Raw genomic sequence first — 57,671 nt, 5'->3', positions numbered from 1 at the left:
ATAATTTTTCATTGATCTTTACATCTCTTATTGCAAAACTCATTTTATGCCCCAGGTAGGCTCTTCTGAAAATTAACTGCCCCCGTTCATTTTTTAAGAAACTTACAAACCCCGTTCCAAGTCCTGCATTTCTTTCTTTAACCACATAATACAAACCACGTACCAAAGGATACCTCCTGGTTAAGATACCTAACTGTGTGGGCTTTACATAAGGTGAATCAGGGCAACGATCGCATTTTATGTAAGCCATTTTTATTTTCTTTAACATATTCACCTGTGCGGTGTCTTCAGGATTGCCTATCCAGCTGATACCAACAAAGCCAATAGCATTTTCATCTGTGGCCACATAATCCAGTACTTCTTTGCTGCTTTTTACAGCTTTTACAATGGTACTATCAAACCTGGCTCCATTTAAAATACTATCGACGGCAAATCTTACTATACTGGTTGCATTTAATCCATCAAAAACAAAAGTTTGTTTTTTGCCTAAAGCGCCGGATAACTGTTGCCTCAGCCTTTCCTTTGTAAAAAGTGTATCATTGCTTTTACCATTCACCACAACAACTATCGCATCTGAAGCCAGATCATTCCAGGCAGGCACATAGCCAAGGTTGTTTTTAAAATAATCTTCTTCTTTAGCATTTAGTCCATGGGTGGCAATGATCATCCGGGTAGCAGAATCTTTCAACAGGTCTTTAAAACAATCGGCTTCTGTTTTATAGTGCGCAATAATTTTTGCTCCCGGAAAAGATGATTCAAACACTTTTATCTGTTCTTCAATTATAGGTTTGTAAGATTCGTCCACACTGATATTAATAACTCCTTCAGTGGGAGAATCGGTTTCTGTTCCTTTATAATTATTGTTACAGGCTGATAGCAATACACAACAAACAATAGTTATATAGCCGGCACATTTTTTTATTCCGTAAACAAGCTCTTTCGTCATCTGTCCTTAAAATAGTTTTTACTATAGCCCCTGAATAACCTGAACAAGCCATATACCCAGCATATTACGGCAAACATTTTCATAGTACTGGAATCGTATTTACTTAAAAAGCCGATGGTATATTTAGTAGGAAACATAAAGAAAAAACCCACTGCGATAAAAAACACACCCATAGTATAATTAGTAATGCTTCGCATGCGGATAATATTTTTATCCCTCTCTGATAGCTGTTCTCTTTCAAATTCATCCAGTGCCATAAAATAGTTTTTATTAAAATAACTGTAAGACTTTACCGGCCTTACAGTTTTAAATAAACCGGGCTGCCAAATTACTGAATTTATACCGTAAAATCAGTTGGCAGAAACAAACTTTACAGGAATGGTGTAATAAACTGCCACATTTTGCCCGTTTGATTTTCCTGGTATCCAGGCGGGCATTTTCTTCAACACACGTACCACTTCTTTATTAAATTCGTCGCCCCCATCTTCTACAGTAACAAAACTTTGCAGTTTTCCATCGTATCCCACCACAAATCTTACTTTTACATTTACCAGTTCTCCTTCTTCCATATCCCTGGGATTGGCAAGGTTTTTCTGTAAAAATTTTCTTAACGCATCCATTCCACCAGGATAAGAAGGCATTACTTCAGCATAATCAAGTACAGTATTAGTATTTGCAGCAGGCTTTACCACCGCAGGCACTTCTCCGCCACCACCTCCGTGTTCATCGCCGGGAGGTGTTCCAACTACTGGCAGATCTCCTGGCTTGCCGGCACCGGTAACACTGGCAATTGTTACCGAGTCGGAAAGTTTAGCTAAAGGTTTTACCGAATCAGTTTTAGCTGTAATTACTGGTGTTGTCCATATTTGAGTAGGGGGGGCTTTTTGTTTGGGCTGTGAAGGAGTTTTTGGCTTTTCGGGTTCTTTTACTTTGTCTTTTGCAGGTGGTATCACATATCCCATTGTTGGAATATAGCCCTGGTTGTCTTCAACAGTTTTCTTTTTAGGAATAAAAGTAAATGCGGATAATATTATCACTACTGCCATCATCAGCCCCAAAGATTTTATCAGCCGGTTATCATAAAATTTACGCAGGTTGTAAGCGCCATAAGCCTTATTGCGGTTTTCAAAAAGAATGTCCAGCACTTCGCTTTTCAAAATTAAATCTGTTTTCATTGCCGTAGTTTTATTCCGGGAGTATTGCCGGATGATGAATGAATATTTTGAAACAAGCGCTTGTTTGATAATGAGATGAAGTTGTGGTAATATTCCATAAAGGGAAGAAGAAGCTGCAAGGGGAATAGTCGCAAGGGATGAGCATGCAGGCTCAAACTCTCTGTTTCTTTCTTGCAGCTTATCCCTTGCAGCTATCTTGCTGATTTTACAACTGCCCCTTGTGGCTTGCAGCCTGCGGCTTATCTTTGCTCCATGAAGATTTTGATGGTATGCCTTGGCAATATTTGCAGGAGCCCATTGGCCGAGGGAATTTTACAGGATAAAGTGATAAAGGCAGGATTAAACTGGATAGTGGAAAGTGCCGGAACTAATGGTTATCATACAGGCGAAGCACCACATCATTTAAGCATTAAAGTAGCAATACAAAACGGTATCGATATCAGTAGACAAAGAAGCAGAAAATTTGTTGCGGAAGATTTTGACCGGTATGACAAAATTTATGCAATGGCTGCAGATGTAATGGATGATATGAAGCGGATTGCGAAAAACAAATTTGATCCCAAAAAAGCCGACCTGCTGTTGAATGAATTATTTCCTGAACAAAATTTAGAAGTGCCTGATCCGTGGTATGGACCTGAAAAAGGATATCATGAAGTGTTTGAGCTGATAGACAAAGCGTGTGAGCAAGTTGTGAGGCGTGAATCGTTAATGGTGAATCGTGAATTGTAGCAGTTATTGAAATCAAAATTTCTATTCTATTAATAACTTAATAATAAAAACAAATAAAATACAGAACAGTGAAGCTCAGAATTTTTAAATATTCAGCCGACAGCAGTTTATAAAATTCACCATTCACGTCTCACCACTCACGTCTCACCATGAACAACAAACCATCGATTCCCCAGGGTACCAGGGATTTTTCAGCAGAAGAGATCCGTAAAAGAAATCATATTCTTTCCACTATTAAAACTGTTTTTGAATTGTATGGGTTTCAACCATTAGAAACGCCTGCAATGGAAAACTTAGAAACTTTAATGGGTAAGTATGGGGAAGAAGGCGATAAATTAATTTTTAAAATTTTAAATAACGGGCTTAATAACGAAAAAAATATTGATAAAGCAAAAGCAGGTTTTGAAAAGGTTTTAGAAGGTAAAAATAGTGTTGACCTTACTGAAAGAGCTTTAAAATACGACCTTACTATTCCTTTTGCAAGGTATGTGGCAATGAACCATACCAAACTTACTTTCCCTTTCCGCCGTTACCAGATACAACCGGTGTGGAGAGCTGACCGGCCGCAAAAAGGGCGCTACCGTGAGTTTACACAATGCGATGCTGATGTTGTAGGTAGCTATTCTTTACTGAATGATGCAGAGTTTGCGTTGATCTATGATGAAGTGTTTACCCGTCTTGGATTAACCGGTTATGAGTTAAGGATCAACAGCCGTAAAATTTTATCTGCATTGGCAAAAGCCTGTAATGCCACAGATAAGTTAGTTGCGATAACAACTGCCATCGACAAGTTAGATAAGATAAGCATCGACAAAGTAAAAATTGAATTAGCCGAAAAAGGATTAACAGAAAGCCAGGTTGAAATGATAGAAAAATATGTGAGCATCAGCGGCAGTAACAATGAAAAAATTGACCAGCTGATCAACTTAATTGGCACTGTGGATGAAACCGGAAAAGGTGTTGAAGAAATAAAAAAGATATTGCATCATACAACTGGTAAAAATATTGTTGTGGATTTTACGTTAGCACGTGGATTAAATTATTACACCGGTATTATTTATGAAGCCAAAGCACCTGCTACTGTACAAATGGGCAGTATTGGCGGTGGCGGCAGATATGATGACCTTACGGGTTTATTTGGTGTGCCTGATATCCCCGGTGTGGGCATTAGTTTTGGAGTAGACAGAATTTATGATGTGCTGAAAGAATTAGAATTATTTCCGGAAAATTTACAGGTGAGTACCAGGGCATTGTTTTTTAACATGGGCGAAAAGGAAGGTGCTTTTGCTTTTGATATTATGCAGCAATTACGTAAAGCAGGTGTAGCCTGCGAATTGTACCATAGAGAAGAATCGAAAATTGCCAAACAATTCAGTTATGCTGAAAAAAAGAATATACCTTTCGCTGTAATTATTGGTAGTAAAGAAATAGAACAAAGTTATTGCCAGGTAAAAAATTTGTCAACAGGCGAGCAACATGTAGTGGTATTTGAAAAACTGGCCGATTTTTTTAACAGTAATTAAAGGTTACTAAAATAATTTTACAGTATTAATTAAAAATCAATTTTATGCAAACACGTTTTCGTATCCATTTACTGGTTGCCGTATCGCTCCTGTTATTCGCATCCTGCAAAAAAACCAATAAAGAAGGCAGGTATGTACCGAAAGATGCGGCTATTGCTGTACATATCAATGGCGCTTCTTTATCAACCAAGTTACCATGGGATGAAGTAAAACAAAATCCATTGTTCCAGGAAATGTATGCGGATAGTACTGTTCCTCCATTTGTAAAAAATGCGTTGAACAATCCGGATAACAGTGGTATCGATGTAAAAACCGATCTGTCATTCTTTGCACAAAAAGATTCAGCAGGCGGCATCATCGGGTTTACAGGAACAGTTAAAGATGCTGAAAAATTCAGGTTGTTCTTCCTGGATGCCAGCCAGGGCGGAAGTGAAAATGAAAAAGATGGTATTAAATTCATCAGCAAATCACCCATGTGCGTAGGCTGGAATAAAGAAAGATTTTTATTGATAGTGAATGCGCCGCAACTGGACATGCATGCCTACATGGATAAGCAAACAAGGGACCTGTTTAATACCTGTAAAGAACTTTTTGATATAAAAGAAAGTAATTCGCTTGGCGAAAACGAAAAGTTTACTGCAATGGTTAAAAAAACAGGAGATATTCATTTCTGGATGAACAGTGAAGAGTTGTATAAAAGCGGTATGAATAATCCTGCTCTGTCGATGCTGAAACTGGATAATTTATATAAAGGAAGCATTACTGCAGCTGCCATTAATTTTGAAAATGGAAAGATTTTAATGGATGCTAAAAGTTATGCCGGAAAAGAACTGACCGAATTATATAAAAAATATGGCGGTAAAAATATTGACGAGGATATGATAAAGCATTTACCTGCTAAAGATGTGGCTGCTGTATTTGCCATGAGCTTTAAACCCGAAGGCATAAAAGAATTTTTAAAATTGCTGGGTGTGGAAGGTTATGCTAACATGGGGCTTGCGTTTGCAGGTTTTGGACTGGATGATTTTATCAAAGCCAATAAAGGAGATATTGTATTTGCCTTGACAGACCTGAAACAAAAAGCCGTTTCCACAGACACCAGCATGGCCGGAATGCCGATGATGGAAACCCAAAGCAATATTGTTCAGCCTGAAATTATTTTTACAACATCAATTGGTGATAAAGATGCTTTTAATCTTTTAATTAAAGCAGGAGAAAAACTGGGTGGTAATTTACCTGCCAGCGTGCCGGTTAGCTATAAAAGCGATGGTAAATATTTTGCCATTGGTAATATAAAAGAAAACGTTGACAATTATATTGCAGGGAAAGCCAATAATAATTTTGATTTTTTAAGTAAGATCAGTGGCAATCCTGTTGGCGGTTATGTAAACTTCCAGTTTATTTTAAAAGCAATAGAAAGCAATTTAACTAAGGACAGCAGCGCAAAAATTGTATACGATGCTTCAGTAAAAATGTGGGATAATTTATACATGAAGGGTGGCCAATACGAAGATGGCGGAATTTCACAATCGCTTGAAGTAAATTTGATGGATAAAAATACCAACAGCTTAAAACAATTGAATCAGTATGTAGGATTGTTGGGTAAGCTGAAAATGGAACAGGATAAAAAACATCAAATGAACGATGTAACAATTGATGAAGTGAGGCCGGATTCGATGAGCATTGCTGTTCCCCCGCCACCTGTAAAAAAGCATAAATAATTACAGATAACTATTTTAAAAACCTATAAGCAGTAATACCTTATAGGTTTTTATTTTATCTTCAGCCCATGCAAATACAACTGCAACAACTGGTTCCCACATTTATTGAAGAAGAAAAAATTTCCAACTCACAGATATGGAACAGCACTGTTGTTTTTAATACCGGCGAAAAAATACAGATCGTGGCACCAAGCGGCAGTGGTAAAACTTCTCTTATTCATTTTTTATACGGGTTAAGAAAGGATTACAACGGGGTTATTTTGTATGACAGTAAATCCATTGCAAATTTTGATGCAGAAAAATTTGCCATTTACCGGCAGCAAAATATCAGTATTGTTTTCCAGGACCTGCGTTTATTTCCCGAACAAACTGTGATACAAAATTTAGATATTAAAAGACAGTTAAATCCATTTCATGTTGAAAGTAAAATTACAGCGATGGCAAAACGGCTGGGTATCGGAAATAAATTGAACAAGCTTTGCAAAACCTGTAGTTACGGCGAACAGCAACGTATTGCTATCATTCGTTCTTTACAACAACCTTTTAATTTTTTATTGTTAGATGAACCTTTCAGTCACCTGGATGAGAACAATAGAAAAATAGCCATGGAATTAATGGAAGAAGAAGCAGCGTTAAGAAAGGCTTCTATCATATTAGCTGATCTGAAAGCAATAGAGTATTTTAAAGCAGACAGAACATTACATTTATAACCTGATAAGAAAGTTAATCAATTAACTAATCAACCTATTCAATGCTTTCTTTTAAAAACATAGCGCCATTTTTAAACACCGGCGAAAATAAAGCCAGCCGCTGGTTAAGCTATATTGGGTTGGGCATAGGAGTGTTGTTATTGTTATGTTCAGTGCAGATGTATATTAACATTAATGAACTTTTAAAAAATAAAAGCCCTAAAAAAAACGGTTTTGATTTTATAGCCATCACAAAAAATATTACGGATGAAAATATGGTGGGCAACCATAGTTTTTCTGCAAGCGATTTAGCAGAATTAAAACAACAAAAATTCCTTGATGATGTATCGCCATTGATCGGCAACAAATTTGTAATAGACGCTAATGGCGGCAGCATGCTTCCCTTCAGTACCGATTTTTTTGCAGAAGCTATTGACAATAATTTTTTAGATACTTTACCGTCCTCTTTTAAATGGGCACCCGGCGACCAGGTAATTCCTATCATTGTGTCATCAGACTATTTTGAAATTTACAATACACTTTTTGCCCCCAGCAGAGACTTACCGCAGTTTTCTGAAAAAACTATTGCTTCAGTTTTTATTCAACTGGATTGTTCCGGTAATGGCTTTAAAGATTCTTACAAAGGAAATATTGTGGCACTCAGCGACAGGATCAATACTGTGTTACTGCCGAAAAGTTTTTTAGAATGGGCTAATAAAAAATATGCCGGTATCGAAAATTTTAATCCATCCAGAATATATATAAAAACAAAGGACGCCAACAATCCTGAGTTGCTGAATTTCTTACAACAAAAAAATTATCACGTTAATAAAGACAAGACAAAATTTGGCAGGATAAAGCAAGTGCTGCAGGCAATAGTTAGCGGGTTGGCAGGCTTTGGTGTACTGGTTATTTTATTAGCGATGGTGTTATTCTCTTTTTATTTGCAATTGATGATTGCCAAAAGTAAAGAGAATCTGCAACTACTTTTAACATTGGGCTATTCGCCGCAATGGCTGAGTAAAACTGTTGCAAAAAAATGGATACCGGTTTATGTTGCAGTAGTCATTGCTGCTGTATTAGCCACCGCTTTACTGCACTGGAGTTTTCAGCATTTTTTTATGAAAGATAAAGAAGAACTTTCCCCTTTTATACATTGGGGTGTAATTGCCATTGCATTGGCATTGCTGGTATTATCCGTGGTGGTTAATTTCCGGCTGGTAAAAAAATTGCTGTACAAATTATAAAGCTTCGTATATAACAGCAGCACCCTGCCCTACTCCAATGCACATTGTAGCTAAACCATATTTTGCTTTGCGGCGTTTTAATTCGTACAATAAAGTAGTGGAAATTCTTACGCCGCTGCAACCTAAAGGATGGCCCAATGCAATAGCACCACCGTTTACATTTACTTTCTCCAGGTCCAAACCCAGGTCGTAGATACAAGCAATAGATTGTGATGCAAAAGCTTCATTCAATTCCACCAGGTCAAGATCGGCAACAGTAAGTCCTGCTCTTTCCAAAGCCTTTTTGGTTGCAGGCACCGGACCAACACCCATTATCGAAGGATCTACACCGGCAACAGCCATACTTACAATCTTTGCAATGGGTTGCAATCCGTATCTTTTTACAGCCGCTTCGCTTGCCAATAACATTGCAGCAGCACCATCATTAATACCTGACGAATTTCCTGCAGTTACAGTACCATCTTTTGCAAATGCAGGTTTTAATTGTCCCAGTTTTTCTAAGCTGGATAAACGTGGGTGTTCATCTTTATCAAAATCAAACACATCTTTACCCACCTGCACCTGCAAAGGAATAATTTCATCTCTCCATTTATTAGCAGCTAATGCCCTGGCATATTTCTGCTGGCTTTCCATTGCAAATTCATCCTGTGCATTACGGCTGATATTCCATTGGCGGGCAACATTCTCCGCCGTTTCTCCCATAGTGTATGGATAATATAATTCTGATAATTTTTTATTTACAAAACGCCATCCAAGGGTGGTATCAAAAATCTGGTTCTCCCTGGAAAAGGCTGCTGTTGCTTTAGGCATTACAAAAGGGGCCCTGCTCATACTTTCCACACCACAGGCAATTATTAAATCACCATCCCCACAGGCAATTGCCCTTGCGCCATCCATTATGGCTTGTAGCCCGCTGGCACATAAACGGTTCACCGTATTTCCACTAACGGTTACGGGCAGCCCGGCCAGCAATGCCGCCATACGGGCCACATTGCGATTGTCTTCACCGCTCTGGTTAGCGGCGCCTGCAATCACATCTTCAATGGCATTTACATCAATGGCATCGTTCCGCTTTACCAGAGTTTTAATCACATAGGCCAACAAATCATCCGGTCTTATATTACTTAAAGCGCCACCATATTTACCAATTGGAGTTCTGATGGCATCAACAACATATACATTTTGCATAATTATTTTTTTGGAGCCGGGCTAAGAAGCTGTGTTCATCTTCATTGGCGTCGCACTCTTGTACTGTATCTCTTTACGGAGCTTTTATCTAAGCGTAAATTTATGGAATAATCTACTCACCGTATCTTAACGCTAAATATAATTAATGAAACTGCTATTAGTAATCATCGCAGGTATCTTTTTTAATGCAAGCTGTATTAACAGATCAAGCCCCGATTACCGTACTCTTATTCAAGGTGACTGGCAATCAAAAAAATCAGACAGCTTCGCCAGCCCAAAGCCGTATACATTTAGTTTTGAGGACTCCCTATACAGTATTATCAACCCCTACTTTAAATTTAGTAAATATAATATCACCGGAGATATTATTTCCATTCAAATAGATTCGTTAGAAGTTGAAACAAGATATCCCTTAAAATATAAGATCGTATTGCTGAATGCAGATTCTTTAATCTTACACCCCATTTCAACTGATACCATATTAACAAAGACTTTTCGGCTGGGAAAAATCAAACCAAAAAACAATTTATCGCCAGTGATGATCTATTTTCAAAGCTCCCCATGTTTTGGCAGCTGCCCTTCTGTTACTTTAGAAATTGATAGTGTGGGAAAGCTGTTGTTCTATGGGGGAAATCTGCCGGATACCGGGCTTATATTCAAAGATTCTCTTAATAAGAAGAAATTCGATTTAATAGTTGACAAGATCAGGAACCTGGCAATAGATTCTTTAAACGAATTTTATGATGCCGGTTGGACAGACGATCAATCTTGCGGCGTAAATATTGTTACAAAAGACCGGCAAATACATTCTACCGCATATGGCTATGATAAAGAACCAGTTGAATTACGCCTGCTTTTAAATTACCTGATGTACCTGAACAAACGATTGCACCTTCAACCTGCAACCGGTGTTAATGAAGACTATTTTGAATGGAATAAAAACCTTCAGCTATTAGACCATACAGCGCCGCCACCCATGGTAGCTCCTCCGCCAATTAAAAATAAACACAAGATTAAGGCTGGCAGATACAAGCATTAAATCAGCTTAAAGTATCTTTGCAGCATGTCAGCAGTTACCAACATAAGAACACTCAGTCTTCCTGAATTAAAAGAATACTTTGAATCTATAGGGGATAAAAAATTCCGTGCCATACAAACCTACGAATGGATATGGAAGAAAAGTGCCACCAGTTTTGATGATATGAGCAACTTAAGCAAGGAGTTACGTATCAAATTAGCAGCACATTTTACTTTGCCTGCAATTACTACAGATACCACACAGATTAGTGGTGATGGCACTTTAAAATCACGTTTTAAGACCTTTGACGGGCATTTTATAGAAGGCGTACTCATTCCTACTGAAAAGAGAAATACGGCCTGTGTATCGTCCCAGATCGGCTGCAGCCTTACCTGTTCTTTTTGTGCCACGGGCAAAATGGAACGCAAACGCAATTTGAATTTTGATGAGATATACGACCAGGTGGCGCAACTGAATCAGCAAAGTGAAAAAGTGTACAACAAAAAACTAAGCAATATAGTCTTTATGGGCATGGGCGAACCTTTATTGAACTACGCTAATGTTTTGCAGGCGATAGATAAAATTACCAGCCATGAAGGATTGGGCATGAGCCCGAAACGCATTACAGTTTCTACTGCCGGTGTTGCCAAAATGATCAAAAAATTAGGCGATGATAAAGTAAAATTCAACCTGGCACTTTCGCTGCATGCTGCATCTGATAAAAAACGTGATACCATCATGCCTATTAATGAAAGCAACAATATTGAAGCATTGATTGAAGCACTGAATTATTTTTATGAGCATACCAAAAACGATATTACTTTAGAATATATTTTATTAAAAGATGTAAATGATTCTATCGAAGATGCAGAAGACCTGGTAAAGATCTACCGCAAAGTGCCTACCCATTTAGTAAATGTAATTGAGTACAACCCCATTGAAGGTGCAGCGTTTATTAAACCAGATGAAGATACCACACAACTTTTTACCGACCATCTTGTAAAGCACCGGGTAAATGTACGGGTGCGCCGCAGCAGGGGCAAAGATATTGATGCTGCCTGCGGGCAATTAGCGAATAAGGGATAACAACATGGTCAGACGGGACGTCAGACCATGTTGTTATCATAATCTGACGCCCCGTCTGATCATGATATAATATTAGCTATCCCATTAAACTTTCTCCAAAATATTAAGTCATTGGTAAATACAAAATTTACCATGAAGAAAATTATCATCGCTTTCATCTTTTTTATCCTGTTATCTGTTGCCGCCCATGCACAAAGAGGCAGCGGCCATGTAAGGCATGCTCCTAAAAAAGAAAGACGCCTCAAAAGGAAAGCGATAAAAACCGATCGCATACGCAACCACCGCATTAACATGAATTTAAGACGGCAACACCGTCACAGATATACCCGTTCATTAAACCTTGCACCAAACACAACGTCTGATAATAAATAAAAAATTACCATGAAAAAAGTATTAACAGCCATCCTGGCCCTGACCATTATTTCAGTTTGCGCCAGTGCACAAACAACTCCATCAACAATTAAAGCCGGCAACAGATCAGAAGTTAGAAAACATCCGGGCAAACATCATCGCCACCGTAAGATCAGGAGAATGCATCGCCATCACCGTATGGCACAGCAATTAAATTTTTCTGAAGCACAAAAGCAACAGGCCACAGTGTACAGGGAAGATTTTAAAAAGAAAATGAAAGCATTGAACAGTAATGAAAATATTACGGTGAAAGAACAGCGTGATCAAAGGACAGCATTATTGAAAGATCAGAAAGCAAAGATGCAAAGCCTGCTTACTCCTGAGCAGAAAAATAAAATGGCACAGTTAAAAACGGAGCATAAAGCAAAAGCCGAACAGCATTATACTGCACACCTGGATAAAATGAAAGCCCAATTAAGCCTTACCGATAAGCAGGTTGCATCAATGAAAACACAGCATGAAGCAATGATGGTAAAAGTAAAAGCCATTAAAGAAAATGAAAGTCTGGACAGAACGGCAAAAAAAGAAAAACTGATGGCTTTAAAAACCGAAATGAAAGCAGCACACCAGAAAATATTTACCCCTGACCAGTTGCAGAAAATGGAGGAAATGAAGAAAGCAAGAATGGAGAAGAAGGCAGTTAAATAACAGCATTTCACCCCTATGCATTACAGCGAATCCAAGGATTCGCTTTTTTATTACTATCTTTGCAGCTCACTCCTGTTGTAAAACAGTAAATCACTTCATATTATGAGCCAGTCTCCGTTTCAGAAATTTACAGTAAAGAAAAAGAACAGCGTTATTAAGGAAGAAATACGCCAGGAAAAGAAAACCTATCGTAAAGAACGCAATGCCTTTTTTGAAAAGAAAAAAGAAGAAGAATACCAGGCCAGGATGGCGAAGAAGAATGGTATGGCTCCTAAAGCTGCCGATAATTCAAAAGGGAAACCGGCAACAGGCAATATGCAAGAGGCAAAACCTGCAGCCGGAGAAAACAGCACCCGTACAACACCTAAATTTAAACCAACCGGAGGTGCTACAAAAACACCACATACAAAATCGGAAAAAGCAGCAGCTGCAAACGATAATGCACCAACCGGTGTAATGCCATTAAATAAATTTATGGCACATTGCGGTGTATGCTCACGCAGGGATGCAGTGGCTTTAATTGCTGCAGGCAAAGTAAAAATAAATGGCACCATTGCCACGGAACCCGGCTATAAAGTAAAAGAAACGGATGAAGTAGTTTTTAATACCAAAAAATTATTTGTCACCAAGAACCTGGTGTATATTTTATTGAACAAGCCGAAAGATTATATCACCACTACAGATGATCCGCAGGGAAGAAAAACAGTATTGCAGCTGATACAAAAAGCTACTACTGAAAGAGTATACCCAATCGGCCGTTTAGATAGAAATACTTCCGGTGTTTTGTTATTAACAAATGACGGTGACCTTACGCAAAAATTATCGCATCCCAGTTACGAAATAAAAAAGATCTACGAAGTAAAATTAGATAAGCCATTAGCAAAAGCCGATTTTGATAAGATCGTAAAAGGATTGAAATTAGAAGACGGGGAAATTAATGTAGACAGTTTAGCTTATGCAGACAGCAAAGACAAATCCATCATCGGTATAGAAATTCATAGTGGCCGCAACCGTATTGTGCGCCGCATATTTGAGCATTTGGGTTATGATGTAAAAGGTCTTGACCGTGTGATGTATGCTAATCTTACCAAAAAAAATGTAGAAAGAAGCAAGTGGCGTTATTTAAGTGATAAAGAAATCCGCCTGTTGAAATATATGAATGCTTCAAAAAAGAAATAAGTTTTAATGTTACCAGAATTCGAATTCTCCGGCAATAAAAGAAGTGCTCCGCCTTTTAAACTTTCAGAAGCGATAGTTTTTGAAAATGAAAATTTTGTTGCCATTAATAAACCAGCAGGGCTTTTATCTATACCCGACAGAACGCAGAGTGAAGTATCATTGAAAGATATGCTGATCACTAAGTACGGCAGCATTTTTACGGTACACCGTATTGATAAAGATACCAGCGGACTTATTGTATTTGCAAAGAATGAGGCTGCACATAAATTTTTGTCGCTGGCTTTTGAAGAACGAAGGGTAGAGAAATATTACCAGGGTATTGTGCATGGTTCTCCTGCAGTAAAATCAGGTACCATTGATGCGCCTATCAGCGAACATACCATTCACAAAGGTTTAATGGTGGTACACCGCAATGGCAAACCTTCGGTTACAGATTATGAAGTAATTGAAGAGCATGAATCATTTTCATTATTACAATTTCAACTGCATACCGGCCGTACACACCAGATACGGGTGCATTGCAAAAACATGGGCCACCCGTTGGCCTGCGATGATCTATATGGCGATGGTAAGCCTGTGTTATTATCTTCCCTTAAAAAGAAATTTAAACTAAGTAAACACGACGAAGAAGAAAAGCCGATGCTCAACCGGTTGGCCCTGCATTCTTACTGTCTAAAATTTACTGATGCCGAAGGCAGTGATTTTAACTTAACCGCTGCGCTACCAAAAGACATGAGGGCATTGTTACAACAATTAAAAAAACTCTCTTAGAACAAGCCACAGATTACACAAATTGCACAGAAAAAATTTGTGTAATCTGTGTAATCTGTGGCAAACAAAAAAGCCGCTCAAAGAGCGGCTTAAACTAAAAATACAAGAACTGATTAATCAAGATTTGGCTGCGGCGTATAACGCAAATAAGGTTTTACAATTTCCACGCCTTTAGGGAATTTTTTAATCGCATCTTCTGTGCTTACTGCAGGCACTACAATTACTTTTTCGCCGGCTGCCCAGTTAGCAGGTGTAGCTACGCTGTAGTTAGCAGTAAGTTGCAAAGAATCAATTACTCTTAATACTTCTACAAAATTTCTACCTGTAGATGCAGGATAAGTAATAATTAATTTCACTGCTTTATCCGGCCCGATAATTACCAGTGAACGAACAGTTGCCGTTGCAGAAGCGTTAGGATGAATAAAATCATATAATTCAGAAATCTTCCTGTCGTCATCCGCAATAATAGGGAATTCAACAGAGCAGTTTTGTGTTTCGTTAATATCGCCGATCCAGCCTAAATGTTTGTCAACAGGATCAACACTTAATGCCAATACTTTTACATTGCGTTTGGCAAACTCATCCTTTAACGCTGCCGTACGCCCCAGTTCGGTAGTACATACAGGTGTATAATCCGCAGGATGAGAAAATAAGATTCCCCATGAATTACCTAAATATTCATAAAAATCAATTTCACCTAAAGATGTTTTTGCCTGGAAGTTGGGAGCTATGTCCCCTAATCTTAAACTCATGATAATTTATTTTAGACTGCAAATATAATACTCTACCGATTAAATAGACTATTATTTCAAAATATTTTTTAACTTTGTGTTATATTTGAAGCTATGCTCTCTAAAAAAACACAATACGGGCTGAAAGCCCTTGGTTACCTGGCGTCCAAATACGGGCAGGGGCCAGTATTAATTTCTGAAATTGCCAAAAAGAAAAAGATCCCCATAAAGTTTTTGGAAAGCATTCTTTTGCAATTAAAAAACAAAGGGGTTCTGGATAGTAAGAAAGGTAAAGGCGGAGGTTATTTTTTAGCCAATTCGCCTAAAAAAACCACGCTGGCTTCTGCCATTAGAATTGTGGATGGCCCCATTGCCATGATACCTTGTGTAAGCCTGAATTTTTATGAAAAATGTAAAGATTGTGATGAAGCTACCTGCGGCTTAAATAAAGCCATGGCTTATACAAGAGATGCTACATTGAAAATTTTAGAAAAGAAAACACTGCACGACCTGATTGATACACCAGAATAAAATTCGTGAATGATGAGTGGTGAATCTTGAAAATTATCTCAATTTGAGGAGGCTCTTTTGACTGAAGCTTTTCCAAATCTCCCTTTTACATTATCGATGGCTTTGTACAAATCTGTTTTTCTTTCCACATCATCAAACAAATTGGTTTGTACTGCATCATTAGTAAGTTCGCTTAAACGTACACCCAGCAGGCGTATGGGGCTACCCTTCTTCCATAATTTTTTAAATAACTCTTTTGCTACCGGAATAATTTCATCATCGGCACAGGTGTAAGGAATAGTTGTTTGTCTTGAGGTAGTTTCAAAATCGGGGTAACGGATCTTTACAGCTACACAACCGGCCACTTTTTCATCCTGCCTTAATTCATAAGCTATCCGTTCTACCATCCGTACTAATTCGCTCATTAAAAAATCCACGTCCGTTTTATTTTCATCAAAAGTATTTTCTGTACTTACAGATTTTGCTTCGTGGTATTGCGATACTTCGCCATTATGAATACCATGGCTTTTATGCCACAGATCAACACCCCATTTACCCAATCGTTCTTCCAGCTCTTCAATTTTTCTTTCGCTGATATCTTTAATGGTGTATATGCCCATTGACTTCAGCGATTCGTAAGTATGGTCACCTACTCCGGGAATTTTATTTACCGGCATGGGCGCTAAAAATTCTTTTTCCATTCCAAATGGCACTTGTAAATAACCATTGGGTTTAGCTTCATCAGTTGCAATTTTAGCCATCATTTTATTGCTGGCCAATCCAAATGAAATGGGGAGTTGTGTTTCATTAATAATTTCCTGGCGCAGATCGATGGTCCATTGCAGGGGATTGAAAAATTTTTCCATTCCTGTCAGGTCGATATAAAATTCGTCCACAGATGCTTTTTCAAACAGTGGTGCTTTGGCCGCAATAATTTGTGTAACCCAACGGCTGTAGCGGCTATACTCTCCCCTGCTGCCATTAGCCACAATTAAATGCGGACATAACTGAAAAGCTTTTTTTGAAGGCATACCACTATGAATACCAAATTTTCTTGCAGCATAACTGCAGGCCGCTACCACACCACGTTCTCTGCCACCAACAATTACGGGTTTATCTTTTAAAGAGGGATTGTTCAATATTTCTACCGAGACAAAAAATGAATCCAGGTCAAAATGTGCTATGATGCGTTGTGGAGCTTTCACACTGTAATTTACTAAATTTAGAATTGACACTTCCGTAATACAGAGGAGCAGGAATTAAAAATTTCTATTTATAAATTTCCAGTAACCCATCCGGAAGTATTACAAATACTTTGCGGTTTTTTATATCCAGTTTTTCCAGGCTGTCTTCGTGAATAGGTATCAATGCTTCTTTACCATTATACATGATGCTGCATAATATCTGGTGCGGTTGTTCAATTACTTCCTCTATTACACCAATCTCTTCCCCATCATTCACCATCATAAAGCCTAGCATGGCAATAGGTGATGATTTGGCAGCAAACTTTTTAAAATCTTCTTCTGTGATCCACACTTCTTTGGGCGTTAATTTCCTGGCCACTTCCATTATATCAATACCTTCTAATTTTATTACCGTTTCACTCTCACTTCTTATTTGAGCAGCCTGAATAAAGTAAGGCATAAAACTATCTTTCTTCACTTCTAAAAAAATGGCTTCCAAACCTTTGAATGCTGTTTTCTTACCCAGGTTATGCTGTAACACGAGTTCACCTTTTAAGCCGGTGCTTGCGGCGAGTTTGCCTATTTTAAAGTATTCGCTCATTATTCGGTTTTCGATAGTTACAAAAATAGTTTAATTAACGCTTGTATTTATGAGAAAGCTATTTGTAAGATAACACCATGATTTCAAATAGAATTAAGGCTGTTAGTATCCAAATAATGTTCAATTTTCAACGCTCAATGTTCAATTTTCAATGAAAATACAGTGCATTATGCTAATTAAAGGTTTTGTAAAAGCCGCTACAAACAAATACAACTGTTTTTTATTGAGCATTGAAAATTGAACATTGAGAATTTACCTCCTCCATAATTGACTTCATTCTGCTGCCGGATGCATAAAAAAAGTTCCGCTAAAAAATAACGGAACTTAAATGAATTAACGAAACAGAGGTATTATTCTTCTGTCTTGGTTTCTTCTGCTGGTGCTGCTGAAGCGACTGGAGCTTCAACTTTGCGAACTACAGGTTGGTTACGTTTGTCCATACGTGCCTTTTTATGTGCACCCTGGCGTTTTGCAATATGAGCATCATGCTCACTGCTCCACTTCGTAAACTTCTCCATAGCTGCTGCTTCATCAAACAGACCTAGGCCTACACCACGCAGTAAATGCTTCAGGTATAACACACCTTTAAAAGAAAGGATGCGGCGTACAGTGTCGGTGGGTTGAGCACCTTTTTGCAGCCAATCCAATGCTTTCTGACGATCTACCTGAATTGTAGCAGGAACCGTCAAAGGATTGTACGTACCTAATTTTTGAATGAATTTACCGTCACGTGGACTTCTGCCGTCTGCGACTACGATGAAATAGAATGGTCTCTTCTTTGAGCCATGTCTTTGCAGTCTCATTTTTACAGCCATAAAATAGAAATTTTTGGTTGTTACTAAATAGGGTTTCTCCTTAAAAAAGGATAACGAAGATAATTACGAAACAGCGATTAGCCAAAATATTTTAAAAATCTTTACTGGGAGGCCTTAAAACACCATTTATTCCAGTATTTTTTCTACTGAAAACAACTTGCCGGCAGCATTTACCCCTTCAATTTTAAGCAGGAGTTTTTTTGATATATCATTATTAAAATATTCAATTTTAAAGGTATTATTGGTTTTGTCCATTATTACATTGGGGTTCCAATAAACAGTAGTGCGGTAATCCGGTTGCTTCGCCAAAACTTTATCGTTATAATCCGGGCTGTTAAATTCTTTTTGCGCATTGTATCCTTTAATATAAACAAAAGGCAGCCCTTTTACCGGCGGACCTTTTTCCCTGCCGGTTTTTGTATACACAAATAAGGCGCCGTTAGAAGTTTGAAACCCTGCACCAATTGCTATTCCGGGAAAGTATTTTACATAAGCCACATCACTCATCGTAACTAATTCCAAACCATCACCAAAACCATCACCGGGTGTCCATTCAACTTCGTTAATAAAAATCAATACAGGAAGAATGCTATCTACTATCATATAACTCCCATCGTTATTTACCCTCCTTATTTTAGCTTGTTTGGCGAATACGCCGTGATATAATTTTAGCCCTGGCAGCCTGAAACGGAGATAGTTTTTTATATCATGATTTGCAGCTACTCCCAATGTGTCATCTATAACATTCAACTGAAAGCCTCTTGTTGTTCCACCAAACATACCGGAAGTATAAAATTTATCCAGTTCATCAATACGTTCTGTAATAGGATTGCCTTTATATTTTGATTTTACCACTACGCCTTTGATCGTTTGCAGATCGTTAAATTTTTTGTGGACTGTAGTATAAAAATTGTCGAAGTTATTATTTTGCTCTGCTGTTTTTACTATAGTAGCATATGATTGCTTTGGCAAAGCACCTATCTGCACGGGAATTGATAGCCCCTCTTCTCTTTGTATGGTTAAATAATTGATCAGCTCTTTATTTTTATCCATCTGGTAAGCCACTTTTGCAGAATCAAAAAATACCAGGCCAGATTTTTTAAATGAAGTGAGGCCTGCAGGCTTTACATTATAAAACTGTTTACCGAGACCATTATTAGTTACAATAAGATTTAGCGCATCATCTGGCGGTAAAGTCAGATTCTTTTCATTGTAATTGGCAGCTAAAGAAATATAGTTATCCAAAACAGGCTTTGTTTTATTTTCATTAATCGCTTTTTCCCAATCAAACTTTTTCCATTGATGCGATAGCAATAAAAGATCGACGCCCTTAAAGTCTTCTGTTTGTAAAAATGCATTGGCATTTTGAGTAAGCCCCTTCAGTTGCGTATTCAACAAAATATCCTGTAGTATAGAATGTGTACCAGATTGATCATAAAAATTCACATCGGCTATGGAAACAGATAAATTGGTAAACATGGTATCTGCCAAACTGATCTGAATAGTATTCTTTCCTTTAGGCAGGTTATTTATTGTATCTCTTTTTACCATAGGTTGCTCTTTTGATAGCTCACCATTTATAAAAACTATCCTTTCCTGCAGTTTATTCCAACCTTTATCAAATAAAGTAAGTTGCATTAAACCTGCGGGTATAGAATCAATAGAAAAACCAGCCGAGGCCATTTCCATTTCATTTGGTAAAACAATATCTGCGTTATACACTTTGTAATTACCCATTTGCGCCAGCAGGTGCAATTCGCTTAAGCTGTCATTAGTGCGGTTTCTGGCCATCAGGTATTGTAATTTCTTTTCCACTACTTCTGCATGAAAGGACACGCCAAATCTTTTAATAGCAGGGAGTGGCGTTTGCATTTTAATACCATTATCATCCTTCCAAACTGCTTTATAGCTTATACGTGTACGTGGCATTAACATCAATTTACCTATTCCTCTATTATCAGTAGAAAATGAGTCAATCACTTTATTGGTTTCCACTTCCACAATTTCACCGTTTATCATTGCAGTACTTCCATCCTCATACAATGCTTTAAACCCGATAAAGTTGGGCAACTCTGCAATCACCTGCCCTCCTTCTGAAAAGAATTGCAATGTCTTTTGTTTGATGGGAGCAGTACTATCGAAATTATTTTTCTGGTACACATTCAATACATACTGACACACATTATTACTATCCTCCTCAATCATGGCTTTTGTAAATGCCCTGAATTGTATTCTGCTGAATTCAATAGTATCGGGTATTTCAAAATCGCCATTACAACTGCCTTCTACAATGGGGTATTGTTTTTGCTGAATCAGTTTTCCATTATCATCATAAATAGCGGCATAAAAATTAGTGGCCGTATAAGACACTTCATTTACGTTGTAGAGGTACGCTTTAAACCAGATCGTTTCTCCCGGCAAATAAATATCCTTATCAAAATGCACATGCATGGTTTCAAAAGAAATAATATTATCGGGTGTAATGCTATTTTTTTGTGTTGTTTGTGCAGTAGCAACAACCGTACAAAAAAAACAGAATACGAAAAAGTATTGCTTCATTTTACTCGAGTATTTTTTCAACGTAAATTAATTTGCCTGCTGCATTTACACCTTCAATTTTAAGCAGCAGTTTTTTGGAAACATCATTATTAAAATATTCGATTTTAAACGTATTGGTTGTTTTGTCGAGAATTACATAGGGGTTCCAGTATAATGTAGTCCGGAAATCGGGCTGTTTCAGCTGTGCTTTATCGCTGTAATTGGGGCCGGCAAATTCCCGGGGAGAATTATAGCCCTTGATATAAACAAAGGGCAACCCTTTGGCCGGCGGCCCTTTTTCCCGCCCGGTTTTGGTGTAAATGAATATAGCGCCAGTGGAGGTATTAAAGCCTGCACCAATCACTATACCGGGAATATATTTTATGTAAGCAATATCATTCATGTTCAATGACTCCATAGGATCTCCGGGGCTAATCGGGCCTGATGGAGATGGTATAGGCTCGGGAGTAACATCTACTTCATTGATAAATATTCTGGTGAGAAAAATAGTATCAATAACGGCATTTGTTCCATTACGTGGGACAATCATGGTACGTCTTTCGCCAAATTTGTTATCACGTAAATTTAGCCCCGGTAACCTGAAACGCATGTAATCTTTTATATCACGATTTGTTGCAACGCCAAACGTATCATCAATTACATTTAACTGAAAGCCCCTTGTTGTTCCGCTGAACATACCAGAGGTGTAAAACTTATCCAATTCATTTATACGCTCTGTTATCTGATTGCCTTTATACTTAGATTTTATCACCACACCTTTGATCGTTTGAAGATCATTAAATTTTGTATGTGCAGTAGTATAAAAATCTTCATACCTGTTATTCTGTAAGGATACTTTTGACCGGGTAAAATGCATTTCATCTGGCAAAGCATTTATCAATTGCGGAATGGGTAAGGTATCTTCCCTTTTTATGGTTAAATAATTTACCAGTGTTTTATTGATATCCATTTGATAAGCCACTTTTGCAGAATCAAAAAATACCAGATCAGATTTTTTAAATGTGGTGGCACCTGCAGGCTTTACATTATAAAACTGTTTGCCCATACCGTTGTTACTTATAATGAGATTAAGTCCGTCGTTCGCCGGTAAGGTTAAATTCTTTTCTTTATACTCAATGCCTAAAGAAATATAGTTGTCTGCCAGTGCCGGTTTAATTTCCTTTTTATCGATTGCTTTTTTCCAATCAAACTTTCTCCATTGATGTGACAACAAAACAAAATCAATCGCATTGCGGTCCTTTGATTGTAATAATGCATCACTGTTTTGCGTAAGTGCTGCAAGCCTGGTATTTAATAAAAGATCCTGCCGTATAGAATGTAGGTTTGCCTGGTCATAAAAATTGATATCTGCTATTGATACAGATAAATTAGTGAACAGCGTATCAGATAACCTGATACTAAGAATATTTCTGCCTTTAGGGACATTGTTCATGGTATCACGTGTTACGGTAACCTGGCCAGCATTATCATCGGCAGTGATAAAAATTAAGCGTTCCTGCAACTTGTTCCACTCCTTATCAAATAAAGTAAGTTGCATTAAACCTGTTGACAAAGAATCTAAAGGAAACTTAGCTGTTGCTAATTCCATTTCATTGGGCAATACAAGGTCGGCTTTATATATATTGTATTTGCCTATTTGCGCCAGGATATGCAGGAGACTTAAACTATCATTGGTTTTGTTCCTGGCAAGTGAATATTTCAGCTCTTTGCCATTCACTTCTGCATGAAAGGATACGCCAAATCTTTTAATGGCAGGCAACGGCACCTCTTGCTCAATACCATTATCATCTTCCCAAACTGCTTTATAACTAATACGTGGCCGGGGTATTAACATTAGTTTACCCATGCCGCTACTATCAGTTGCAAATGTATCAACCGCTTTGCCGGTTTCCACTTCTATTATCTCACCTTTTAATATTGCAGCAGTACCATCCGCATACATTGCTTTAAACCCAAAGAAGTTCTGCAACTCCGCAATGGCCTGTCCGCCTTCCACAAAAAAATGTAACAATTTTTGTTTTACTTCAATACTACTGTCTGCATTATTTTTTTGATATACTTTAATTGGCCGCTGATACACATTGTTACTATCCTCCTCAATCATAGCTTTTGTAAATGCCCTGAATTGCAGCCTGCTATATTCAATGGTATCAGGTATTTCAAAATCGCCATTACAACTACCTTCTATAATCGGATATTGTTTTTGCTGTAGCAGCTTGCCTTTGTCATCATAAATAGCCGCATAAAAATTAGTAGCAGCAAAAGAAATTTCATTTACATTGTAGAGATAGGCTTTAAACCAGATCGTTTCTCCGGGCAAATAAATATCCTTATCAAAATGCACATGCATGGTTTCAAAAGAAATAATTGAATCAGCGGTTGCAATATTTTTTTCTTCTGTCTGAGCAAAAGCAGGCAGCACAAAAAAAAGATTTAATATTAAAATCCATTTAGTCATTTCACTCAATAACTTTTTCAATATAAATTAATTGGCCTGCTGCATTTACGCCTTCTATTTTCAACAGTAATTGCTTTGAAATATCATTATTAAAATACTCAATTTTGATAGAATTATTTGTTTTGTCGAGTATCAGATTCGGATTCCAGTAAACTGTAGTACGCAAGTCGGGTGTTTTTGCTATATCCTTGTTGTTGTAATCAGGATTTGGAAAATCCTTTTGTGTATTATAGCCTTTAATATATACCGAATGCATATTACTATTACCCGCTGGCTCTGCCTCATTTCCTTTTCTTAAGTAGACATATATAGCACCTATAGTAGACCTGAAAGAACTATTGATAACGATACCGGGAATATATTTGATGTAAGCCACCTGCGATAAATCATAATTACCTACACTTTTAACCGGCTGTTCGTCGAGAAACATGGGTATTGGCTGAATTTGTTTCCAACCCAAACCTACAGTAGCTTCAGCTACAAAGTATTTTTCATGAGACCATTCATCATCAATTACTTTTACACCCGACACCCTGTACGCAACATAGCTTGCCACATCGCTATTGGTTTTAGCAGTAGGGTCGTCTAATACATTTAGCTGAAAGCCTCTTACGGTTCCACTGAACATTCCTGTAGTATATGTTTTATCCAGTTCTTCAATACGTGCCAGTTCAGGATTATGTACTAATTTAGATTTCACTACAACTTCTTTAATTGTTTGCTCCGCATTAAACTTGCCGGGTTTATACACCAGGAAAGAGGCAAGGCTGTTGTTTTGTGTTATGGGCTTAACAGATGCTGGAATATTTTGTGGCTGCAGCGCACTTACTAATACAGGTACATTCAAAGTATCATCTTTGTAAACAGACATGTAATTTCCCAGTACTTTATTTTTATCTGTCTGATAGGTCACTTTTGCAGAATCAAAGAATAGCAGGTCGTTCTTTTTGAATACTGTTTGATTAATGGGCTTGAGGTTATACAATTGCTTTCCTGCGCCGCCGCCTTTTATAATAAGGTTAAGTGATTCACCTTCCGGAAGGGCCAGGTTCTTTTCTTTGTAATTAACAGCGAGTGTAATATAATTGTCTAGCGGCTCAGCAGCAATATTCACTTTATCTGCTAATTTTTGCCATTCATATTTTTTCCATTGTTGTGAAAGCATAATCAGGTCTATAGCATTTCTTTTATCTGCTAACAATACCGAACTTAAATTCTGATCAAGCCCTTTTAATTGCGTATTCAGCAAAAGGTCTTGTGTAATAGAATGTGTATTGGAAGGGTTGAAAAAATTAATATCCGCTATGGACACCGATAAATTAGTGAACATCGTATCTGGCAAACTGATTGAGATCGTGTTCTTTGCTTTAGGACCAGCAGCAATGGTATCTCTTTTTACAACAGGTTGTTGCATCCTTTCGGCATTAATGAACACCATTCTTTCCTGTAATTTATTCCAATGCTTATCAAATAAAGTAAGTTGCATTAAACCTGCGGGTATAGAATCAATAGAAAAACCAGTCGAGGCCATTTCCATTTCATTTGGTAAAACAATATCTGCGTTATACACTTTGTAATTACCCATTTGCGCCAGCAGGTGCAATTCGCTTAAGCTGTCATTAGTGCGGTTTCTGGCCATCAGGTATTGTAATTTCTTTTCCACTACTTCTGCATGAAAAGAAACACCATAACGATTTATCAAGGGCAAAGGCGTTTCCTTTACAATGCCGTTGTCATCTTTCCAAACTGCTTTATAATTTTTTTTAGGAGATGGGATCAACAATATTTTACCGAGGCCCATTGTATTGGTAAAAAAAGTATCTATCACTTTATTTCTTTCCACTTCTATAATTTGCCCATTTATCATAGCCGGTTTGCCATCTGCATAAGTACTTTTAAAAGCGATATAGTTTTGCAGCTCTGCAACTACTTGCCCCCCTTCGGGGAAAAATTGTAATTGTTTGCCTTTATTTGTTACGCTATTCTCAATACTATTTTCTTTGTTATAAATGTTGAGAATTTTGAGGTACACGTTTTCACTGTCTTCAATAACCATTGCTTTTGTAAATGCCCTGAATTGAATACGGTTGCTTTCTATACTATCAGGTATTTCAAAATCTCCGTAGCAACTACCTTCAACTATCGGGTATTGCTTTTGCCGGATCAATTTTCCTTTATCATCATAAATAGCTGCATAAAAATTGGTAGCTGCAATTGAAATTGCATTTACGTTGTAGAGGTATGCTTTAAACCAGACTGTCTCTCCGGGCAAATAAGTATCCTTATCAAAATGCACATGCATAGTTTCAAAAGAAATAACAGCATCTGTAGTTGCCACATTTTTTTCTATGGTTTGTGCACCTGCAGCCTGCATAAAAAAAAGGCACACAATAAAAAAGCAGCGGTTAGCAATTGTCATAAATTGTCAGTTTTGTTTAAGCTTAACTAATCAGGGTGGATATACAAAATACACTTGCCGGATATCAGCTTCCGGCAGGTGTATCAATTATTTTCGCAGGGACAAAAAATTATTTTATTTTAAAGTCATAGGGCAATGTATTTGCCATTCTCATCCAGGCCATGTAGCCACTTTTTGTAATACCGGTTTGTTCAAAATAATACCCATTCACTTCTACACCAATTACTTGTGCAGGTTTAAAGGTTAAAACAGATAGTTGATATTTTACAGATGCAGTAGGGTCGGCTTTTACATAAGTTTGTTCGGGCACATCCTTATTATAGATCACCACCAGCTCATTTTCCTCTGGTAATACCAGTACATCTTGTGTACTATCATCAATTTCGTAGCCAAGCGCCTGGTAATAATTTAGTATTGGAACCAGGGTTTCCTTTTCACTAAATCTTTTTTTCAGGTATTTAATTTCAAAACCGTTTTCTTTTACCTGCTTTTGGTAAAGGCTTCGCATAAAATGAATCATCGAGCCATTATAGGCTTTAAGCCTGGCAGCTTCCCAATTTATCTTTTCAAGCGTATCTTCAGGCTGCAGTTCTTCATATAACGGATAACCTTTGTAGAGCGTTATAAGTTTGTCGTAATCGTAACTAAAAGAAACCAGTGTGTATTTTATTTTGTACCCCAGTGCTTTATTTACAATTATCAATGGCGTATCTGCCAATACTTTTAAAGTATTTTTTTTAGTGGAAAAATAAAATTTCAACACTTGTTTATTAGCAATAGAGCAGGAATTACTATTGAATGTTTTGCCTATAAAATTCTCCAGGAAAAAAGCACCATACTTCTCCCATCCATCGGCCAACTCATTGGATATAACCACATCTTTAAGTGATTTGTCCTTTTGCATCAATTCTACCACTATATTTTTACTGTTATTTTCTGATGCGCTGATCCTTCTAATTTCCGGTTGGTAACCGATGCAGGTAATGATAAGATCATATCCGCCAGCGGGCAGGCTTAATTTAAAATTACCTTCTGCATCGGCGGCTGTGCCAATCGTTGTATTTTGGGCAAAGACGGAAGCTCCTGGCAATGGAGCTTTAGTAACAGCATCAATTATTTTGCCGGTTATATAGTAGTCTGTTTGTTGAGAGAATACTGAAGCTGGTAAAAGATAAAGGATCAAAAACAAAAGGTTACTTCTCATGCGATTTGGTTTAAATGCATATTCCCAAAACTATTATTCCATAAACAGGCAATGTATTCTATTCCACTATTTTTTCAATATGGATCAGTTTTCCCTCATCGTTAAATCCTTCCAGCACAATGCGTATTTTTTTTGTAAAATCATTATTGTAGAAAGTAATGGGCACTTTTTGATTGGTGGCATCGGTTAAAATATAAGGCTGCCATAGTAATGTTGTTCGGGCATCTGTACCTGTTGCAGTATTACTTTGCGAATAATCAGGGGCATAAAATTCTTTTTGAGGCGAATAGCCGGCAACTTTCAATACTCTTAAATCAGAATCTTTAGGACGGTTATCAATCAGGTCATCGCCTTTTTTAAGATAAATGGAAATAGCTGGTGGTAGCCCCGGAACAATTGCAAGATGTGGGATAAATTTTACGTAGGCAATATCTTCGATATTTAACCTGGTAAGTTCTTCATTTTCAACCGGCCTTTCATTAACGTACAATAAGCAAGGCACGTATGGAGGTGGCCCCTGGTAAACCACCAATGTTTTTACACTCTGTCTGAAGTATACTCCCAGCCCCGGCGCTTTACCTATCATGTAGTTATAGATATCCAACTTAGCAGGCGCCATCTCATCATGCATCACATCATAAGCAAAGGAATTTACCACTCCCCTGAAAGCGCCTTCTGCATATTTTTGATCCAGTTTAAAAAGCGGATCATTCTTCCAGTTGTGCCAGCCTCCGTTTTTCACCAATACCGCCTGCATGGTTTTTTCTTTATTAAATTGTTGCAGGGCATTATCTTTTATGTAATATCCAAATACAGATGCGGTCTGGTTAAATTTTGTACCAGCAGTATCGGGTATTAAATAATTACCCGCATTAGTAATAGTCAGGGGTTGCGGATAAGTATAGTTAGAAGAACTGAACACCATTACGGGATTTAATAGTTTATTTTTATTGAAGGAATACTGCACTTTGGCGCTATCATAAAATACCAGGCCGGTCTGTTTAATTATCCCCTCTGCATCAGGTTTTACAAAATAAAAATTCTGTGTGCTGTCTTTGCTTTTTACTATCAGGTTCACCAGTTCTGCGGCATCCAGCTTTTGCTGTGTCTGCTTTCCTATTCTTCCATAAATACTTAGATAGTTATCCTGCGGATATTTTAACTCCGGCATTTTTGCTGCCAGCATATTATCCCAGTTATACCTGCGCCAGCCATGGGTGAGCATCACTAAATCTAAATTGGATTTTAAAGTTGCATTGGTATTACTGGTAAAATAATAAGCAGGATTATGGATATACCCTTTTACATCACCACTTAATAAAAGATCTGTAACAATGTTTGTGGTTGATACATCATCATTTAATTCAGCATCGGTAACACTTAAAGACATGTTAGAAAGAATGGTATCTGCTACTTCTATCTCAATACTATTCTTCCCTCTTTTTTGTGTGCTGATTGCTGTGTTGGTTAGTTTAGCATCCAATGCATAATTATTATTGTTGATAAATGCCACACGTTCTGCCACCGGTTGCCAGTTGGCATCAAATACGGTTAACTGCATAATACCGCTGGGTAATGCATTTACCTGCACAGTAGCTGTAAATGGTTCGTTTGAAGGAACTACCAGGTCATTTTTATAAAACACTTTCTGGTACAGGTACATCAATACATGTAAACTATCTTTAGCAGTTTTATTGGTGAGGTTAAATATCACATTATCCTTTACCTGTGCCAGCTTAAGTGATACGCCTGTTGATTTCGCTTGTGGCAAATAGGTTTGTTGCTTCACTCCTTTATCATCCAGCCACTCCACATAAAATTTCTGATTGGGTGCCACTTCAATATCAAACCTCCCCATACCATCATGCACAGATTTTACCGGCATTTCTACTTCGCCAGTTTCCTGTTTTTTTAAAACGCCATTTATTTCAAAAGGTAAACCATTATTGTAGTTAGCTTTAAAAGCAATCGTATTTCTTACGCCTTCAATTATATCTCCGCCTTCGGGAAAAAATTGCAAAGAGACTGTTTTGACTTGTTTGCTGCTATCAGTTTTTGCATCATTATTTATTAACCTGATGGCTTTGGTAAATAATAATGTAGTATCCAGATTCAACATCCATGTGGTATAGGCACGGCAGATGAGTTGTTTACTTTGTAAACTATCCGGTATTTGAAAATGGCCATCGGCAGTACCGTTAAAAATAGGACAAAGCAGTTGTTGTACCAGTTTACCATTCTCATCATACAATGAAGTATAAAAATTAGTACTTTTTGCAGCAGGAATATAATCTTCAAAAAGATAGGCCTTAAACCAAATGGTTTCTCCGGGCAAATACGCTTCCTTATCAAAATGAATATGTATTTTTTCCTGCGAAAAATTCTGGCCGTACAAATTAATTGTATTTTCCACAACCTGCGACACAACTGGTGTAGTAAATAGCAAGCTTACAATAAAAAGCCAGTGTTTGTAAATTTTCGTACTCATAATTTATACGGTTTTATTCAATTATTTTTTCTACATGAATCAGCTTGCCTTCGTCATTAAATCCTTCTAAAACTATTCTTATCTTTTTTGTAAAATCGTTGTTATAAAAAGTAACAGGTACTTTTTGGTTAGTAGCATCGGTTACAATATAAGGCAGCCATAACAAAGTCGTTCGGGCATCGGTTCCTGTTGTATTACTTTGAGAATAATCCGGTGCATAAAATTCCTTTACGGGTGAATAGCCGGGAATTTTTACTGATTTTAAATCGGTGTCTTTAGGCCGGCGATCAATCAGATCGTCGCCTTTTTTTAAATAAATACAAATAGACTGCGGAAGCCCCTGCCTCCATGGAGTATGATCATAAACTTTTATGTAAGCTATAGCATCGAGGTTTATTGTTTCCAATATCTGGTTATCAATTTCGCTTTCATTAACAAAAATTAAAGTTTTACCGAAAGATTTTCCACCGCCTTTATATTCAATTATTAATCCTGGTATCTTTCCAATCATATAGTTATAAATATCCTGTTTAGCATCGGCCATTTCATCGTGCAATACATCTATTGACCATGTGGTAGCACCCATTCCTTTAAACATAGTGGTATATTTCTCATCCATTTTAAACATGGGATCATTTTTCCAGTTGTGCCAACCGCCGCTTTTTACCAATACCGCCTGCATGGTTTTTTCTTTATTAAACTGTTTGATAGCGTTATCCTTTACATAATATCCAAATACAGATGCCTGCTGATTAACTGTAGTGCCTGTGGTATCAGGCTTTAAAAAAATAATTGCATTATTGATAGTAGCAGGTTGCGGATACGTATAATTAGAAGTGCTGAAAGTAATTTGCGGATTTAATACTTTATTTTTATTGAAAGAATACTGCACTTTGGCACTATCATAAAATAACAGGCCCGTTTGCTTAATTAATCCATCGGCATCAGGTTTTGTAAAATAAAAATTTTGTGTACTGTCTTTAGTTTTCACAATCAGGTTTACTATTTCTGCAGAATCTATTTTTTGTAATGCCGCGTTTCCTACTTGTCCGTAAATGCTTAAATAATTATCCTGCGGATATTTCAATTCCGGCATTCGTGCCGCAAGTATATTATCCCAGTTATACCTGCGCCAGCCATGTGTTAGCATTACCAGGTCTAAGTTTGATGTAGCCTCTTTATCGCTGGTAAAATAATAAGCCGGGTTGTGGATATAACCTTTTACATCGCCACTTAATAAAAGGTTGGTAACGATAGTTGAACCAACAGTTCCATCATTCATGTCTGCATCGGTGATGCTTAACGACATATTGGATGGAATTGTATCAGCTATTGCTATCTCAATAATATTCCTGCCTCTTTTGGCCGTATTGATTTCTTTATTACTAATTATTGTATTGATTGTATAATTATTGTTGTTTATAAATGCCACCCGTTCTGCCACCGGTTTCCAGTTGGCATCAAATACCGTCAATTGCATAATACCGGTTGGTAAAGTATTTACTGGTACAGTGCCTGTGTAAGGCTCTGTTGATGTTACTGCGATATCTTTTTTGTAAAATACTTTCTGGTACATGTACATCAGCACATGCAAACTATCAGCCGGCAATTTATTTACGAGGTTAAATACAATACTGTTTTTAAGTTGAATTAATTTCAATGATACGCCGGCAGCTTTAGCATTAGGTAAATAAGTTTGCTGTTTGTTACCTTTATCGTCACTCCATTCCAGATAAAATTTTTCATTAAAAGCCAGATCAATATCAAACCTACCCATGCCATCATGCACAGACGTAACGGATGTCACCACTTCTCCCGTTTCCTGTTTTTTTAAAACAGCGTTGATATCAAATGGCAAACCATTATTGTAATTGGCTTTAAAAGCTAACGTATTTTTTGTGCCGGCAATAATATCTCCCCCTTCAGGAAAAAATTGAAGTGATACAGTTTTGATTTGTTTACTGTTATCAATCGCATTGTTATTTATTAACCGTATCGCTTTAGTAAATAAAAATGTAGTATCAAAATTCATCATCCAGGTGGTGTAAGCACGGCAGATAACTTGTTTGCTTTGTAAACTATCCGGTATTTGAAAATGCCCATCGGCGGTACCGTTAAAAATGGGACAAAGCAGTTGCTGTACCAGTTTACCATTCTCATCATACAGTGAAGTATAAAAGTTGGTGCTTCTTGTTGAAGGGAGGTATTCTTCAAATAAATAGGCTTTAAACCAGATGGTTTCTCCCGGTAAATAAGCTTCTTTATCGAAATGAATATGAATTTTTTCCTGCGGAAAATCAGCGCCGTAAAGGTTGATGCTGTTTTCAATTGCCTGTGCAGTAGTTGTTACGGGTGCGGAAACCATAAATACAATACAGCAGTAACACAACGCTTTAGTTAGGGATGGCATAAGTTTACAATTACAAATTAAATATAACGATAATTCATAACCGGTGCCAGATTACAGCACATTTTATTACATCCTTAACAAAGATTTATTGACGTTATTTTTTTCCCATGCCGGGCATTCTTCCCATAGGCATTTTATTCATCATCTTCATCATGCCTTTCATTTGCTCAAACTGTTTTAAGAAAGCATTTAGTTCGGCAATATCTTTTCCTGCGCCTTTGGCTATACGCAGTTTGCGGTTGGGGTTAATGATATCAGGGTTTCTTCTTTCTTCTAAGGTCATACTGTTGATCATCGCTTCAATACCTTTAAAAGAATCATCATTGATATCAACATCTTTTATTTGTTTACCTACACCGGGTATCATACCCATCAGGTCTTTAAGGTTACCCATTTTTTTAATCTGCTGCAACTGGGTTTTAAAATCTTCAAAATCAAATTGATTTTTGCGGATCTTCTTTTCCAGTTTTCTTGCTTCCGCTTCATCAAATTGTTCCTGTGCTTTTTCTACCAGACTCACAATATCACCCATGCCCAGTATACGTTGCGCCATACGCTCAGGATAAAACACATCCAGTGTATCCATCTTCTCGCCACTACTTGCAAACTTGATCGGTTTATTTACCGTGTATTTAATGGACAATGCAGCACCACCTCTTGTATCACCATCTAATTTGGTTAATACCACACCACTAAAATCTAATCTATCATTAAAAGCTTTGGCAGTGTTCACCGCATCCTGCCCGGTCATACTATCTACTACAAATAATATCTCTTGCGGATTGATCGCTTTTTTAATATTCGCCACTTCAGTCATCATCACTTCATCTACTGCCAAACGGCCGGCAGTATCCACGATGATCACATTTTTATTTTTTGCTTTCGCTTCTTTAATCGCATTCTGCACAATAGAAACCGCATCTTTATTTTCTCTTTCTGCAAAAACATCCACTCCTATTTGTCCGCCCAACACTTCCAGTTGGTCAATCGCCGCCGGCCTGTAAATATCTGCTGCCACCAGCAATGGTGATTTGCCTTTTTTTGTTTTAAGGTAATTCGCCAGTTTACCGCTGAAAGTGGTTTTACCACTACCCTGCAAGCCGGCAATTAAAATAATGGCCGGAGCACCGGAGATGTTGAATTCACTTTCACTGCCGCCCATTAACTCGGTCAGTTCATCCTGTACGATCTTTACCATTTGCTGGCCCGGATTTACTGCCAGTAATACTTTGGAACCAAGGGCTTTATCCTTTACTTTATCTGTAAATTCTTTAGCAATTTTATAGTTCACATCGGCATCTACCAATGCACGGCGGATATCTTTTACAGTATTGGCAATATTAAGGTCAGTAATACGGCCCTGGCCTTTAAGGTTCTTAAACGCACCTTCTAATTTCTCACTTAACGAATTAAACATATAACTATCATTTAAAAATGACTGCAAAAGTATAAAATTATAGGGCTGCAAGCGCTAATAATTTTGCAACTGATAAAATTGTTTTAGCCAAATTGTTTAGCAATCCTTAATTTGCTTTTATGAACCTGGAGAAAAGCACCGGCTATACAATTATTACAGGCTGGCTTAAAAAAAATGAGCGGCAACCTTTTGCATTTCAAACGGAGACCTGGCAACATATTTTAAATGGCCGAAATGGTCTGGTGAATGCCCCTACCGGATGCGGCAAAACCTATTCTGTTTTTTTGGGTGCCCTTATTCAATTTATTAATGCTTATCCAAAACAATATCAAAGCAAAAAAAATAATGGCTTACAGCTTTTATGGATAACGCCATTAAGAGCTTTGGCAAAAGATATTGCCCGTGCCATGGATGAAGTAATTGCCGCATTGGATATGCAATGGAAAATTGGTATCAGAAATGGCGATACCGAAGTGAACGAAAGAGCCAAACAAAAAAGGCAAATGCCCGAAGTACTCATCATTACACCCGAGAGTTTGCATTTGTTGCTGGCACAAAAAAATTATCCTGATGTTTTTGCAGCATTAAAAATAATTGCGGTAGATGAATGGCATGAATTACTCGGTAGTAAGAGAGGTGTGCAAACGGAGTTGGCAATTTCAAGAATTGTGAATGTGAAATATCGAATGGCGAATGTACTGTGTTCAATATGGGGCATTTCTGCAACCATAGGAAATTTAGAAGAAGCGAAAGAAGTATTGCTAAGCCCTTTAAAAGATGAAGGTATAATTGTAAAAGCTGATCTTCATAAAAAAATTGAAATTGAATCCATCTTTCCTGATGAGATTGAAAAGTATCCCTGGGCAGGGCATTTAGGAATTAAGCTGGTAGATAAAGTTTTGCCTATCGTTAATAATAGCCGCACTACTTTAATTTTCATCAATACCCGTGGTATGACGGAGATGTGGTACCAGGCTTTATTAACCGCAGCTCCTGAATTGGCCGGCGCCATCGCTTTGCACCATGGTAGCATTGAACAGGAACTGCGTTTTTGGGTGGAAGAGAATTTGCACAGCGGTAAATTAAAAGCAGTGGTTTGTACTGCCAGCCTGGACCTTGGTGTAGATTTTCGGCCAGTAGAAACCGTTGTACAGGTAGGTTCGCCAAAGGGTGTGGCAAGGTTTTTACAAAGAGCAGGAAGAAGCGGCCACAGCCCTGAAGCAGTGAGTAAGATTTATTTTTTACCCACACATAGTTTAGAATTGGTAGAAGCCGCCGCATTAAAACAAGCCGTGGAAGAAAATTTTATTGAAAGCAAAATACCGCAATTACTTTGTTTTGATGTACTGATTCAATACTTATGTACCATCGCTATTTCAGATGGATTTTACCCGGATGAAATTTTTGAAGAAGTAAGATCCACTTATTGTTTTGCCGAAATTACTAAAGATGAATTTGCTGAAATTTTATTACATATCACTGCAGGAGGTATCGCATTAAATCAATACGACGAATTTAAAAAAGTAGAAATACTGGATAATGGTTTATATAAAATCAATAACCGCCGCATTGCTATGCAGCACCGCATGCATATTGGTACTATTGTGAGCGATGCCATGTTAAAAGTAAAATTTTTCAGTGGCGGCTATATTGGCGTTATTGAAGAATATTTTATATCCAGGTTAGAACCGGGTGATTCTTTTACCATTGCCGGCAGAAATTTAGAATTAATGATGATAAAAGATATGACCGTGCTGGTGAAAAAATCAACAGCTAAAAAAAGCATTATCCCCAGCTGGCAGGGCGGCCGTATGAGCCTGAGCAGCAATATGGGAAAAAAATTACGACAGGCTCTTACCGTAAGCCAGCAAAAAAACAATATACCGGAGCTTACTGTACTCAAACCTTTATTTGATCTGCAAAACTTTTTGTCGCATGTGCCTGAAGAAAATGAATTGTTGATTGAGCATATTGAAACCAAAGATGGCTTTCATTTATTTGTGTATCCTTTTGAAGGCAGGTTGGTGCATGAAGCGATGGCAGCAATTTTATCGTGGCGCATCAGCCAGATCACTCCCATCACTTTTTCATTTGCCATGAATGATTATGGCTTTGAATTATTGAGCGACCAACCGATACCATTAGATGACAGCAATGTGTATGAATTATTCACCGATAAAAATTTATTTGAAGATATACAGCGTAGTGTGAACAGCACAGAAATGGCGAAGCGTAAGTTCAGGGACATTGCTGTGATTGGAGGATTAATTTTCCAGGGCTATCCCGGCGAATATAAAAAAGCAAGACATTTGCAATCTTCTGCATCTTTATTATTTAAAGTATTTGCAGAATATGAACCGGATAATATTTTATTAAAACAGGCCTACCGGGAAGTATTTGACCAGCAAATGGAAGAAACAAGATTAAGAGATATGTTGCAAAGAATACAAAATAGTAAAATTATAATTACCTGGCCACAGCAATTAACGCCCTTTTGTTTTCCGCTTAAGGTAGATAGCATGAGAGAGAATGTTTCTTCAGAAAAACTGGAAGACAGGGTGAAAAGAATGCAGGAGCAGTTGGGGAAGGATAGTTAGAAACTACATTATGGTTTTTCATTGCCACTAATAACACTGATTTTCACAAATGGAGTTTTCTTATTCGTGCAAATTTGTGCAATTCGTGGCAACAAAAATTTTATCGAATTGAAAATTCAATGTACTAAATCAAATGGCGTCATTCGTTAAACATACCATCAATCAAAACGATTTTATTTTAAACAGTAACCGCACTGTGTTTTGGGAGCAGGAAAAAATATTGATCTTATCTGATCTTCATTTAGGCAAAACAGGCCACTTTAGAAAAAGTGGTATTGGTGTACCCGCCGCAATTATGAAAGAAGATATGCAGCGCTTTGTAGCCGCTATACAATTTTACAAACCATTGCTGGTAGTAATTGTGGGAGATCTTTTTCATAGTGTAGAAAACAAGGAACATGAATTGTTTTTAAAATGGCGAAAAGACCTGCAACATATTCCTATGTTACTGGTAAAAGGCAACCATGATATTGTACCCGATGCATGGTATAAAAAAGCCGGTATTGAAATTGTTGAAAAAATATGGCGTAAAAACAATTTTGCTTTTGTGCACCAGATTGAAGATGCTGAAGATGAAACAACAGCTGCATATTTTTTTAGCGGACATATACACCCCGCTATAAGCATTAAAGGATTGGGTAAACAATCATTGCGTTTTCCTTGTTTTTATTTTTCTAACACATATGCAGTGCTACCTGCCTTTGGAAAATTTACAGGCACTTATCTTATTGTTCCTTCCAAAACCGAAAAGGCATTTGCCATTGTTGAAGATAGTGTGCTGCCACATAAATAAGGGCATTAAAAAAAGCCGGCATATAATACCCGGCTCTTTTATCATTCATCAAACTTAAACAACTAATTCTTTTTTAAACTCAGGCTTCTGTTAATGGTAAAACCAAAAGCAAAGTTGCCATCCTTTATACTGCTGTTATTTCTTGCCAGTTGATCAACATTGGATGCATCTGTTGTACTTCCTACAAAGAACTGGAACAAGTGACCTCCGGTATTAATTTCTATGCCTGCAGCAAGCAGATTAGGATAATAATTTAAGATAGCACCATTTTTGGTGATCAGGTTTTCGTACATATTAAGCTGGCGTGAGTATTCCAGTGTAAGATTCATTTTTGGTTTTGCTTTGTATTTAACACCAGCACCTAAAGAAAATACTTCGTTACTGTTATTAATACCGTAAGGAACGATATTAAAGTGTACCCATGAAGGAATTAACTCAACAGAAAATTTAGGAGACAGTTTACGTGCAATGAGCAATTGATTTACAAAAGCAATTTTGTTTCCTGCAAATGTCTGGTCAGGGTCTTTTGCTGTATTGATGTTAATTAAAGAAAAGTAACTAACAGATACAGGAATATTTTTCAACCCTGTTTGCTGGCGCAACAACCTGAATTTTGCCCAACCTTCATATTTAGAACTACCTGCTGCTGCAACACCAAGGTTAAGCCAGTTAGTGGGTGAGTAGGCAAAAGATAAATAAGTATGTGCAACGCCTGAATTAAGGCCAAACAACTGGCCAACATTCTGTGAGCCTGCTCCTTTATTCCAGATATTGCTAAAATGGTGACTAACCATAAATTCTAATGCACCTTTACTAACAATCTCGGTGCTTTGCATATTGATGATACGGGTAGAGTTAAAAGTGGCCCTCGCATATTTTGGAGTTGGCGCTTCTTTAGCTTCTACTGCGGCAGAATCCTGTGCTATGGCATAGCTAAAGATAACCATGGAAGCAAGCAGTAGTGATAATATCTTTTTCATAATGTCTTATTTTATTTGATAAACTTCATTATTGTTTTTAAAATTATTTTGGTAAACCCTGGTTGATCCATTCTGTAAAGATCTTTACGGTGCAGGAACTTAAGCTTAAAGGGCCGCCGGGGTGTCCGTTACCACTGCTACTCATCATGGTAGTTAATTTATCTTTATCAGAAAGCAGTTTGTTATAATCCAATGCTACAGCTATTCCACCATGGCATGTTGATCCTTTACAAGTGGTGTTATAAATCGGTGCAATATTGGTAGCATAGCTCAATGCTCCTGTTACAGTACATCCGCCACCGTCATCTTTTGCACCTTCTGCAATCCATTGTTTAATCAGTACTTTTTCATTGGGTTTAAAATCAATGATACCTCCACCTGGATGTGATCCTCCATTAACCCATGCCCCGAATATTGCTGAACGGGAAAGAATGGCATCATAAAAAACTGTATCGCCATGTGCAAATGCAACTGCATTGGAAACTTTACCATTGATATGGCAACCGCAGCCACCGGATGCGATAATAGGTACTACTTCTCCCCTGAATGATACAGTTGGTAGTGTAAGAATGTCTTCTTTATTTTTGTAGCAGGATGACAACATATAGATCAGCATTGAAGTCATTGTAGCTGCCATTATTATTTTCTTTTTCATATTCCTGAAATTTTAGGATGATTGTATTAATTAGTGTTTGATAATGATGTTTCCTGTTTTCCTGTATTTAAAGATGCCCACATTGCCATTACCATACTTCCATACATCAGGAATATTAGGATCAGCGAAATACCAGGCTTTAATCAGTGCCACTTCATTTGATTTTAAACCACCATCGCCGTAGGCCATATCACCTTGCTGGCTGGTGGCATAAATACCTGTAAACGGACTAGCCAATAACAAAGTAGAATCAGTTCTTGAAACCAATGAACTGGTTGCGCTCAAAAAATTTCCTTTTACATAGTACTGTGTTAATGTTACCGGATCTGTATACACTACAGAAGAATTACTCCTGATACTTTTTGGATAATTAATATCTAAAAGGATATCATCATAAGTTTGTAATGGGCCTCTTGTACTTGATGCAGAACGTGGAGTAGCAAAAGTTTTCCAGGGCCTGAAACTTGCATAGGCTAATGTGTCAGAATAAAACTTCCTCACACTGTCTTTATAAGAATTCCAAACCTGGTCACGTATAGTTTTGTTTGATAGCAGGCAGTATACCGTAACAGCTCCGGTTGTTTGATTGGTAAATGTAAATTGCGTAGTATCTGCTGCGGTTAAACCGGGTATCAATCCCTTTCTTGCCCAACCACCAGTGGCAGTTGCCTCGTTATGACAGTTGGCAGATCCGCAACCATTATTGATTAATGCAACGGCTGCAGGACGGAAGTCTTTAATATCCGGTATTTCTTTCGCTCCATTTACGATCCAGTTATAAATTAAAGTTTTGTCGCTGATGCCCAATTCATGATTGGAATTAACCGGAGGCATTGCTTTATCAAAATTATTAGTAGTGATATATTCCCATAATTTACTACCATCAGGGTTACCCGCAACTACATACCTCATTACATCAGTATAAGTGTCGAACTTAGGACTGATTGGTCCGCCGTGGCAATTTGATGTGGCACAGTATTCATGCAGGATTGTTTGTACGCCCCTGAATTTAACAATGTCATTCACATCTGCAACAACATCTCCTGAGCTTACTTTGTTGCTTTCATAGAACGACGCATACAAGGTTGTATCCGAAGTTCCTTTAAATGACCTGTCGAGTCCTTTCACTACATCTCCTGTTTTTTTGCACTGCAAAACGGATGCTGACACCAACATAACACCCAGGAAGAGTGTTGTTCCTTTGATTATTGAAAATTTTTTCATAACACGTTAATTTATTTTTTGGAATGATTTCTTTTTAATTATTGCGATCAACTTCTTTTCTGAAATTGTATATCAAAAGTATTCCGACTCGTTTTACAGTTCTATGACAATAGATTGGTCACTTTATGACCTTTATCATGTCATTATCTGCTCATGGTCACTGCAGAGCTGTACCTGATATTTCTCAGGTCACCGCTTGATTGATATCATACTATTATTTCTGCTGCCAGAATAAATTGCAGCTACATTTTTCACAGAACAAAAGAAAATCAACACTATATGGGAGACAATAAAAAAGCTGATGACAAATCCCGCCGGTGGTTTTTATCACTTTTATCTGCAACAGATAAAAAAGCAACAAAACCCGGAATGGTAAAAATGCTTACTGCTGATGGTAAACTGGTAGAAATAGAACAAACAGTGCTTGACGCAGCAAAAAAAAATCAGAAAGCTACCAACAAAGAAATTTACGACTGGATGCAAAATCCTTCTAAAGAAAAAAATAGTTGAACCTAATCAAACCAACATCATGAAACAAGAAGATGAAATAGACAATAACAGCAGGCGGGGGTTTATTAAAACCGCTGCCGTAGTAACTGTTGCAGCAGCAGCCTGTGGCAGTTTAAACTGTTCCTGCTCATCAAAAAAAGCTCCTGCAGCTGAAAAAGTAAGGTTATTATCACCCGATGGTGAAATAGTTGAAATTGATTCCGCTTACCTTAATCACCAGGAGAATATGGCGGTTTTATCACAACACGATCAGAGAGTAGGTATACCCGGAAAGAAATTTGTAATGGTGGTAGACCTGGCACGTTGTAAGAATGCACGTAAATGTGTATCTGCATGTCAGAAACATCACTATCGTCCTGAAGATACTGAATGGCTTACGGTGAAACTAATGAAGGACAGCGACAACTCTGCACCTTATTGGTTTCCTAAACAATGTTTTCACTGTGATAATCCACCATGTGTAAAAGTTTGTCCTGTTGATGCTACGTTTAAAAGACAAGATGGATTGGTGCTGATTGATAACGAGCGTTGCATCGGATGTAAATTTTGCATGGCGGCCTGCCCTTATTCAACACGTGTATTTAACTGGGCAGAACCTGAAATGCCTTTTGAAATAAAGGGCCTTGCTTATAATGCCGAAACAGGTGTTCCTGCAAAAGTAGGTACAGTTGAAAAATGTGATTTCTGTCCCGACAGATCGAGAGAAGGTTTACTGCCACCCTGTGTGGAAGCTTGCCCCAATGGTGTATTTTATTTTGGAGATGAGAATGAAGACACTGTTACCAATGGTGATGAAACCATCGGCTTTAAACAATTAATAAAAGATCGTGCCGCTTACAGGTTCCTGGAAGAACTGGGTACTAAACCAAGGGTTTATTATCTACCTCCAAAAGACAGGCAATTCCCTGTAGAAAGAGGCTATGAAAACCTGCCTGATAAATTAAAAGCAAGGTTTAAAGATATCATTGAAGAGGAAAAGAAAAGACCTTAACCAAAGCGACATTTAATATCATTTAAAGCATACATTTTATGGAACTCAATACATACCAGCAGGAAGCCTTTAATTACCAAAGATCCAATATTGAAAAGTTTGGAAAAAAGAACCTGATATGGTCAGTCTTTTTTCTGCTTTGGATACTGGCAGGCGGCTATGCATTATACTTACAGATCAGTAAAGGCCACGTTGTTACAGGCATGAGAGATAATGTGGTGTGGGGCTTGTTCATTGTAAATTTTATATTTTTTATCGGCCTCAGTTATGCCGGTGCCATCATTGCAGGATTGTTGCATTTATTTAAAGTGCCCTGGGGCAAACCCATTATCAGGTTAGCACAAATGATGACGGTAATCTCTGTTATTGTTGGCCCTATTTTTATTTTGTTATGCGTAGGCCGTTTCGACAGGCTACACCACTTGTTTATTTATCCAAGGATACAATCACCTATGACGTGGGATGTACTGGCCATCATGACTTACTTTGTGGGCAGTATACTTTTTTTATACATGGCATTAATAAAAGATTTTGCAGTATACCGTGATGCCGGATTAAATATTCCTGCATGGAAACAAAAACTGTACAAAATATTAGCTATTGGTTACAGGGGTGCAGCAAGCCAGAAAAGACATTTAATTATTTCTCAGAATTTACTGGCTATAATTATAATTCCCCTATCCATTATCGTTAGTTCAATTTTATCCTGGATATTTGGCATGACCTTAAGGCCAGGCTGGCACAGTACCATCTTTGGGCCTTACTTTGTTTTGGGCGCCTTATACTCAGGGTGCGGTGTACTGATTGTTGCCATGTGGGTATACCGCAGGATGTATAAACTGGATAGTTATTTTACTGATAAGCACTTTACCAATCTTGGTTATTGCCTGATGGTACTATCTGCCGGTTATGGTTATTTTACTTTCTCGGAATATTTTACCGATTGGTTTGGTTCGGCAAAATGGGATAGTGAGGTTATTAATAAATTATTCAATCCGGCTCAATATGGCTGGTGGACATTATTTGCTAATCTTGTAGGTATCATCATTCCCATTTTAATAATAGCAATACCAAAAACAAGAAAGCCCAACTGGATTGCATTAGCATCGTTCTTTATGGTGATTGCACTTTGGGTTAAGCGTTACCTTATCATAGTTCCTACATTAGAAACACCCGCTTTACCAATGGAAGATACAAGAGCAGCTTATGTAAAATATTCAGCCACCTGGCCTGAATGGGCATTAACCTTTGCCGGCATTGCTACCTTCTTTTTATTCTTTACCATTATTTCAAAATTTGTAACCGTGGTGCCGGTATCGGGTTTGGAAGAACCACATCACCCACATGCGCATGATCATCATGAACAAACCGCCATACAAAAAGAAGTTATACAAACCGCTTAAAAGAAATTTTATGAAACAAGTTTCAATATTGAACCGATTAATAAAAAAAATGCAGCGGATAGTTATGCCGTCAGTTTTATCAGCAATGCTGATTTTACCCGGCAATGCAACTGCACAAACTGACAGCGCAAAAAAAGAAGAACCTGCTGCCAAAGAAGAACCATCACTTATATCTCCATCCGCAGAATTCACCAGCATTCAAAAGCCAGGTGATACCGTTGAATTAAAAGCGATACTTAAAGCAAAAATAAAAGGAACCTTCTTAAAATTGCCTTTACTAAAAGTTACCTTTCTGCAGGTAATTGACACTGCCACAGTAACATTGGGCTATGCAATTACCGATAGAAACGGTGCTGCCGTTTTCAATTACAAAACCGCTGCTGTATCTGCAGATAAAGAAGGTAAAATTCATTTTAAGGCTGTATTTGCTGGCAACAAATCAATGGAAGCAGCCGAAGAGGAACTTGCAGTAAAAAGAGCAAGGCTGGATATTACAGCTGCAAAAGAAGATTCAGTATTGAATGTAAAAATAAAATTGTTAGACTTAGGAAAAGATACCCCCATTAAAGGAACTGTAGTGGGAATATTTGTTCATCGTTCTTTTAGTTTGTTAAAAATAGGAGAAGGAACAACTGATGATGATGGCGAAGCCACAGTGGAAGTACCAGCTAACCTTCCCGGAGATGCTAATGGAAACATTACATTGGTGGCAAAGCTTGATGAAAATGAAACTTTTGGAAATCTGGAAGCGTCTGTAATACAAAAATGGGGCACCCCGGTTTCAGACAAAATTGAAAATCAGCCCCGGGCCTTATGGAGCTCACATCCACCTCTATGGATGCTTATTACCTTCTTTATATTAATGGGAATTGTATGGAGCCACTACGTTGTAATTGTGGTACAGTTATTCCGTTTAAGAAAAGAAGAGCCACACACAGCAACTATTGCAAACACATAAAATTTTAATTCTTAAAACTAAAAAAAAATGAAAAAGAAAATTCCTGCTCTCATTATTTGTTTTATTGCAATTGGCTTATTTGCCTTTGTGCCTAAAACATTCCAGAAAGAATGGCCTGTGCCAGATGCTTACAAAACCAAGGTTAATCCACTTAAAGGTGATGCCGCTTCTGTTGCTACCGGAAAAGACCTGTACAACACACATTGCAAATCATGCCATGGTACTAAAGGTAAAGGTGATGGACCTAAAGCATCTCAGTTAGATACTGAATGTGGTGATTTTACTAAAGCCGCATTTCAGGCACAACCAGATGGTGCATTGTTTTACAAAACCTTTGAAGGCCGTAAAGACATGCCATCTTTCAAAAAGAAAATCACCGATGCCAATGGCATTTGGTCTGTAGTAAACTACATGAGAACCTTAAAATGATAATTTAAACTAAGTTTTAACTTTGAAGGTGTTTAAAAAGAGGGCCGGTATTTTTACCAGCCCTCTTGATTTTAAAATATGTAAAGCATTATTAAATGCTGAACGCCGTATCAATGATCTGAGCCTGCTCCTTAGCATTCACTTTGCTATAGCCGCTGGCAGTAGCCGCACTTGCCTGGCGACTGATAATATAAAAATTGATATTCTTCAGTGTCATCCTTAAGAAAGTAGCTGCTCCCATATTCAATGGCTCTTCCTGTACCCAGTACCAGATAGCTTTGCTGTACTTTTTATATAATTCATCCAGTTGTTTTTGCGGCAAAGGGTGAATTTGTTCTAACCTGATGATAGCTATATCAGTTCTGTTTTCTTTCTGTTGCCTTTCCTGAAGGTCAAAATATATTTTACCTGAACAGAATAATACTTTTTTTATTTCCCCTGCATCTTTCACTCCTGCATCGTCAATCACTTCTTTAAAGCCACCGGAAGTAAATTCAGTCATTAAACTATAAGAACCCGGATGGCGCAGGTTTGCCTTAGGAGAAAAATTGATCAATGGTTTTCTGAATGGCCATGCCAGTTGCCTTCTTAATACATGAAAAAAGTTAGCCGCAGTAGTTACATTAGTTACCACCATATTTAATTCGGCACATTGTTGCAAAAAGCGCTCCATCCTGGCACTGCTATGTTCCGGCCCCTGCCCTTCGTAACCATGTGGCAAGAGCATTACCACACCGTTCATGCGTTGCCATTTAGTTTCGGCCGCAGCTATAAACTGATCGATCATGGTTTGTGCACCGTTACAAAAATCACCAAACTGTGCTTCCCAAATTACCAATGCATTAGGATTAGCCATCGCATAGCCATATTCAAAGCCCAGCACCGCATATTCACTCAATAAAGAATTATAGATCCTGTAAGGCTGCTGTGTGCCCGAGAAATGATCCAGCCTGTTATAGCCGGTATTATTAGTCTCGTCGTATATAACAGCATGCCTGTGGCTGAAAGTACCTCTCTTCACGTCCTGTCCGCTCATACGCACATCCTTACCTTCCACCAGTAAACTTCCATAAGCCATTAACTCTCCTGTTGCCCAATCCACTTTTTTCTCGTCGCTATACAATTTCAGTTTATCCTGAATTAGTTTATCGATCTTACGCAATGGTTTAAATCCTTCGGGCCATTTCATCAAACCGTCAAACAACATTTTAAATTCATCTTCCTTAATAGCTGTTACCGGAGATACTTCAAAATCATCTGCCTTTGCCTTGCGTAAACTTTTCCAAACAATTTCCGGTTGCTGGTAATGATAAGGCAATGGGTTCTGTTTCACCTCATCCAAACGCTCCTGTAATTCTGCCAGAAACTTCTGTTCCATTTCTTTGGCCAGGTCTTTTGCATCAGCCTCCCCGTTTTCAATTAAATATTGTGTGTATACTTCTCTTGGATTAAGATGTTTCTCAATTAAAGCGTACAACTGCGGCTGGGTAAACTTCGGCTCATCGCCTTCGTTATGTCCGTGCCTTCGGTAGCAAACCATATCAATAAAAATATCGCTGTTAAATTCCTGGCGGTATAAAGTTGCAATTTCTGCAGCTTTTACTACGGCTTCTGCATCATCGCCATTCACATGCAATACAGGTGCCTGCACCATTGCTGCAACAGATGTACAATAGTCTGCAGTACGGGCATCTTCAAAATCGGTAGTAAAACCGATCTGGTTATTGATAACAAAATGTATAGTACCGCCTGTATAATAACCCGGCAATCCACTCATTTGTAAAAGCTCGTACACAATACCCTGGCCTGCTACAGAAGCATCACCATGAATAAGGATAGGCAATATTTTATCGTAATCACTTTTGTATAAAATATCTGCTTTACTTCTTGCAAAACCCACTACTACCGGATCAACTGCTTCTAAATGTGAAGGATTAGGACAAAGTTTTAAATGAATATTTTTTTCATTAGCCGTGGTTACTTCACTACTAAAACCCAAATGATATTTTACATCACCACTACCCATTGTAGTATCAGGTACATTCGTTCCTTCAAACTCACTGAATATCTGTTCGTAGGTTTTACCCATGATATTCGCCAGCACATTTAATCTTCCCCTGTGTGCCATACCAATCACCACTTCCTGCACATTGTTATCGGCAGCTGTTGTTATTATGGCATCCAACGCAGCAATAGTAGTTTCGCCTCCTTCAAGGCTAAAGCGTTTTTGGCCTATATACTTGGTATGTAAAAACTTTTCAAACATTACGCCTTCATTCAGTTTTTGAAGAATGCGTTTTTTTTGCGGCAGGCCAACGGGCTGCAACATTGTTTTTTCAACGGCACTGGTAAGCCAATCTATTTTCTTTTGATTACTGATGTATTTAAATTCTATGCCTAAATGCCCGGTATAACATTTTTCTAAATGTTCAATTATATTTTTCAGGGTAGTTGTACCAAGGCCTATAAGGTTACCAGCATTAAATGTTTTATTAAGATCTGCCTCGGTAAAGCCATAAAACTCTAATTCAATATTGGCCCCCCTGTCTTTACGTTTACGTATTGGATTCGTATCTGCAAGCAGATGTCCTTTATTCCTGTACCCTAATATCATACGGTACACCCTTATCTCACTCATCCAATCGATCTGGCTATTCGGTGACGACAGTTCGTTGATAGTTGATACGGTAGTAGCTGATGTAGTACCATTTACTTTTGCACCACTGCTCACTGCAAAATCAAACCCTTCAAAAAATTTACGCATTTCGGCATCCACACTATTAGGGTCTTTTACAAAATCGTTGTACAAGCCTTCAATGTAACCAGGGTGAGAGTTAGTGATGTATTGAAAATCCTTCATAATAAATTGGGGTAATTTTTTTTGAGCCCGGTAGCGATATTCTATTTGCCTTCAGTGGTGTTGCATAGTACATCCCGATATAGAGGAACACTTCAAGGGCAACAAACTACTGAACAAGAATCTTCAACCCAAAGCCTTTTTTTATAAGTATGCAAATATCGTTAATTATGCATTAGAAGTTTCAGGCTTTTTGATGATTTTTCCCAACAGCAGTACTATAACGCCGCTTAATAAAACATATCCGGTAAAACAGTAAAAGCCAATTTCAAGGCTGGCCTTCGTATTTTCCATAGCCGTAGCCCCCAAAAAAGCTACTAAAATACTGATGGCAAATACATCTGCCATGGCCCATTTACTGATGGCATTTACAAACCCAAACCAGGCCGGGTGGGCATTTTTAACCGCCAGCAAATAAAATATCACCGCCGATTTTACCAGCGGTACCACTATCCCAAATAGAAAAATGAGCAAAAAAGGCCAGTAATTGCCGCTATGCCACAAGGTTTGCAGTGTACCCAGCACACTTCGGTCTTCATTAAAAAGGCTCAGGTCAACAATAAAATGAGCGCTGATTTCTATATGCAGCATATCTTTAACCCATCCAAAACCAAGTAAAACCAGGGATGCTATATGTAAAAAGAGTAATACCAGGCGGTTCATACAGTTGTTTAAAGGGTAAAATAGCCAAAAATAAGGGCCTGCCAAAAATTATTCATTATTAAATATTCAATTATCAATTATTTCTCCCTATCTTTGCAGCCCAAAAAATAGATTTAAATGGCAAACCATTCAGCTACTAAAAAAGATGTGCGTCAGAGTACAAAGCGTAACGAACGTAACCGCTATTACGGTAAAACAACCCGTAATGCAATACGTGATTTAAAAGCAGGCGATAAAACTGTTGCAACAGAACAATTTCCAAAAGTTGCTTCAATGATCGACAGGCTGGCAAAACGCGGCACTATCCATAAAAACAAAGCTGCTAACTTAAAGAGCAAACTGGCTAAGAGAGTTAACGCACTGGCTAAATAATTCTGCCTTCAAAATAATTTATAGCAACCCGTCTTTAATGACGGGTTTTTTATTGCATTATTTTTTTAATATCTGCAGCAACAAGCTGCATAACTACAGCAATTATACCGTTTTATGGTTTTGTTAACCTTGGTTAAGCGCAAGTTAATCGTGTAACTAACAGCTCATTTGCAAAATCAAATTTGTAAACTTGTTTATTATTCATTCAACAATTTTACCATCATGAAAAAATTATTGTTATCAGCCTTAGCGCTGGTAGGATTCGCCAGCTTATCGATTGCACAAACAGGAGCCAAAGCAGCTGCCCCTGCAGCTAAACCAAAAATGGAAGCCGTAAAAAAAGAAACTGCAAAGCCTGCTACAACAGCTAAAGTGGTAAGCATGCCTGCTGCAAAAACAGCCGCTACACCAGCTGCTGCGGGACCAATGAAAAAAGACGGTACCCCGGATAAAAGATTTAAAGCCAACAAAGCCGCTGCTCCTGCTGCTACTGGTCCGGTAAAAAAAGATGGTACACCAGATAAAAGATTTAAGGCTAACAAAAAAGGGTAAGCTTTTAAAAAATCTAAAAAAATAAAAACCACCGATCGGTGGTTTTTATTTTTCCTTTTATTCTTCCATTATCGATGACCGATCGGTATAAAGCATTTTAACTATAAGGGTTTTCCAGAAACGAAATGGCAAACAGAAGAGTTAATCCCAAATACTGATCATTAAAAACTGATAAGTGATTAAAAGCAGTAATAAAAAAAGGGTATTAAAAAAATACCCTTTAAACCATATTGAAAAAACCACCAAAGCATATGGTACTGTTATATGAAACACAAACATACCTTACACTTTCGTTAAGTCAAATTAATGTTGGTTAAACATGGGTTAAGCAAATGTTAACCTCAAAAAATAAACAGGATCAATGTTTTTATTGCGGTATTGTAAAACGAAAACCCATACCGTGTATCGTTTCAAGCACAATAGAAGGATCTGCTTTTAAAAGCTTGCGTATCTTTGTCATAAACACGTCCATACTTCTTCCTAAAAAATAATCATCCTTACCCCAAACTGCAGTTAATATCTCATCACGTTTTAAAATTTTGTTAGGATGCAGGCATAAGAATTTTAATAGCTCTGCTTCTTTTTGTGTAATTGTTATGGTTCCCTCGGGCGTGATCATTTTTAGATTAGTAAACTGAAAATGAATTTTACCAACAGAAAATTCCTGTAAATTATCAGCAAACATTTTTTTGGTGCGGCGCAAAAAAACTTCCATTTTCAACAACAACTCCTGCATTTGAAAAGGTTTTACAATGTAATCATCAGCACCCCGGTGGTAACCTTCAATTTTATCTTCCAGCAATGCCTTTGTGCTGATAAAAATAATGGGCACTACATCGGTTTGCTGCCGTATTTTTTTTGCAACTGTAAAACCATCTTTTACTGGCATCATAATATCAAGCAGGCAGATATCAAATTTATCCTTATCAAATAGGTCTATTGCCTGTTGCCCATCTGTACAATGAAATACTGCATATCCTTCATCCTCAAGTGTATCTTTCATCACATCGCCTAAATGAATATCATCTTCTGCTAGTAAAACCCTGCCTTTTGTTTCCATAACAATTTAATTAATGGGTAAAATAATTTTGAATTCGGTACCAATTCCTTCAACGCTGTTCACTTCCACCAATCCATGATGCAATTCTATAATTTTTTTCACAAAATACAAACCTAATCCAAGTCCTTTAGCATTATGGATATTACCATTCTGTGCCCGGTAAAATTTTTTAAATATTTTTTGTTGCTCGGCAGCTGCTATTCCCACACCATTGTCTTTTACGCTGATAAAATATTTAAAATGCTGTATACCCGTAGTAATTATAATTTTAGGTGTTTCGGAATATTTTACTGCATTGCTAATGATATTAAAAATAGCTAAATACAGGTTGTCACTATCTGCAATAATAGTTTCATTAGTTTCTTCCGGTTCCTCAAATATGATCTTACCGTTCTTTTGAAACACAATGGGCTCTAATTGAACAATGGCCCTTTTTATCAGTTCTTCCGGGTGAATAGTTGTTTTGTCAAGTGCAAGGTGATAAGATTCGGTAACCACGGTTTTTACAAGGGTTTGAATATGTTTTTTCAAATACTCATTCTGGTATTTAATAGACGCCACATACTTGTTATATTTTTCCGGGTTAGCGGCAATACCAGGTTTCTGTAAAGCATCTGTAGATAAATCTATCACAGTTAACGGCGTACTGAATTCATGTGTAACGTTATTGATAAAATCCTTCTGAATGTCGTTTAAAAATTTTTGCCGGTACAAATAATAGATACTGGCGCCCAGGCCGATTAACAAAACCAGTAACAGGATGATTGTAAATATCCAGTTACTCATATTCCCCAGTATATAACTGCTGCGGTTAGGAAAATTAAGATATACGAAAGAGTAATTCTTAACAGAGTTGGGAGCATCTACATCAATGGACACAGGATGAATGGACGCCGCTGTTGGCAAAAAGGCTTCGTATGCATATTTTTTTGTGCTATCGTCATAAGCCGCCACTTTACAATCGGTATACACTTTAAAGTCATCAAACTCATTCATCAATGCATTAATAAGTGTATCTCTCGGGGGAACATCATCCACTCTGAAAATAAAAGTGTTCTCATTAGGACTTTCAATTAATTTAGTGAGATTAGTGCCTGGTTCATCAGCCAGGTCCAGATCTTCGTACAGGCCACGGATACATTTTACTACAGAAGTCTTAAATTCTTTTTTTTCAAAAGAATAAGTTTTATTCAGCCAATGCATCTGCAGGCCGATAATAACAGCAATTAAAATTGTAGTGATAAAAATAATCAACCTTGTAGCAGATGACCTCATAATTTCCTTTAAGATACTCTACAAAATTCAAATTTAAATCACAAGCCCTGCATTGTTTAAAGTTAATTACTGGTTAAAGGTTTTGACCAGTAATTATTATTTTTTTATAAGCGGCTTTCTCCAAAGAAAAAATCATTGTAGCTTCACCAAAACTTATCATTGCAATGAGAAAAATTTTCCTCTTCTTTTCGGCTATCGCCTTTATTTTACAAAGCTCCAATGGCCAGCAATGCCGATTCGAAAAGACTAATGGACTTGAAAGCGCCACTTACTTTGAGGCAATTGACTGGTATAAAAATCTGGATAAGCAATCTGCAATGGTAATGGTGAAAGAAATGGGCATGAGTGATGCAGGTTATCCTATACATATTGTGATGATAAGTAAAGACGGGAAATTTGATCCTGCACAATGGCATAAACAAAACAAAGCTGTTATCCTCATCAATAATGGTATTCACCCGGGAGAGCCAGATGGCATTGACGCAAGTATGATGCTGGTAAGAGATATTGTACTGGGTAAGCTCCAGCTTCCCAACAATGTTACACTGGCATTTATTCCTGTATACAACATTGGCGGATGCTTAAACCGAAATGGCTATTCAAGAGCCAATCAAAACGGACCTAAAGAATATGGCTTTCGTGGTAACGCACAAAACCTGGATCTAAACAGAGATTTTACAAAATGCGACAGCAAGGAAGCCAAAGCTTTTGCACAGATTTTTCATTTACTCGATCCCGATATATTAATGGATAATCATGTAAGCGATGGCGCCGATTACCAACATACAATGACGTTACTTACTTCTCAATACAATAAACTGGGTGCCGGTTTAGGCGGATGGTTGAAAGATAGTTTTGAACCGCAATTGTATAAAGGCATGGCAGAAAAAAAATGGGATATGGTGCCTTATGTAAATTTCGAAACCGAAACTCCGGATAAAGGCATGGAAATGTTTTACGATCCGCCACGCTATTCTTCAGGTTATGCCGCTTTATTTCAAACCATTGGCTTTGTACCGGAAACGCATATGCTAAAACCATTTAAAGACAGGGTGCTTTCTACTTATGCCTTAATGCAAACAATGATTGAAAAAACAGCAGTCAATGCCAGTGAATTAATTGCACAACGAAATAAAGCAAAAGCTGAAGTGATAAAAGAAAAAAACAGGCCTTTGAGCTGGGCTGTAGATACTACACAAAATTCAATGATCACTTTTAAAGGATATGAGCAGGGTTTAAAACCAAGTGATGCTACAGGCTTGCAAAGAATGTTTTACGACAGAAGCAAACCTTTCACCAAACAAGTAAGGTTTTTCAATGTATTTAAACCTTCCAATTTTGTAACTGCTCCTTCGGCATATATCATTCCGCAAGGATGGTATGCTGTAGTTGATTTATTAAAGCTTAACAATGTAATTGTAAAACAATTCAGCAACGATACTTTAATTGAAGTAGAAGCATACCACATTGATGATTACAAAAGCCTTCCCCGTCCTTATGAAAAACACCATAAAAATTCTGCTGTAAAAGTTTCTGTACTAAAACAAAAAATAAAATTTTTAAAAGGAGATTATTTTATACCAATGAACCAGGCCGGCAACCGGTACATTATAGAAATGCTGGAGCCAACTGGCGATGACAGTTTTTTTGCATGGAATTTTTTTGATGCCGTACTGCAACAAAAAGAAGGTTACAGTGATTACCGCTGGGAAGACCTGGCTGCAGAAGTTTTACAAAGCAATCCCGATTTGAAAAACAAACTGGAAGAGAAGAAAAAGTCAGATCCAAAATTTGCCTCTAATGGCTCAGCCCAGCTGGATTTTATTTACAAAAATTCCCCCTATTATGAACCCGGGCATAACCGCTATCCCGTTTATAGGTTGCTATAATCTAAACAAATAATAATCAGGTAATTACAATACAAATTATTCCTTATCAATTATCCCATTACCTATTATAAAAATATCCATTATTCATTACCCGATTATCCATTAAAAACCTTACCTTTGCTGCCCGTTTAAAACGGACGGGAATAAACAATTTTTTAAACACACAAAACAAGGGAAATGAACAATTACGAATTGATGGTGATTTTTACCCCTGTACTATCTGACGACGAATTTAAAGCCGCTCAGAAAAAATATGCTGACCTCGTTGTAGAAAACGGTGGTGAAGTTGTGTACAGTAACCCATGGGGATTAAAATCACTGGCCTATCCCATTGCTAAAAAGACCACAGGTCTTTATTGGGTAATGGAGTATAAAGCGCCATCCAGCTTCAATGAAAAGTTGAAAATTCAACTTTTACGTGACGAATCTCAGATGCGTCACATGTACACTGCACTCGACAAGTACGCCGTTGAGTACAATGCCAAAAAGAAAAGTGGCGGCAAATTTACTAACGAAAAATCCGAAGCTTAAACCATGGCAAAAAATGAAATAAAATATCTTACTGCCATTAAGCAGGAGAAGCGTCCAAAAAAATATTGCCGCTTTAAAAAAATGGGTATCCATTATATCGATTATAAGGATGCCGAATTTTTGAAAAAATTCATTAACGAACAAGGAAGGTTATTACCACGCCGTATTACCGGAAACTCTTTAAAGTTTCAGCGTAAAGTAGGTGATGCAGTAAAAAAAGCCCGTCAAATGGCTATTCTTCCTTACGTTACAGATCTATTAAAATAATTTTTTTTCACCACCCTAACCTTTAAATAGAGAAAGTCCGCCGCGGCGGATTGGGTAAAAATGCAAAACAATGCAGGTAATATTGATACAGGATGTAAATAATTTAGGCGGCGTAAACGAACTGGTAACAGTAAAAAATGGTTATGGCCGTAACTATCTTATTCCTCAGAAAATGGCTGTAGAAGCAAGCCCTTCCAACGTGAAAATGATGGAAGAAAAAAAGAAACAACAAGCTAAAAAAGAAGCCAAATTATTGGCTGAATTGAATAGCGTAATTGCTGTTTTACAAAATGGTGCTTTAAAAATTGGTGCTAAAACCGGTACCAGTGGCAAAATATTCGGTAGCGTAACTTCGGTTCAGATAGCTCGTGCTATTAAAGATCAAAAGGGCTACGAAATCGATCGCCGCCGCATCACTATCATTGATGATGTAAAAGAATTAGGTACTTACAAAGCAAAAATTGACTTTGGTAACGGTAACGAAACTGAGGTTGAATTTGAAGTAATATCTGAATAAGTTTAAATTTATTCCTGAAATTTAATAAAAGATCCGTCCTTACCAGGGCGGATTTTTTATTGCAAACTATTGGCTGCTAAAACCTTAGATTAGTACTATTAAGGGCTGGAACCCCGATTTTTTAAATTTTTATGCTTTTATAACAATATATGAACAAAACCCCTATCTTTATGACGAATTAATGGTTTTAGTTTTTCGCTATTGGCTGAAGTAGCTTTTTTACAAGTCCGATTCAGTTCATTGTTCAACTAAGTCATTATTGTTTTTTATTTATTTATTTAAAAGTTTTTACAATGAACATTTATGTAGGAAATCTAAGTTGGTCAATGACTGATGATGATTTAATGAATCTCTTCACAGAACACGGAAGTGTTACTAGCGCTAAAATCCTTAAAGACAAAATGAACGGCCGTAGTAAAGGTTTTGGTTTTGTTGAAATGGAAGACGATGAAGCTGCTAAAGCTGCAATCGCTGCATTAAACGAAACTGAAGTTCAGGGTCGTAAATTAATCGTAAACGAATCTCAACCACGTCAGGAAGGCGGTGGCGGTGGCGGCTACAAGAAAAGTGGCGGCGGCGGTTACGGCGGTGGTGGTAGCAGAGGCGGCGGCGGTTACGGCGGCGGCGGTAGCAGAGGCGGCGGCGGTGGTTACGGCGGCGGCGGCAACAGAGGTGGTGGCAGAAGCGGCGGCGGTTACGGCGGCGGCGGTAACAGAGATTATTAATATCATAAAAATAAACTCATATAAAATCCCTTCATTGCTGAAGGGATTTTTATTTACACCCGGTTTTAAAAATTAACTGGCCAAATATATCCGCAATTAACCACAGCAAATTAAATTGCATTTTATAAATTATCGCTTATGGGTAAGGGTAGATTAGAAGCATTCAGTGATGGTGTTATCGCAATCATTATTACAATCATGGTTTTAGAAATGAAAGTGCCGCATGGTAATACCCCGGAAGCGCTACGTCCATTGCTGCCAACATTTCTTAGTTATGTACTTAGTTTTATTAATATAGGTATCTATTGGAATAATCATCATCACATGTTGCACACTGTTCACAAAGTAACCGGTACCGTACTTTGGAATAATATACACCTGCTTTTCTGGTTATCTTTGTTTCCTTTTGCCACAGCCTGGATGGGAGAAAACCATTTTAGCACCTGGCCGGTAGCTTTGTATGGATTTATTGCCATGATGGCGGGAATTGCATATTACTTTCTGGCGCATTGCCTTGCAGATATTCAGGGTAAAGATTCAGTTCTGGCAAAAGCCCTGGGTAAAGATCGAAAAGGAATTCTTTCTGTTATATTTTATATTATTGGTATCGGCCTTTCTTTTATTAATTCATGGCTGGGCTTTTCAATGTATCTGCTGGTGGCAGCCGTATGGTTTATTCCCGACAGGCGTATTGAAAAAAAGGTTGAGTAAGTTATCTGAAAAATTATTACTTACACCAGGTTATAAATCACTTCTATTTTGTCGTTACTGTTGTCTTTTGAAACACAGTATTACTATCTCATCTCCTGTTAACACTTCAGCTATTCAATAAGGTTAGATTCAGATATAACTATCCCTTTCATTTATTCTCCACTATTTATACCAAAAGCGGAAGCAACCTGCAGCACCGGATGAAGTATCGTATACCCACAAAAAAGCCGTTCTAAGCTGAAGGGCTATAAATAAATATCGCAGCTACCTGTTCTCCCTCCAACTTGTTGGAAGCAATACCATTGGCTGCTATTATATCTTCTTAAAATGATACAAATAAAAAAGCCCCTCAGTAAACTGAAGGGCTTTAAATGAATATGGCAGCTACCTACTCTCCCACATTGTTGTGCAGTACCATCGGCCATGAGGGGCTTAACTTCTCTGTTCGGTATGGGAAGAGGTGAACACCCTCGGCAAAACCACCATAAGACGGTCATGTCGAGTCCCGCATGAAGCGGGATGACAATAAATAATATAACATATTGGGATAAGTTGCAAAAGCAGAGTAATTAAATATAATTATTTCTCCTAAGAAAAATAAAAAATAAAGCTTACGGGCAATTAGTACTACTCGGCTTTGATGTTACCACCTGTATACCTATAGCCTATCAACGTCGTAGTCTCCGACGACCCTTAAAAGTAAACTCATCTTGAGGAAGGTTTCACGCTTAGATGCTTTCAGCGTTTATCCTGGCCGTTCATAGCTACTCTGCATTGCACCTGGCGGCACAACAGATACACCAGCGGAACGTACGACCCGGTCCTCTCGTACTAAGGTCATGTCCTCTCAATTTACTAGCGCCCATCACAGATAGGGACCGAACTGTCTTGCGACGTTCTGAACCCAGTTCACGTGCCACTTTAATCGGCGAACAGCCGAACCCTTGGGACCTTCTCCAGCCCCAGGATGTGACGAACCGACATCGAGGTGCCAAACCTCACCGTCGATATGAGCTCTTGGGTGAGATCAGCCTGTTATCCCCAGAGTACCTTTTATCCTTTGAGCGACGGCCCTTCCATACAGAACCGCCGGATCACTTTAGCCGACTTTCGTCCCTGCTCGACATGTATGTCTCACAGTCAAGCTCCCTTATACTAATACGCTCTATGTACGATTACCAACCGTACTGAGGGAACCTTTGCAAGCCTCCGTTACATTTTAGGAGGCGACCACCCCAGTCAAACTACCCACCATGCACTGTTTCCCGTTAGGGATTAGATTCTAAATGTTTAAAGGTTGGTATTTCAACGACGACTCCATGATGCCTAGCGACACCACTTCAAAGTCTCCCAACTATCCTACACATCAAAAATTCAAAATCAATGCAAAGTTGTAGTGAAGGTTCATGGGGTCTTTCCGTCCCGTGACGGGTAACCGGCATCTTCACCGATACTACAATTTCACCGGGCTCTTGGAGGAGACAGTGTACAACTCATTAGACCATTCGTGCAGGTCGGAACTTACCCGACAAGGAATTTCGCTACCTTAGGACCGTTATAGTTACGGCCGCCGTTTACTGGGGCTTCAGTCAGAAGCTTTGGCTTGCGCCGAACATCCTTCCTTAACCTTCCAGCACCGGGCAGGTATCAGGCTCTATACGTCATCTTTCGATTTTGCAGGGCCCTGTGTTTTTGCTAAACAGTTGGTTGTACCATTTTACTGAGACCGACCGAAATCGGTACGCTTTATCCCGAAGTTACAGCGTTAATTTGCCTAGTTCCTTCTCCAAGGCTCACCCGAGCGCCTTAGAATACTCATCCCACCCACCTGTGTCGGTTTACGGTACGGGCTGCTATAGTCATAACTTAGAGGTTTTTCTCGGAGGTTTGATTAGGATCACTATCAGCGCTGCCGAAGCTTTGCTGTACTATCAGGTTCGCCAAGCTGTGCGGATTTACCTACACTGCCTATAACTACACCCTTTAACGTTCTATTCCGTAAGAACGCGGATCTTTCACTACCTCGTCACCCCATCGAAACTATAGTAGGTGTTGGAATATTAACCAACTTTCCATCAGCTACCCCTTTCGGGTTTGCCTAAGGACCCGACTAACCCTGATCTGATTAACATTGATCAGGAAACCTTGGGTTTACGGCGTTAATGTTTTTCACATTAATTATCGTTACTTATGCCTACATTTTCTTTTGAAATCGCTCCAGCATGAGTCGCCTCACACCTTCGCAGCAGATTTCAATGCTCCCCTACCACAACATACTCAAAGTATGTGTTTAGAACTTCGGTTCATGGTTTGATGCCCGATTATTTTCCGTGCAGGATCTCTCGACCAGTGAGCTGTTACGCACTCTTTAAATGAATGGCTGCTTCCAAGCCAACATCCTGGCTGTTATAGAAATCCCACCTCGTTTGATCAACTTAACCATGTATTAGGGACCTTAGTTGCTAATCTGGGTTATTTCCCTCTCGGCCACGGACCTTATCGCCCGCAGCCTCACTCCCGGAGATATTTAGCACCATTCGGAGTTTGTCAGGGTTTGGTAGGCGGTGAAGCCCCCTAGCCCAATC

General features: G+C 38.0%; 49 protein-coding genes and 2 rRNA genes (2 of these 51 running past the window's edge). 27 read left to right on the top strand and 24 right to left on the bottom strand.

What is annotated here, in order from left to right:
• The 3 genes from ACQ334_RS16850 to ACQ334_RS16840 form a co-directional block, all read right to left on the bottom strand.
• Positions 1–946, bottom strand: partial view of a PstS family phosphate ABC transporter substrate-binding protein gene (locus ACQ334_RS16850; RefSeq protein ID WP_430989419.1) — the 5' portion only. Its footprint begins 2 nt before the window's first position; only the first 946 of its 948 coding nucleotides appear in the window; the start codon lies at positions 944–946; only part of the stop codon is in view: it crosses the left edge, with 1 base visible at position 1.
• Positions 943–1,203 carry a hypothetical protein gene (locus ACQ334_RS16845; protein WP_430989418.1) on the bottom strand — a complete coding sequence of 87 codons (261 nt, stop codon included), beginning with the start codon at positions 1,201–1,203 and terminating at the stop codon, positions 943–945. Before ACQ334_RS16845 ends, ACQ334_RS16850 begins: the two co-directional genes overlap by 4 nt.
• 93 nt (positions 1,204–1,296) lie before the next feature.
• A complete protein-coding gene (locus tag ACQ334_RS16840; protein WP_430989417.1) occupies positions 1,297–2,121 on the bottom strand; it encodes an energy transducer TonB in 825 nt (274 codons plus the stop codon).
• A gap of 252 nt (positions 2,122–2,373) precedes the next feature.
• Here ACQ334_RS16840 and ACQ334_RS16835 point away from each other — a divergent pair, with 252 nt between their 5' ends.
• From ACQ334_RS16835 to ACQ334_RS16815, 5 genes are all read left to right on the top strand, one after another.
• Positions 2,374–2,850, top strand: a complete 477-nt coding sequence (locus ACQ334_RS16835) for a low molecular weight protein-tyrosine-phosphatase (RefSeq protein WP_430989416.1) — start codon at positions 2,374–2,376, stop codon at positions 2,848–2,850.
• Between the two features lie 149 nt (positions 2,851–2,999).
• The gene (gene hisS / locus ACQ334_RS16830; protein ID WP_430989415.1) at positions 3,000–4,373 is read left to right on the top strand and encodes a histidine--tRNA ligase; all 1,374 of its coding nucleotides are present in this window, start codon (positions 3,000–3,002) and stop codon (positions 4,371–4,373) included.
• Between the two features lie 44 nt (positions 4,374–4,417).
• Positions 4,418–6,094: a DUF4836 family protein gene (locus ACQ334_RS16825; RefSeq protein WP_430989414.1), complete on the top strand. Its 1,677-nt coding sequence runs from the start codon at positions 4,418–4,420 to the stop codon at positions 6,092–6,094.
• A gap of 68 nt (positions 6,095–6,162) precedes the next feature.
• On the top strand, positions 6,163–6,804 hold the full coding sequence (locus tag ACQ334_RS16820; protein WP_430989413.1) for an ATP-binding cassette domain-containing protein: 642 nt from the start codon (positions 6,163–6,165) through the stop codon (positions 6,802–6,804).
• A gap of 41 nt (positions 6,805–6,845) precedes the next feature.
• Positions 6,846–8,030 carry an FtsX-like permease family protein gene (locus ACQ334_RS16815; protein ID WP_430989412.1) on the top strand — a complete coding sequence of 395 codons (1,185 nt, stop codon included), beginning with the start codon at positions 6,846–6,848 and terminating at the stop codon, positions 8,028–8,030.
• Here ACQ334_RS16815 and ACQ334_RS16810 read toward each other — a convergent pair.
• Positions 8,025–9,218 carry a thiolase family protein gene (locus ACQ334_RS16810; RefSeq protein ID WP_430989411.1) on the bottom strand — a complete coding sequence of 398 codons (1,194 nt, stop codon included), beginning with the start codon at positions 9,216–9,218 and terminating at the stop codon, positions 8,025–8,027. The two genes, ACQ334_RS16815 and ACQ334_RS16810, sit on opposite strands and share 6 nt — an antisense overlap.
• A gap of 145 nt (positions 9,219–9,363) precedes the next feature.
• Here ACQ334_RS16810 and ACQ334_RS16805 point away from each other — a divergent pair, with 145 nt between their 5' ends.
• From ACQ334_RS16805 to ACQ334_RS16780, 6 genes are all read left to right on the top strand, one after another.
• Positions 9,364–10,257, top strand: a complete 894-nt coding sequence (locus tag ACQ334_RS16805; protein WP_430989410.1) for a DUF6438 domain-containing protein — start codon at positions 9,364–9,366, stop codon at positions 10,255–10,257.
• Between the two features lie 24 nt (positions 10,258–10,281).
• Entirely contained in the window at positions 10,282–11,322 is a 1,041-nt protein-coding gene (rlmN, locus tag ACQ334_RS16800; protein ID WP_430989409.1) for a 23S rRNA (adenine(2503)-C(2))-methyltransferase RlmN, read from the top strand.
• Positions 11,323–11,454: 132 nt separating this feature from the next.
• Positions 11,455–11,694 carry a hypothetical protein gene (locus ACQ334_RS16795; protein WP_430989408.1) on the top strand — a complete coding sequence of 80 codons (240 nt, stop codon included), beginning with the start codon at positions 11,455–11,457 and terminating at the stop codon, positions 11,692–11,694.
• Positions 11,695–11,703: 9 nt separating this feature from the next.
• On the top strand, positions 11,704–12,381 hold the full coding sequence (locus ACQ334_RS16790; RefSeq protein ID WP_430989407.1) for a hypothetical protein: 678 nt from the start codon (positions 11,704–11,706) through the stop codon (positions 12,379–12,381).
• Positions 12,382–12,483: 102 nt separating this feature from the next.
• Positions 12,484–13,560, top strand: coding sequence for a pseudouridine synthase (locus tag ACQ334_RS16785; protein WP_430989406.1), 1,077 nt, complete (start codon positions 12,484–12,486; stop codon positions 13,558–13,560).
• Positions 13,561–13,566: 6 nt separating this feature from the next.
• Positions 13,567–14,331: an RluA family pseudouridine synthase gene (locus ACQ334_RS16780; protein ID WP_430989405.1), complete on the top strand. Its 765-nt coding sequence runs from the start codon at positions 13,567–13,569 to the stop codon at positions 14,329–14,331.
• Between the two features lie 113 nt (positions 14,332–14,444).
• On the opposite strand, the gene ACQ334_RS16775 is transcribed toward ACQ334_RS16780, so the two are convergent.
• A complete protein-coding gene (locus ACQ334_RS16775) occupies positions 14,445–15,083 on the bottom strand; it encodes a peroxiredoxin (protein ID WP_430989404.1) in 639 nt (212 codons plus the stop codon).
• A 93-nt stretch (positions 15,084–15,176) separates the two neighbouring features.
• On the opposite strand from ACQ334_RS16775, the gene ACQ334_RS16770 reads away from it, so the two are divergent.
• Positions 15,177–15,593 carry an RrF2 family transcriptional regulator gene (locus ACQ334_RS16770; protein ID WP_430989403.1) on the top strand — a complete coding sequence of 139 codons (417 nt, stop codon included), beginning with the start codon at positions 15,177–15,179 and terminating at the stop codon, positions 15,591–15,593.
• A gap of 38 nt (positions 15,594–15,631) precedes the next feature.
• On the opposite strand, the gene dinB is transcribed toward ACQ334_RS16770, so the two are convergent.
• The 10 genes from dinB to ffh all read right to left on the bottom strand — a co-directional run bounded on the left by dinB (position 15,632) and on the right by ffh (position 33,127).
• Complete coding sequence (gene dinB, locus ACQ334_RS16765) at positions 15,632–16,777, bottom strand: DNA polymerase IV (RefSeq protein WP_430989402.1); 1,146 nt, start codon at positions 16,775–16,777, stop codon at positions 15,632–15,634.
• A gap of 64 nt (positions 16,778–16,841) precedes the next feature.
• Positions 16,842–17,357: a ribosome maturation factor RimM gene (locus ACQ334_RS16760; protein ID WP_430989401.1), complete on the bottom strand. Its 516-nt coding sequence runs from the start codon at positions 17,355–17,357 to the stop codon at positions 16,842–16,844.
• Between the two features lie 350 nt (positions 17,358–17,707).
• The gene (gene rpsP, locus ACQ334_RS16755) at positions 17,708–18,172 is read right to left on the bottom strand and encodes a 30S ribosomal protein S16 (RefSeq protein WP_430989400.1); all 465 of its coding nucleotides are present in this window, start codon (positions 18,170–18,172) and stop codon (positions 17,708–17,710) included.
• Between the two features lie 126 nt (positions 18,173–18,298).
• Positions 18,299–20,731 carry a hypothetical protein gene (locus tag ACQ334_RS16750; RefSeq protein WP_430989399.1) on the bottom strand — a complete coding sequence of 811 codons (2,433 nt, stop codon included), beginning with the start codon at positions 20,729–20,731 and terminating at the stop codon, positions 18,299–18,301.
• Between the two features lies 1 nt (position 20,732).
• The gene (locus ACQ334_RS16745; protein ID WP_430989398.1) at positions 20,733–23,189 is read right to left on the bottom strand and encodes a hypothetical protein; all 2,457 of its coding nucleotides are present in this window, start codon (positions 23,187–23,189) and stop codon (positions 20,733–20,735) included.
• 1 nt (position 23,190) lies between these two features.
• On the bottom strand, positions 23,191–25,608 hold the full coding sequence (locus ACQ334_RS16740) for a hypothetical protein (protein WP_430989397.1): 2,418 nt from the start codon (positions 25,606–25,608) through the stop codon (positions 23,191–23,193).
• Positions 25,609–25,717: 109 nt separating this feature from the next.
• A complete protein-coding gene (locus tag ACQ334_RS16735) occupies positions 25,718–26,812 on the bottom strand; it encodes a carboxypeptidase-like regulatory domain-containing protein (RefSeq protein WP_430989396.1) in 1,095 nt (364 codons plus the stop codon).
• 58 nt (positions 26,813–26,870) lie between these two features.
• Positions 26,871–29,300: a hypothetical protein gene (locus tag ACQ334_RS16730; protein ID WP_430989395.1), complete on the bottom strand. Its 2,430-nt coding sequence runs from the start codon at positions 29,298–29,300 to the stop codon at positions 26,871–26,873.
• A gap of 13 nt (positions 29,301–29,313) precedes the next feature.
• Positions 29,314–31,710 carry a hypothetical protein gene (locus ACQ334_RS16725; protein WP_430989394.1) on the bottom strand — a complete coding sequence of 799 codons (2,397 nt, stop codon included), beginning with the start codon at positions 31,708–31,710 and terminating at the stop codon, positions 29,314–29,316.
• Positions 31,711–31,804: 94 nt separating this feature from the next.
• Positions 31,805–33,127 (bottom strand): signal recognition particle protein, encoded by a 1,323-nt coding sequence (ffh, locus tag ACQ334_RS16720; RefSeq protein ID WP_430989393.1) that lies wholly within the window; start codon positions 33,125–33,127, stop codon positions 31,805–31,807.
• 119 nt (positions 33,128–33,246) lie between these two features.
• On the opposite strand from ffh, the gene ACQ334_RS16715 reads away from it, so the two are divergent.
• Together ACQ334_RS16715 and pdeM are read left to right on the top strand one after the other, a co-directional pair.
• Entirely contained in the window at positions 33,247–35,724 is a 2,478-nt protein-coding gene (locus ACQ334_RS16715) for a ligase-associated DNA damage response DEXH box helicase (protein ID WP_430989392.1), read from the top strand.
• 133 nt (positions 35,725–35,857) lie between these two features.
• On the top strand, positions 35,858–36,517 hold the full coding sequence (gene pdeM, locus ACQ334_RS16710) for a ligase-associated DNA damage response endonuclease PdeM (RefSeq protein ID WP_430989391.1): 660 nt from the start codon (positions 35,858–35,860) through the stop codon (positions 36,515–36,517).
• Positions 36,518–36,579: 62 nt separating this feature from the next.
• Here the strand turns inward: pdeM and ACQ334_RS16705 are convergent, their stop codons facing one another.
• From ACQ334_RS16705 to ACQ334_RS16695, 3 genes are read right to left on the bottom strand one after another with little or no spacing between them, the layout of a single operon-like run.
• The gene (locus ACQ334_RS16705) at positions 36,580–37,497 is read right to left on the bottom strand and encodes a DUF5777 family beta-barrel protein (RefSeq protein ID WP_430989390.1); all 918 of its coding nucleotides are present in this window, start codon (positions 37,495–37,497) and stop codon (positions 36,580–36,582) included.
• A gap of 43 nt (positions 37,498–37,540) precedes the next feature.
• Complete coding sequence (locus tag ACQ334_RS16700) at positions 37,541–38,152, bottom strand: hypothetical protein (RefSeq protein WP_430989389.1); 612 nt, start codon at positions 38,150–38,152, stop codon at positions 37,541–37,543.
• Positions 38,153–38,182: 30 nt separating this feature from the next.
• Complete coding sequence (locus tag ACQ334_RS16695) at positions 38,183–39,376, bottom strand: hypothetical protein (protein WP_430989388.1); 1,194 nt, start codon at positions 39,374–39,376, stop codon at positions 38,183–38,185.
• Positions 39,377–39,655: 279 nt separating this feature from the next.
• Between ACQ334_RS16695 and ACQ334_RS16690 the strand changes: the two genes are divergently transcribed.
• Genes ACQ334_RS16690 through ACQ334_RS16670 form a run of 5 tightly spaced genes read left to right on the top strand, consistent with a single transcriptional unit; the run spans position 39,656 to position 43,667 of the window.
• A complete protein-coding gene (locus ACQ334_RS16690; protein ID WP_430989387.1) occupies positions 39,656–39,886 on the top strand; it encodes a hypothetical protein in 231 nt (76 codons plus the stop codon).
• 19 nt (positions 39,887–39,905) lie between these two features.
• The gene (locus ACQ334_RS16685; RefSeq protein ID WP_430989386.1) at positions 39,906–40,877 is read left to right on the top strand and encodes a 4Fe-4S dicluster domain-containing protein; all 972 of its coding nucleotides are present in this window, start codon (positions 39,906–39,908) and stop codon (positions 40,875–40,877) included.
• A gap of 38 nt (positions 40,878–40,915) precedes the next feature.
• Positions 40,916–42,280 carry an NrfD/PsrC family molybdoenzyme membrane anchor subunit gene (gene nrfD, locus ACQ334_RS16680; RefSeq protein WP_430989385.1) on the top strand — a complete coding sequence of 455 codons (1,365 nt, stop codon included), beginning with the start codon at positions 40,916–40,918 and terminating at the stop codon, positions 42,278–42,280.
• A 49-nt stretch (positions 42,281–42,329) separates the two neighbouring features.
• Positions 42,330–43,238 (top strand): hypothetical protein, encoded by a 909-nt coding sequence (locus tag ACQ334_RS16675; RefSeq protein ID WP_430989384.1) that lies wholly within the window; start codon positions 42,330–42,332, stop codon positions 43,236–43,238.
• 27 nt (positions 43,239–43,265) lie between these two features.
• On the top strand, positions 43,266–43,667 hold the full coding sequence (locus tag ACQ334_RS16670; RefSeq protein ID WP_430989383.1) for a c-type cytochrome: 402 nt from the start codon (positions 43,266–43,268) through the stop codon (positions 43,665–43,667).
• A gap of 91 nt (positions 43,668–43,758) precedes the next feature.
• On the opposite strand, the gene ACQ334_RS16665 is transcribed toward ACQ334_RS16670, so the two are convergent.
• Both ACQ334_RS16665 and ACQ334_RS16660 read right to left on the bottom strand, forming a co-directional pair.
• Positions 43,759–46,527, bottom strand: coding sequence for a 2-oxoglutarate dehydrogenase E1 component (locus tag ACQ334_RS16665; RefSeq protein ID WP_430989382.1), 2,769 nt, complete (start codon positions 46,525–46,527; stop codon positions 43,759–43,761).
• Positions 46,528–46,692: 165 nt separating this feature from the next.
• Positions 46,693–47,187 carry a paraquat-inducible protein A gene (locus tag ACQ334_RS16660; RefSeq protein ID WP_430989381.1) on the bottom strand — a complete coding sequence of 165 codons (495 nt, stop codon included), beginning with the start codon at positions 47,185–47,187 and terminating at the stop codon, positions 46,693–46,695.
• A gap of 117 nt (positions 47,188–47,304) precedes the next feature.
• On the opposite strand from ACQ334_RS16660, the gene rpsT reads away from it, so the two are divergent.
• Both rpsT and ACQ334_RS16650 read left to right on the top strand, forming a co-directional pair.
• Positions 47,305–47,559, top strand: a complete 255-nt coding sequence (gene rpsT, locus ACQ334_RS16655) for a 30S ribosomal protein S20 (protein WP_430989380.1) — start codon at positions 47,305–47,307, stop codon at positions 47,557–47,559.
• 222 nt (positions 47,560–47,781) lie between these two features.
• Positions 47,782–48,111 carry a hypothetical protein gene (locus ACQ334_RS16650; RefSeq protein WP_430989379.1) on the top strand — a complete coding sequence of 110 codons (330 nt, stop codon included), beginning with the start codon at positions 47,782–47,784 and terminating at the stop codon, positions 48,109–48,111.
• A 367-nt stretch (positions 48,112–48,478) separates the two neighbouring features.
• Here ACQ334_RS16650 and ACQ334_RS16645 read toward each other — a convergent pair whose 3' ends face one another.
• Both ACQ334_RS16645 and ACQ334_RS16640 read right to left on the bottom strand, forming a co-directional pair.
• Positions 48,479–49,171 (bottom strand): response regulator transcription factor, encoded by a 693-nt coding sequence (locus ACQ334_RS16645; RefSeq protein WP_430989378.1) that lies wholly within the window; start codon positions 49,169–49,171, stop codon positions 48,479–48,481.
• A gap of 6 nt (positions 49,172–49,177) precedes the next feature.
• Positions 49,178–50,446, bottom strand: a complete 1,269-nt coding sequence (locus ACQ334_RS16640) for a sensor histidine kinase (protein WP_430989377.1) — start codon at positions 50,444–50,446, stop codon at positions 49,178–49,180.
• 164 nt (positions 50,447–50,610) lie between these two features.
• Between ACQ334_RS16640 and ACQ334_RS16635 the strand changes: the two genes are divergently transcribed.
• The 6 genes from ACQ334_RS16635 to ACQ334_RS16610 all read left to right on the top strand — a co-directional run bounded on the left by ACQ334_RS16635 (position 50,611) and on the right by ACQ334_RS16610 (position 55,086).
• On the top strand, positions 50,611–52,335 hold the full coding sequence (locus ACQ334_RS16635; protein WP_430989376.1) for a M14 family metallopeptidase: 1,725 nt from the start codon (positions 50,611–50,613) through the stop codon (positions 52,333–52,335).
• A gap of 177 nt (positions 52,336–52,512) precedes the next feature.
• Positions 52,513–52,866 (top strand): 30S ribosomal protein S6, encoded by a 354-nt coding sequence (rpsF, locus tag ACQ334_RS16630; RefSeq protein WP_430989375.1) that lies wholly within the window; start codon positions 52,513–52,515, stop codon positions 52,864–52,866.
• 3 nt (positions 52,867–52,869) lie between these two features.
• Entirely contained in the window at positions 52,870–53,133 is a 264-nt protein-coding gene (rpsR, locus tag ACQ334_RS16625) for a 30S ribosomal protein S18 (protein WP_430989374.1), read from the top strand.
• Between the two features lie 70 nt (positions 53,134–53,203).
• A complete protein-coding gene (rplI, locus tag ACQ334_RS16620) occupies positions 53,204–53,650 on the top strand; it encodes a 50S ribosomal protein L9 (protein ID WP_430989373.1) in 447 nt (148 codons plus the stop codon).
• Between the two features lie 293 nt (positions 53,651–53,943).
• On the top strand, positions 53,944–54,375 hold the full coding sequence (locus ACQ334_RS16615) for an RNA recognition motif domain-containing protein (protein ID WP_430989372.1): 432 nt from the start codon (positions 53,944–53,946) through the stop codon (positions 54,373–54,375).
• A gap of 138 nt (positions 54,376–54,513) precedes the next feature.
• The gene (locus ACQ334_RS16610; RefSeq protein WP_430989371.1) at positions 54,514–55,086 is read left to right on the top strand and encodes a TMEM175 family protein; all 573 of its coding nucleotides are present in this window, start codon (positions 54,514–54,516) and stop codon (positions 55,084–55,086) included.
• A gap of 375 nt (positions 55,087–55,461) precedes the next feature.
• Here the strand turns inward: ACQ334_RS16610 and rrf are convergent.
• Positions 55,462–55,573: ribosomal RNA gene (rrf, locus tag ACQ334_RS16605) — 5S ribosomal RNA — on the bottom strand.
• A gap of 114 nt (positions 55,574–55,687) precedes the next feature.
• A 23S ribosomal RNA gene (locus tag ACQ334_RS16600) occupies positions 55,688–57,671 on the bottom strand; it runs 895 nt beyond the window's last position.

This window comes from Ferruginibacter sp. SUN106 (assembly GCF_050611765.1).
In the GTDB taxonomy this organism is placed as follows: Bacteria; Bacteroidota; Bacteroidia; order Chitinophagales; family Chitinophagaceae; genus Ferruginibacter.
Note: the sequence above shows the minus strand (reverse complement) of the source record. Positions and strands in the feature narration are given on the sequence as shown.

Excerpts from the sequence above, each read along its gene's own strand:
- ACQ334_RS16845 (WP_430989418.1), bottom strand. The coding sequence starts at position 1,203 with ATGGCACTGGATGAATTTGAAAGAGAACAGCTATCAGAGAGGGATAAA.
- ACQ334_RS16840 (WP_430989417.1), bottom strand. The coding sequence starts at position 2,121 with ATGAAAACAGATTTAATTTTGAAAAGCGAAGTGCTGGACATTCTTTTT.
- ACQ334_RS16835 (WP_430989416.1), top strand. The coding sequence starts at position 2,374 with ATGAAGATTTTGATGGTATGCCTTGGCAATATTTGCAGGAGCCCATTG.
- hisS (WP_430989415.1), top strand. The coding sequence starts at position 3,000 with ATGAACAACAAACCATCGATTCCCCAGGGTACCAGGGATTTTTCAGCA.
- ACQ334_RS16825 (WP_430989414.1), top strand. The coding sequence starts at position 4,418 with ATGCAAACACGTTTTCGTATCCATTTACTGGTTGCCGTATCGCTCCTG.
- ACQ334_RS16820 (WP_430989413.1), top strand. The coding sequence starts at position 6,163 with ATGCAAATACAACTGCAACAACTGGTTCCCACATTTATTGAAGAAGAA.
- ACQ334_RS16815 (WP_430989412.1), top strand. The coding sequence starts at position 6,846 with ATGCTTTCTTTTAAAAACATAGCGCCATTTTTAAACACCGGCGAAAAT.
- ACQ334_RS16810 (WP_430989411.1), bottom strand. The coding sequence starts at position 9,218 with ATGCAAAATGTATATGTTGTTGATGCCATCAGAACTCCAATTGGTAAA.
- ACQ334_RS16805 (WP_430989410.1), top strand. The coding sequence starts at position 9,364 with ATGAAACTGCTATTAGTAATCATCGCAGGTATCTTTTTTAATGCAAGC.
- rlmN (WP_430989409.1), top strand. The coding sequence starts at position 10,282 with ATGTCAGCAGTTACCAACATAAGAACACTCAGTCTTCCTGAATTAAAA.
- ACQ334_RS16795 (WP_430989408.1), top strand. The coding sequence starts at position 11,455 with ATGAAGAAAATTATCATCGCTTTCATCTTTTTTATCCTGTTATCTGTT.
- ACQ334_RS16790 (WP_430989407.1), top strand. The coding sequence starts at position 11,704 with ATGAAAAAAGTATTAACAGCCATCCTGGCCCTGACCATTATTTCAGTT.
- ACQ334_RS16785 (WP_430989406.1), top strand. The coding sequence starts at position 12,484 with ATGAGCCAGTCTCCGTTTCAGAAATTTACAGTAAAGAAAAAGAACAGC.
- ACQ334_RS16780 (WP_430989405.1), top strand. The coding sequence starts at position 13,567 with ATGTTACCAGAATTCGAATTCTCCGGCAATAAAAGAAGTGCTCCGCCT.
- ACQ334_RS16775 (WP_430989404.1), bottom strand. The coding sequence starts at position 15,083 with ATGAGTTTAAGATTAGGGGACATAGCTCCCAACTTCCAGGCAAAAACA.
- ACQ334_RS16770 (WP_430989403.1), top strand. The coding sequence starts at position 15,177 with ATGCTCTCTAAAAAAACACAATACGGGCTGAAAGCCCTTGGTTACCTG.
- ACQ334_RS16760 (WP_430989401.1), bottom strand. The coding sequence starts at position 17,357 with ATGAGCGAATACTTTAAAATAGGCAAACTCGCCGCAAGCACCGGCTTA.
- rpsP (WP_430989400.1), bottom strand. The coding sequence starts at position 18,172 with ATGGCTGTAAAAATGAGACTGCAAAGACATGGCTCAAAGAAGAGACCA.
- ACQ334_RS16750 (WP_430989399.1), bottom strand. The coding sequence starts at position 20,731 with ATGAAGCAATACTTTTTCGTATTCTGTTTTTTTTGTACGGTTGTTGCT.
- ACQ334_RS16745 (WP_430989398.1), bottom strand. The coding sequence starts at position 23,189 with ATGACTAAATGGATTTTAATATTAAATCTTTTTTTTGTGCTGCCTGCT.
- ACQ334_RS16740 (WP_430989397.1), bottom strand. The coding sequence starts at position 25,608 with ATGACAATTGCTAACCGCTGCTTTTTTATTGTGTGCCTTTTTTTTATG.
- ACQ334_RS16735 (WP_430989396.1), bottom strand. The coding sequence starts at position 26,812 with ATGAGAAGTAACCTTTTGTTTTTGATCCTTTATCTTTTACCAGCTTCA.
- ACQ334_RS16730 (WP_430989395.1), bottom strand. The coding sequence starts at position 29,300 with ATGAGTACGAAAATTTACAAACACTGGCTTTTTATTGTAAGCTTGCTA.
- ACQ334_RS16725 (WP_430989394.1), bottom strand. The coding sequence starts at position 31,710 with ATGCCATCCCTAACTAAAGCGTTGTGTTACTGCTGTATTGTATTTATG.
- ffh (WP_430989393.1), bottom strand. The coding sequence starts at position 33,127 with ATGTTTAATTCGTTAAGTGAGAAATTAGAAGGTGCGTTTAAGAACCTT.
- ACQ334_RS16715 (WP_430989392.1), top strand. The coding sequence starts at position 33,247 with ATGAACCTGGAGAAAAGCACCGGCTATACAATTATTACAGGCTGGCTT.
- pdeM (WP_430989391.1), top strand. The coding sequence starts at position 35,858 with ATGGCGTCATTCGTTAAACATACCATCAATCAAAACGATTTTATTTTA.
- ACQ334_RS16705 (WP_430989390.1), bottom strand. The coding sequence starts at position 37,497 with ATGAAAAAGATATTATCACTACTGCTTGCTTCCATGGTTATCTTTAGC.
- ACQ334_RS16700 (WP_430989389.1), bottom strand. The coding sequence starts at position 38,152 with ATGAAAAAGAAAATAATAATGGCAGCTACAATGACTTCAATGCTGATC.
- ACQ334_RS16695 (WP_430989388.1), bottom strand. The coding sequence starts at position 39,376 with ATGAAAAAATTTTCAATAATCAAAGGAACAACACTCTTCCTGGGTGTT.
- ACQ334_RS16690 (WP_430989387.1), top strand. The coding sequence starts at position 39,656 with ATGGGAGACAATAAAAAAGCTGATGACAAATCCCGCCGGTGGTTTTTA.
- ACQ334_RS16685 (WP_430989386.1), top strand. The coding sequence starts at position 39,906 with ATGAAACAAGAAGATGAAATAGACAATAACAGCAGGCGGGGGTTTATT.
- nrfD (WP_430989385.1), top strand. The coding sequence starts at position 40,916 with ATGGAACTCAATACATACCAGCAGGAAGCCTTTAATTACCAAAGATCC.
- ACQ334_RS16675 (WP_430989384.1), top strand. The coding sequence starts at position 42,330 with ATGCAGCGGATAGTTATGCCGTCAGTTTTATCAGCAATGCTGATTTTA.
- ACQ334_RS16670 (WP_430989383.1), top strand. The coding sequence starts at position 43,266 with ATGAAAAAGAAAATTCCTGCTCTCATTATTTGTTTTATTGCAATTGGC.
- ACQ334_RS16665 (WP_430989382.1), bottom strand. The coding sequence starts at position 46,527 with ATGAAGGATTTTCAATACATCACTAACTCTCACCCTGGTTACATTGAA.
- ACQ334_RS16660 (WP_430989381.1), bottom strand. The coding sequence starts at position 47,187 with ATGAACCGCCTGGTATTACTCTTTTTACATATAGCATCCCTGGTTTTA.
- rpsT (WP_430989380.1), top strand. The coding sequence starts at position 47,305 with ATGGCAAACCATTCAGCTACTAAAAAAGATGTGCGTCAGAGTACAAAG.
- ACQ334_RS16650 (WP_430989379.1), top strand. The coding sequence starts at position 47,782 with ATGAAAAAATTATTGTTATCAGCCTTAGCGCTGGTAGGATTCGCCAGC.
- ACQ334_RS16645 (WP_430989378.1), bottom strand. The coding sequence starts at position 49,171 with ATGGAAACAAAAGGCAGGGTTTTACTAGCAGAAGATGATATTCATTTA.
- ACQ334_RS16640 (WP_430989377.1), bottom strand. The coding sequence starts at position 50,446 with ATGAGGTCATCTGCTACAAGGTTGATTATTTTTATCACTACAATTTTA.
- ACQ334_RS16635 (WP_430989376.1), top strand. The coding sequence starts at position 50,611 with ATGAGAAAAATTTTCCTCTTCTTTTCGGCTATCGCCTTTATTTTACAA.
- rpsF (WP_430989375.1), top strand. The coding sequence starts at position 52,513 with ATGAACAATTACGAATTGATGGTGATTTTTACCCCTGTACTATCTGAC.
- rpsR (WP_430989374.1), top strand. The coding sequence starts at position 52,870 with ATGGCAAAAAATGAAATAAAATATCTTACTGCCATTAAGCAGGAGAAG.
- rplI (WP_430989373.1), top strand. The coding sequence starts at position 53,204 with ATGCAGGTAATATTGATACAGGATGTAAATAATTTAGGCGGCGTAAAC.
- ACQ334_RS16615 (WP_430989372.1), top strand. The coding sequence starts at position 53,944 with ATGAACATTTATGTAGGAAATCTAAGTTGGTCAATGACTGATGATGAT.
- ACQ334_RS16610 (WP_430989371.1), top strand. The coding sequence starts at position 54,514 with ATGGGTAAGGGTAGATTAGAAGCATTCAGTGATGGTGTTATCGCAATC.